At 63.4% G+C, this 41,910-nt stretch carries 45 protein-coding genes and 1 pseudogene; 21 read left to right on the top strand and 25 right to left on the bottom strand.

Annotation, left to right across the window (positions count from 1 at the left end):
• The 4 genes from RHBS_RS03240 to RHBS_RS03225 all read left to right on the top strand — a co-directional run.
• A partial coding sequence (locus tag RHBS_RS03240) for a polymorphic toxin type 24 domain-containing protein (protein WP_237668964.1) occupies positions 1–1,605 on the top strand: 1,605 nt, incomplete at its 5' end.
• The gene (locus RHBS_RS03235) at positions 1,602–2,054 is read left to right on the top strand and encodes a hypothetical protein (RefSeq protein WP_121871872.1); all 453 of its coding nucleotides are present in this window, start codon (positions 1,602–1,604) and stop codon (positions 2,052–2,054) included. The genes RHBS_RS03240 and RHBS_RS03235, both read left to right, overlap by 4 nt.
• A 4-nt stretch (positions 2,055–2,058) precedes the next feature.
• Positions 2,059–2,499, top strand: a complete 441-nt coding sequence (locus RHBS_RS03230) for a hypothetical protein (protein WP_121871873.1) — start codon at positions 2,059–2,061, stop codon at positions 2,497–2,499.
• 403 nt (positions 2,500–2,902) lie between these two features.
• Positions 2,903–3,142: a hypothetical protein gene (locus RHBS_RS03225; protein WP_121871874.1), complete on the top strand. Its 240-nt coding sequence runs from the start codon at positions 2,903–2,905 to the stop codon at positions 3,140–3,142.
• Between the two features lie 248 nt (positions 3,143–3,390).
• Here RHBS_RS03225 and RHBS_RS03220 read toward each other — a convergent pair whose 3' ends face one another.
• Positions 3,391–3,612 (bottom strand): hypothetical protein, encoded by a 222-nt coding sequence (locus RHBS_RS03220; RefSeq protein WP_121871875.1) that lies wholly within the window; start codon positions 3,610–3,612, stop codon positions 3,391–3,393.
• Between the two features lie 109 nt (positions 3,613–3,721).
• On the opposite strand from RHBS_RS03220, the gene RHBS_RS03215 reads away from it, so the two are divergent.
• From RHBS_RS03215 to RHBS_RS03205, 4 genes are all read left to right on the top strand, one after another.
• A complete protein-coding gene (locus tag RHBS_RS03215; protein WP_121872879.1) occupies positions 3,722–4,516 on the top strand; it encodes an endonuclease/exonuclease/phosphatase family protein in 795 nt (264 codons plus the stop codon).
• A 153-nt stretch (positions 4,517–4,669) separates the two neighbouring features.
• Positions 4,670–5,137: a BCCT family transporter gene (locus tag RHBS_RS29635; protein ID WP_236745336.1), complete on the top strand. Its 468-nt coding sequence runs from the start codon at positions 4,670–4,672 to the stop codon at positions 5,135–5,137.
• On the top strand, positions 5,134–6,369 hold the full coding sequence (locus RHBS_RS03210) for a BCCT family transporter (RefSeq protein WP_236745335.1): 1,236 nt from the start codon (positions 5,134–5,136) through the stop codon (positions 6,367–6,369). Before RHBS_RS29635 ends, RHBS_RS03210 begins: the two co-directional genes overlap by 4 nt.
• Positions 6,370–6,412: 43 nt before the next feature.
• Positions 6,413–6,703, top strand: a complete 291-nt coding sequence (locus RHBS_RS03205) for a hypothetical protein (protein WP_128644802.1) — start codon at positions 6,413–6,415, stop codon at positions 6,701–6,703.
• A gap of 133 nt (positions 6,704–6,836) precedes the next feature.
• Here the strand turns inward: RHBS_RS03205 and RHBS_RS03200 are convergent, their stop codons facing one another.
• Positions 6,837–7,055 (bottom strand): hypothetical protein, encoded by a 219-nt coding sequence (locus RHBS_RS03200; RefSeq protein WP_121871876.1) that lies wholly within the window; start codon positions 7,053–7,055, stop codon positions 6,837–6,839.
• Between the two features lie 672 nt (positions 7,056–7,727).
• Here RHBS_RS03200 and bla point away from each other — a divergent pair.
• Positions 7,728–8,657: a class A beta-lactamase gene (gene bla / locus RHBS_RS03190; RefSeq protein WP_237668963.1), complete on the top strand. Its 930-nt coding sequence runs from the start codon at positions 7,728–7,730 to the stop codon at positions 8,655–8,657.
• An 18-nt stretch (positions 8,658–8,675) separates the two neighbouring features.
• Here bla and RHBS_RS03185 read toward each other — a convergent pair whose 3' ends face one another.
• From RHBS_RS03185 to RHBS_RS03160, 6 genes and pseudogenes are all read right to left on the bottom strand, one after another.
• Positions 8,676–9,128 carry a MarR family winged helix-turn-helix transcriptional regulator gene (locus RHBS_RS03185; RefSeq protein ID WP_128644801.1) on the bottom strand — a complete coding sequence of 151 codons (453 nt, stop codon included), beginning with the start codon at positions 9,126–9,128 and terminating at the stop codon, positions 8,676–8,678.
• A gap of 78 nt (positions 9,129–9,206) precedes the next feature.
• Positions 9,207–10,019 carry a CoA ester lyase gene (locus RHBS_RS03180; protein WP_121871879.1) on the bottom strand — a complete coding sequence of 271 codons (813 nt, stop codon included), beginning with the start codon at positions 10,017–10,019 and terminating at the stop codon, positions 9,207–9,209.
• Positions 10,016–10,501: a MaoC family dehydratase gene (locus RHBS_RS03175; RefSeq protein ID WP_374700527.1), complete on the bottom strand. Its 486-nt coding sequence runs from the start codon at positions 10,499–10,501 to the stop codon at positions 10,016–10,018. Before RHBS_RS03175 ends, RHBS_RS03180 begins: the two co-directional genes overlap by 4 nt.
• Complete coding sequence (locus tag RHBS_RS03170; RefSeq protein WP_121871880.1) at positions 10,498–11,664, bottom strand: acyl-CoA dehydrogenase family protein; 1,167 nt, start codon at positions 11,662–11,664, stop codon at positions 10,498–10,500. Before RHBS_RS03170 ends, RHBS_RS03175 begins: the two co-directional genes overlap by 4 nt.
• Positions 11,661–13,654: pseudogene (locus RHBS_RS03165) on the bottom strand (biotin carboxylase N-terminal domain-containing protein). Before RHBS_RS03165 ends, RHBS_RS03170 begins: the two are co-directional and overlap by 4 nt.
• 5 nt (positions 13,655–13,659) lie before the next feature.
• On the bottom strand, positions 13,660–15,237 hold the full coding sequence (locus tag RHBS_RS03160; protein ID WP_128644800.1) for a carboxyl transferase domain-containing protein: 1,578 nt from the start codon (positions 15,235–15,237) through the stop codon (positions 13,660–13,662).
• Between the two features lie 114 nt (positions 15,238–15,351).
• Between RHBS_RS03160 and RHBS_RS03155 the strand changes: the two genes are divergently transcribed.
• The 6 genes from RHBS_RS03155 to RHBS_RS03130 all read left to right on the top strand — a co-directional run bounded on the left by RHBS_RS03155 (position 15,352) and on the right by RHBS_RS03130 (position 19,394).
• Positions 15,352–15,957 (top strand): TetR/AcrR family transcriptional regulator, encoded by a 606-nt coding sequence (locus tag RHBS_RS03155; protein WP_128644799.1) that lies wholly within the window; start codon positions 15,352–15,354, stop codon positions 15,955–15,957.
• Positions 15,958–16,152: 195 nt separating this feature from the next.
• Positions 16,153–16,788 (top strand): FMN-dependent NADH-azoreductase, encoded by a 636-nt coding sequence (locus RHBS_RS03150; protein ID WP_121871883.1) that lies wholly within the window; start codon positions 16,153–16,155, stop codon positions 16,786–16,788.
• Positions 16,785–17,486: an AAA family ATPase gene (locus RHBS_RS03145; RefSeq protein WP_121871884.1), complete on the top strand. Its 702-nt coding sequence runs from the start codon at positions 16,785–16,787 to the stop codon at positions 17,484–17,486. The genes RHBS_RS03150 and RHBS_RS03145 overlap by 4 nt, the downstream gene beginning before the upstream one ends.
• Before the next feature lie 30 nt (positions 17,487–17,516).
• Positions 17,517–18,512 (top strand): NADPH:quinone reductase, encoded by a 996-nt coding sequence (locus tag RHBS_RS03140; protein WP_128644798.1) that lies wholly within the window; start codon positions 17,517–17,519, stop codon positions 18,510–18,512.
• Positions 18,513–18,525: 13 nt separating this feature from the next.
• The gene (locus tag RHBS_RS03135) at positions 18,526–18,831 is read left to right on the top strand and encodes a helix-turn-helix transcriptional regulator (RefSeq protein WP_237668965.1); all 306 of its coding nucleotides are present in this window, start codon (positions 18,526–18,528) and stop codon (positions 18,829–18,831) included.
• Between the two features lie 107 nt (positions 18,832–18,938).
• The gene (locus RHBS_RS03130; RefSeq protein ID WP_128644796.1) at positions 18,939–19,394 is read left to right on the top strand and encodes a hypothetical protein; all 456 of its coding nucleotides are present in this window, start codon (positions 18,939–18,941) and stop codon (positions 19,392–19,394) included.
• Between the two features lie 26 nt (positions 19,395–19,420).
• On the opposite strand, the gene RHBS_RS03125 is transcribed toward RHBS_RS03130, so the two are convergent.
• From RHBS_RS03125 to RHBS_RS03100, 7 genes are all read right to left on the bottom strand, one after another.
• Positions 19,421–19,834 carry a helix-turn-helix domain-containing protein gene (locus RHBS_RS03125; RefSeq protein ID WP_121871887.1) on the bottom strand — a complete coding sequence of 138 codons (414 nt, stop codon included), beginning with the start codon at positions 19,832–19,834 and terminating at the stop codon, positions 19,421–19,423.
• A 128-nt stretch (positions 19,835–19,962) separates the two neighbouring features.
• Positions 19,963–20,808, bottom strand: coding sequence for a TIGR03560 family F420-dependent LLM class oxidoreductase (locus RHBS_RS03120; RefSeq protein ID WP_187298343.1), 846 nt, complete (start codon positions 20,806–20,808; stop codon positions 19,963–19,965).
• A 4-nt stretch (positions 20,809–20,812) separates the two neighbouring features.
• Positions 20,813–21,055: an acyl carrier protein gene (locus RHBS_RS28690; RefSeq protein ID WP_121871889.1), complete on the bottom strand. Its 243-nt coding sequence runs from the start codon at positions 21,053–21,055 to the stop codon at positions 20,813–20,815.
• On the bottom strand, positions 21,052–22,170 hold the full coding sequence (locus RHBS_RS03115) for a beta-ketoacyl-ACP synthase 3 (RefSeq protein ID WP_128644794.1): 1,119 nt from the start codon (positions 22,168–22,170) through the stop codon (positions 21,052–21,054). Before RHBS_RS03115 ends, RHBS_RS28690 begins: the two co-directional genes overlap by 4 nt.
• Positions 22,091–23,080: an AvrD family protein gene (locus RHBS_RS03110; protein ID WP_128644793.1), complete on the bottom strand. Its 990-nt coding sequence runs from the start codon at positions 23,078–23,080 to the stop codon at positions 22,091–22,093. Before RHBS_RS03110 ends, RHBS_RS03115 begins: the two co-directional genes overlap by 80 nt.
• 176 nt (positions 23,081–23,256) lie before the next feature.
• Positions 23,257–24,462 carry an MFS transporter gene (locus tag RHBS_RS03105; RefSeq protein ID WP_183130352.1) on the bottom strand — a complete coding sequence of 402 codons (1,206 nt, stop codon included), beginning with the start codon at positions 24,460–24,462 and terminating at the stop codon, positions 23,257–23,259.
• Between the two features lie 240 nt (positions 24,463–24,702).
• The gene (locus RHBS_RS03100; protein ID WP_236745334.1) at positions 24,703–25,734 is read right to left on the bottom strand and encodes a DUF3068 domain-containing protein; all 1,032 of its coding nucleotides are present in this window, start codon (positions 25,732–25,734) and stop codon (positions 24,703–24,705) included.
• Between the two features lie 271 nt (positions 25,735–26,005).
• Here RHBS_RS03100 and RHBS_RS03095 point away from each other — a divergent pair, with 271 nt between their 5' ends.
• Genes RHBS_RS03095 through RHBS_RS03085 form a run of 3 tightly spaced genes read left to right on the top strand, consistent with a single transcriptional unit; the run spans position 26,006 to position 29,613 of the window.
• Positions 26,006–27,301 (top strand): MFS transporter, encoded by a 1,296-nt coding sequence (locus tag RHBS_RS03095; RefSeq protein WP_187298341.1) that lies wholly within the window; start codon positions 26,006–26,008, stop codon positions 27,299–27,301.
• Positions 27,302–27,328: 27 nt separating this feature from the next.
• On the top strand, positions 27,329–28,456 hold the full coding sequence (locus RHBS_RS03090) for a HoxN/HupN/NixA family nickel/cobalt transporter (protein WP_121871895.1): 1,128 nt from the start codon (positions 27,329–27,331) through the stop codon (positions 28,454–28,456).
• A complete protein-coding gene (locus RHBS_RS03085) occupies positions 28,453–29,613 on the top strand; it encodes a lipase family protein (protein ID WP_128644791.1) in 1,161 nt (386 codons plus the stop codon). Before RHBS_RS03090 ends, RHBS_RS03085 begins: the two co-directional genes overlap by 4 nt.
• Positions 29,614–29,628: 15 nt before the next feature.
• On the opposite strand, the gene RHBS_RS03080 is transcribed toward RHBS_RS03085, so the two are convergent.
• From RHBS_RS03080 to RHBS_RS03065, 4 genes are read right to left on the bottom strand one after another with little or no spacing between them, the layout of a single operon-like run.
• The gene (locus RHBS_RS03080; RefSeq protein ID WP_128644790.1) at positions 29,629–30,444 is read right to left on the bottom strand and encodes an SDR family oxidoreductase; all 816 of its coding nucleotides are present in this window, start codon (positions 30,442–30,444) and stop codon (positions 29,629–29,631) included.
• Positions 30,441–32,066, bottom strand: coding sequence for a bifunctional 3-(3-hydroxy-phenyl)propionate/3-hydroxycinnamic acid hydroxylase (locus RHBS_RS03075; protein ID WP_128644789.1), 1,626 nt, complete (start codon positions 32,064–32,066; stop codon positions 30,441–30,443). The genes RHBS_RS03080 and RHBS_RS03075 overlap by 4 nt, the downstream gene beginning before the upstream one ends.
• Positions 32,063–32,998 carry a fumarylacetoacetate hydrolase family protein gene (locus RHBS_RS03070; RefSeq protein WP_128644788.1) on the bottom strand — a complete coding sequence of 312 codons (936 nt, stop codon included), beginning with the start codon at positions 32,996–32,998 and terminating at the stop codon, positions 32,063–32,065. The genes RHBS_RS03075 and RHBS_RS03070 overlap by 4 nt, the downstream gene beginning before the upstream one ends.
• Entirely contained in the window at positions 32,995–34,128 is a 1,134-nt protein-coding gene (locus RHBS_RS03065; RefSeq protein ID WP_121871900.1) for a VOC family protein, read from the bottom strand. The genes RHBS_RS03070 and RHBS_RS03065 overlap by 4 nt, the downstream gene beginning before the upstream one ends.
• A gap of 124 nt (positions 34,129–34,252) precedes the next feature.
• On the opposite strand from RHBS_RS03065, the gene RHBS_RS03060 reads away from it, so the two are divergent.
• On the top strand, positions 34,253–34,906 hold the full coding sequence (locus tag RHBS_RS03060) for a TetR/AcrR family transcriptional regulator (RefSeq protein WP_128644787.1): 654 nt from the start codon (positions 34,253–34,255) through the stop codon (positions 34,904–34,906).
• 22 nt (positions 34,907–34,928) lie between these two features.
• Here RHBS_RS03060 and RHBS_RS30100 read toward each other — a convergent pair whose 3' ends face one another.
• From RHBS_RS30100 to RHBS_RS03040, 5 genes are read right to left on the bottom strand one after another with little or no spacing between them, the layout of a single operon-like run.
• Positions 34,929–35,309, bottom strand: a complete 381-nt coding sequence (locus tag RHBS_RS30100; protein WP_237668962.1) for a hypothetical protein — start codon at positions 35,307–35,309, stop codon at positions 34,929–34,931.
• Complete coding sequence (locus RHBS_RS30095) at positions 35,303–35,761, bottom strand: SDR family NAD(P)-dependent oxidoreductase (protein WP_237668961.1); 459 nt, start codon at positions 35,759–35,761, stop codon at positions 35,303–35,305. The genes RHBS_RS30100 and RHBS_RS30095 overlap by 7 nt, the downstream gene beginning before the upstream one ends.
• Positions 35,758–37,260 (bottom strand): NAD(P)/FAD-dependent oxidoreductase, encoded by a 1,503-nt coding sequence (locus RHBS_RS03050; RefSeq protein WP_128644786.1) that lies wholly within the window; start codon positions 37,258–37,260, stop codon positions 35,758–35,760. The genes RHBS_RS30095 and RHBS_RS03050 overlap by 4 nt, the downstream gene beginning before the upstream one ends.
• A gap of 17 nt (positions 37,261–37,277) precedes the next feature.
• Positions 37,278–38,396, bottom strand: coding sequence for a PDR/VanB family oxidoreductase (locus RHBS_RS03045; protein ID WP_121871904.1), 1,119 nt, complete (start codon positions 38,394–38,396; stop codon positions 37,278–37,280).
• Entirely contained in the window at positions 38,393–39,307 is a 915-nt protein-coding gene (locus RHBS_RS03040; RefSeq protein WP_121872884.1) for a metal-dependent hydrolase, read from the bottom strand. The genes RHBS_RS03045 and RHBS_RS03040 overlap by 4 nt, the downstream gene beginning before the upstream one ends.
• 112 nt (positions 39,308–39,419) lie before the next feature.
• Here RHBS_RS03040 and RHBS_RS03035 point away from each other — a divergent pair, with 112 nt between their 5' ends.
• Complete coding sequence (locus tag RHBS_RS03035) at positions 39,420–39,992, top strand: TetR/AcrR family transcriptional regulator (RefSeq protein ID WP_121871905.1); 573 nt, start codon at positions 39,420–39,422, stop codon at positions 39,990–39,992.
• Between the two features lie 12 nt (positions 39,993–40,004).
• Here the strand turns inward: RHBS_RS03035 and RHBS_RS03030 are convergent, their stop codons facing one another.
• Positions 40,005–40,616: a TetR/AcrR family transcriptional regulator gene (locus RHBS_RS03030; RefSeq protein ID WP_121871906.1), complete on the bottom strand. Its 612-nt coding sequence runs from the start codon at positions 40,614–40,616 to the stop codon at positions 40,005–40,007.
• A gap of 137 nt (positions 40,617–40,753) precedes the next feature.
• Here RHBS_RS03030 and RHBS_RS03025 point away from each other — a divergent pair.
• On the top strand, positions 40,754–41,910 hold a 1,157-nt coding region (locus tag RHBS_RS03025; protein ID WP_128644785.1), incomplete at its 3' end, for an FAD-dependent oxidoreductase.

Here is a 41,910-nt window from a genome sequence, read left to right as displayed (position 1 = left end):
GCCGGCGGGATCGGAGTGCGCGGGCGTCGTTCCCCGGTCGGTCCTCGGACTCCGGAATCTGCATTGGCCGGTGTCGTCGGTACGGCCAGCGCGCCTGTGGTCCGCTATGCACCCGGAGGGTTCGAGCAGATCACCGTGCCCAACGAGGACGGTGGCGAACGCACCCTGGTGCTCATCAACGATGCGACTTCGCCGCGCAGCTACCGATTCCCGCTGCACGTCCCCGACGGCGGACACGCGACCGAGAACCCTGATGGCTCGGTCTCGGTGTTCGATGCGGCAGGACGTGAGGTCACGCACTACGACGCACCGTGGGCGTACGACGCCACAGGAGAACCTGTCCCCACCGAGTACGAGATCGAGGGGGACGAGTTGGTTCAACACGTCTATCCCAGGCCCGACTCCATCTTTCCGATTCTGGCCGACCCGTCCTGGAGCGGTGTTCTCGACGGAGTGAAAGATTTCGGCGCGGGAGTGGGAACGTCGGTCAAGGACAATGTGGTGGGGATGGGCCCGCTCGTCGGGCTCGGGGGTGAGGGCGGACCTGGGGTCGAAGAGTCCTGGCAAGGAGTCGGGGCCTTGGTCGGCCTCGGCGGCGACGGCGCACCGGGGGTGAAGGATTCGTGGAAGAACGTCGGTAAGGAGACCGTCGCATGGGATGACTACGCGGGCGGCGACAGCGCCTATGCCACAGGGAAAGTCACAGGAAACATCGTCACCGCGCTCGTCGGCAGCAAGGGCACGTCTGCGGCCCTGAACGCAGGCAAAAACGCAGCGAAGGACGCGGCGGAACAAGCAGGTCGTCATGCCCCTACCGGCGACACGCCGTCGACGGTTCCCGTCCCACCTCCCACACTGGCCGAGAAACTCGCAAACGCCGACGTCTACACCGGCACGGGACCCTCAAGTCGGCAGCGGAACGATTTTCCGCTCACAGACGGTCCGAAAAACGGTGCACTCGTCCGACTGAACGACAGCGGGAAGGTCGCGTACTGGGCTGAATACGACAAAAATGGGACCATGATCAGGAGGGCAGATCTCGAAGGAAAGTCGCACGGGCCGATTGAGACCCCGCATGTCGTCGACGTGGTTATCGACCGGGCCCCTGACGGTACGGAACGTCCGCGACAGGACAAGAAGAACACACGTCCCGCTACAGATGAAGAGATTGCCAGTGCTGGCGCATGGAAACCGGAATCGGAACGAAGCGCCGCCCCCGCATCGCCGCTCAACTCGGCTCAACCTCCGAAGCAAAGCTCGGGCGCTGCCACTACTGGAGCCGCCGGGTATACGGCCGCTGCGCAAACACAGAACCAACAGGACACGCAGCTGCAAGGACCAGGTTTGGAAGCTCAGCGTGCTCAAGCACGAACGGAATTCGAAACCAGCTACACCCCCGCTGATCAATCCCGCGACCAACAGATAGCGCACACCCAAGGACCCGGACTGGAAGCTCAGCGTGAACAAGCGAGAGCCAACCTGGACATGGTCGATCGCGAATCAGATCTGAACACTGTGCAAGTCCAGGGCCCAGGCTTGGAAGCGCAGCGCGATGCCGCACGCGACCGACTGGCCGCCGACAACTACAGCAAGAAGACGACATGATTGGAGAGAATGCGGCCATGGATGACACAGCAGCCTCACGCGAAGAAGCAGAGAAGGCGCTCCAGCAGGGGGATTGGGCTTCGGTCTCGGTTGGCTTGCGATGGTTGGTAGGACATGCCGAAGGGCCTACCGACTTCGACATCTTGGTCGAAATGCTGCGGTATCCCACCAATATCGTTCCGATGGAGATTGCTGCAGAGGCGCTGATCCGCAGATATGGTTCTTCGGGCTTGGCTGCTGTCATTACCTTTCTAGTCTCTGATGAGATCGATTTCAGCTGTCATGACTATCTGCTCGCGGTCCTCGACGACTTGTACCTAGATCACGGTGTACCGATCCGGGACATGCTTATGGAGTTAGACCGAGATGACAGTTTTCTCGATATCACGGATTTGCTGGATCGGCCTACACTCGCGGCGGGTTCACAGGGCTCTGCAATGAACTCCTAGAACCATGGATGCGTTAGTAACCTCGCGCGAAGAAGCAGAGACGGCTCTCCGGCAGGGGGGTTGGGCTTCGGTCTCGACCGGTCTGCGCTGGTTTCGCAGCAACGCCGAGGGCGAACGCGATTTTCTTCTCGTAGCCGAGCAGCTGCGGTATCCCGATATGGGGCCGATGGGTATCGCGGCGGAAACGCTCGTGCTTCGCTTCGGGGTTCGAGGACTATGCGAGGTCATCGGGTATCTGATAAGCGACGACCTCGAATTCAATGCGCACGAGTATCTCCTCGGTACGCTCGAGGATCTGTATCTCGAGGAGGATGTTCCTGTTCGCGACATGCTTGTCTCGATGACTGCAGATGATCGGTATATCGACCTTCGCCCCACGATCGTGGAGATGCTCGAGAACCCTAATATGGCGGCCGATATGCAAGGGGCACTGCGAACGCCGTAGGGACGCAGTGTAGACGAAGTCCAGGGACGGTTTCTTCGTGTCTGGGCCCTGGGAGTCTTGAGCCCATTTCGGCCCAAGAAACGTCGTGTCTCGCCGATCTGATGAATACTGCGATTCGGGAGCGGCGCGGAGTTGACCTTTCGTTCCGAGCACGTTCACAACAGGTGCGCTTGCGGTGTGTTGGTCGCGGAAGTCGACGTACACGTCGGCCATGGCGTAGCACAGGGGCGAGATGGTGCAATGACAACCCACCAGCCGTGCAGATCCCCGATGGTTCGGCACTGGGTGGACCGGACGCTGCGGTGGCGATGCTTATGAGGCAGGTCGGGGGTGATCCATCCCGGTATTTTCCGGAGGTTCATGGCGTCGCCGCCCGACCTCACCGCCGCTTGCGTCCAGCATCGTGTCTACTCCCACATTTCGCGACCTGCTGCGAATACCCGAGGGCGAAGACCATTTGCTGCTCGACGGTCACGGTCAATCGAAGATCTTCGGGCCCGTCGGTGAAGTGCTATCTCAACCGATTGCGCCGGATGTGGAAGGCATCGTGTACGCAACCGTGGCAAGTTCGGTCGTGTTCCGCGAACCGATCTACGACGCGCAACCGTTCACGGTTCCACCGAACGGACTCGAACCGGCCTGAGGCCACTCGCCGGTTCTGCCCTGGGCAATCTCGATCGGCCCACTGTCGTGGAACTCCACCCTTCGACATGGACGTCGTTGTCCGAGCGGTGCCGTCGAGGTAGGGGTACCAGTAGCAGTCGCGCTGGTAGTTGCGATGGTCAGGAAGAGCGAGATCGTCAGTCTGCGTGAGCGTCTCGCTGGATGGACCGAACACCGAACGATCGAGGAGGCGAGGCCCAACGACTCCGGATCGACCGCGTGTAGCAGTCAGCCCTGGTCGGACATGTTGCGGTTGATCACGGCCCAAAAAAGTTCGTACAGCCCACATGCGATGACAGTGCCCACGAGCGCCCACCAGAACTCGATGTCGTACACGGTCAAGGCAATGAACTGGCAGATCACCAGGCATACGAGAAACAGCTGCCGCCAACGCTGCTTGCGTCGCGTAGCCGGATCAGGCGGCTGCTCCACATAGTCGACCGGGCGCATGGGTTCCACCACCCCACGATCGCATACCTCGTCCGATCGCACGGGTCGCTCGGGCCAGTGCAAGAGAAATCGACTACCGCGTCTCGACGGCGTCTGCCATCATGACGTCGTGAAAATCGTATCGATCAATGCGTGGGGTGGCGCGATGTTCGACGAGCTCGTTGCCTGGCTCGAAACCGTTGACGCGGAGGTCATTTGTCTCCAAGAAGTCACGCGCACCGCACATCGGTCGGGATGGTCGACCTTCGCCGACGGCGAGCGCACACTGCCGCAGCGGCTGAGTCTGTTCGACGACGTCTCGGCGGTGCTCACCGACTACACGCCGTACTTCGTCGCCAACGACGCCGGACCTGTCACCGACGCCGACGGTGTCGAATTGCGTCAGGACTTCGGGATCGCGACCTGGGTGCGTGACGACGTCCCCGTCGTGGGGCTCGACGCGCGGTTCGTCCATTCACGGTTCGTCGATCACGCGGTCTGGGATGTGGGCGACCGTCCACGAGCTGCTCTGACGGTCACCGTTCGCGATCGCGTCGCCGAAAGGTTCGTCTCCGTCATCCAACTGCACGGTCTGCGTGATCCAGCAGGCAAGGGCGACAGTCCTGTTCGGCTGGAGCAGGCCCAGAAGCTGGTGCAGATCATCGAGCATGTTCGTTCGTCGAGCGATGTCATCGTCCTGTGCGGCGACCTCAATCTGCTGCCGTCGAGTGAGACGTTCGCGGTACTCGGTGAGCACGGGATGACCGACCTCGTCGAAGATGCCGATACGCGAACATCGATCTATACGAAAGACGTTCGGAGTGCCAGCTACATGTTGGTCTCTTCCACAGCCGTGGTGCGAAGCTTCGAGATCGTCGAGGCACCGGAAGTATCGGACCACCGAGCTCTGATGCTCGACATCTGACAGCCCTCGCGACATCGGTACAGCCGGTGGTACGACGCGAGGAATGGGCGCGCTCACACGTCGGCCAGGTAACAAATCGGCTGCAACGGTGGACAGGTCTGCTCCGGTAAAGAAGGGTTAAAGGTCGGCGACGGCACGCCCCAACGACCGAGCATGATCCGAATCCGACGAACCGTGCCGTCGAGGATGGTGACGGCAACCATGGACACACTTGCCCGCAAACTGGGCCTCAGAACCGACAATCACATCTTCTTCAGCTCAGCAGGATTGACTATCGCGCTGCTGGTGTTGTTCCTCGTCTTCCAGGACTGGGTCGGGAACGCGTTCGGCGTCGGGCGAGAGTGGATCGTCACCAATCTCGGATGGTTCTTCATCATCGGAGTCACGGTCTGGCTGGTGTTTCTGATCTGGGTTGCCATCAGTAAATACGGTCGCCTGCGGCTCGGGGATGACGACGACAGACCAGAATACTCGAATTTGTCGTGGTTCGCGATGCTGTTCGCGGGCGGCATCGGAACGGTGCTGATGTTCTGGGGCGTCGCGGAGCCGATTTCGCACTTCTCCGCACCGCCCTTCGACGGCGTGGAGCCTACAGCGTCGAAGCATCCCAGGACGCGATGAGCATCTCTCTCTATCACCTGAGTCTGCACACGTGGGCCATCTTCACGCTGCCGGGCTTGGCATTCGGCTTCTTCATCTACCGCTACAAGTTGCCGATGCGCGTCTCCTCGGTGTTCTATCCCATTCTGAAAGAACGCATCTCGGGCCCGATCGGTAAGACGATCGATGTGTTCGCTGTGCTGGGCACGATCTTCGGGCTGGCTGTGTCGCTGGGACTCGGTACGTCTCAGATCAACGCGGGATTGAGCGAGCTCGTCGGACTTCCCGACGCCGTGTGGTCGAAAGTGCTGATCATCGGACTGCTCACAGTGGTCGCCACGACCTCGATCGTTGTCGGTTTGGACAAGGGCGTGCGCCGGTTGTCCAATCTGAACATCCTCGTCGCGGTCGGCTTGATGATTTTCGTGCTGATCGCGTCGGACACTGTCTTCTTGCTGCGGCAAGTATTCGAGAGCTTCGGAAACTACGCGCAGGAGATCGTTCCGTTGTCCTTCTGGAACGACGCGATGGCCGAGTTCACCTCCGATGGAGGGTGGGGCTGGCAGGGCGGGTGGACAGTCTTCTACTGGGCGTGGACCGTCACCTGGGCACCGTTCATGGGAGTCTTTCTCGCTCGCATTTCGCGCGGCCGCACCATTCGCCAGTTCGTCGTCGGAGTCCTGGTTGCGCCGTCGCTGTTCACGCTGGTCTGGTTTGTCGTATTCGGTTGGTCAGCAATGAGAATCGACGGAATCGGGGGTAGTGGAGGTCCGATCTCGGACGCGGTGTCCGAGAGCATTCCGCTGGCGATGTTCACATTCTTCGAGAACTTCCCGGCGGCGACCTTGATCCAAGGAATCGCAGTGGTCGTAGTGGCCCTGTTCTTCGCGACATCCTCGGACTCGGCATCGCTGGTGATCGACATGTTGTGCTCGGGCGACGGTGAGGCCGGCCCGGTGCGGCAGCGCGTGTTCTGGGGCGTCACCGAAGGCGCGGTGGCTGCCACGCTGATCGTGCTGGGAGGCGAAGCGGGACTGCAAGCGCTGCAACAGGTCATCACCGTGATTGGGCTGCCGATCTTCATTCTGGTCTCGCTGATGATCATCGCGTTGGTGATGGGACTGAGAGCAGAGGGGGTGAAGGTGCAACCGCTCACCCGAGAAGAATTCCGAGAGCACAACGGCCAATCGACCGTCACCGAGTCGGACAAGGTGAGCGCTTCTCCGCTGGCCAGAGACCCCGCCGACGACTGATGTCGACCGCGCCCAATCGGAGCGCTCTGTGAGACTTATCGGTATGAAGCGTGTGATTCGGGACGCTCTCGTCGTTGCTCTCGCAACGCCGCTGACGGTCGCGTTGACGTTCGCTCGGTCGGGCGTCGCTCATGCCTGCTCCTGTGTCTACAACACAGATGGAACGCAAGCCGAACAGCAACTCGAGGACTTCGCCTCGGGGGACAACGCGGTGTTCACCGGAACGGCGGTCACCGAGCGTCGAGAAGGTTTCACCGTCTACTACGACTTCGATGTCCGCGAAATATTCCGCGGCGACGTCGGCGCGAAGACGGCATTGCCCTCTTGCAAGTGACAGCGCGGCGTATGGAACCGGCTTCGAGCTGGCCTGTATTGGTTCCGTGCGCGACAGTGGTTCTTGCCCTGGGCGATTGCAGTTCGGGAGACCCGAGAATGGCGTCACGGCCAGGGTCTCCCGAACTGTGCATCTATTGGGCCGCGACCTGCTCGTGCTCATCCACTGTGGGATCTTCGGTCCAAGGATTGGATTCCCACGCAAAGTTCAGGCCGAAGACGACGCCCGCACCGACCAGCACCATCAATGCGGCTCGCCAGAACGGGATGTCTCCGCCGATGCCCCAGATGATTGCCAGTGCGACGATGACTCCGACGACCGGGCTCAATAGCGCGCGTTTGCTGGCGTTCATAGAGTGCCTCCTGATTGTTGTCGTCTGGTCAGCAGTTCTTGATACCTCCGACGATACCGCCGGCGATCCCGCCTGGCAGGGCGCCTGCTGCGCCGGCTTCGATCGTAGAGATACCCCCGGTGAGCGCTCCGGTCCCTATGCCCTCGCCGATCCCGTTCACGCATTCCGTGAAGCCGACCTGATGAAGGAATGGCGTGAGCGGACTGGCGAGAGGGGTTTCGACCGGCGGTGGCGGTGGTGGTGATGTTTCCGCGCTAGCGGTTGCCAGTCCGAGGGTGGCCGCGCCAACCAGGCTCAGGGACGCCCCCGCAGCGACAGTCAAAAGTCTGTGCATTGGGAATCTCCTCATCGGTTGATATCGATTGAGTACTTCCGTTACGTAACAGAAGTAACGATAATATGAGCCGAGAGATCGGTGCAGACAGAATTCTATGATTCGGATCACACTCAAACGTTCTGCAGGAAGATCGGTCGACGGAAGGTTGCCGCTTTCGTGTTCGTGCAACCGGCCGCTGCGAGTGGGCGGTGTTTGTGACTGCAGTCGTCTCGCGCCGCGTGATCGGATTTCGCGACCCGGCGGTCGCGCCCGCGAGCAGTTGCGAAGCTAGAAATTGAATGGACGGCCGAGGGTCCGGTGGCTACGTACCGGGGGTTCTGTGATCGGGTGACCACGTGCGTACCTCGACAACCACCCGCCTGATCATCGCGATCGCCGCGGCCACGTTGACTGCAGGCGTTGCCTGTTCCTCGACGACGACCACCGAACCGCCGCGGACAGCCGCGAGCACCTCCCAATCGAGTGCCGAACAGTCCACTGCCGAACAGACGTATCTCGATCTCGAGGCCAGGGATGTGGCCCGACTCGGAGTCAGCGCCGTCGACCTCGCCTCCAGTACCACCGAAAGTCATCGCGGCGACGAACGTTTCGCGTTCTGCTCGACGTTCAAGGTGTATGCCGTCGGTGCCGTACTCGCGGCCGTCGATGCAGGAACGCTGCAGCTCACCGACACCAGAACGATCACCGCGGAGGACAAGGTGCCCGAGTCCGCCGTCGACTGGGAGCCGGGATCCATCGTCACCATCGCAGATCTGGCGTCGGCCGCATTGACCAAGAGCGACAACACGTCCGGCAATCTGTTGATTCGTGAGGTTGGTGGAACGGCAGCGCTCACCGAGTTCGCACGTTCTCTCGGTGACACCGAGTTCCGGCTCGATCGCACCGAACCAGAACTGAACACGGCCATTCCCGGGGATCCGCGCGACACCACGACGCCGAATTCGATGGCTGCCGGCTACCGAACCCTGCTCGACGGCGACGTACTGACTACCCGATCGAGGGATCGACTGCTGGGGTGGATGGCCGATACACAGACCTCCGACGCCCGGTTCCGCGCCGGTGTTCCCGATCGGTGGACGTCGGCCGACAAGACCGGCACGGGCAGCTTCGGGGTCTCCAACGATGCAGGTCTACTGCTCGGACCGGACGGGCAGAAGATCCTGCTGATCGTACTCAGCACGACGACCTCCGGCGTCGAAGATTCATCGGCCATGAATGCACTCGTCGCCGATGCGACTCGGACGGTCGTCGACCGGATCGAGTGAGCCGAGGCGCAGAGACTCTCAGCCCTCGGCGCGTCGAACGGCGTCGACGAGCGGGATCAGATCCGGCTCGGTCGACGCCTCGTCGAGGGCGTCGCGCAGGGCCGCGTCGTTGGTGGGCCGTGCGGCCTCGAGCAGTGCAAGTCCATCTTCGCTGACGTCGGTGTAGATGCCTCGGCGATCGGTGGGGCACAGGTACCGGGTGAGCAATCCGCGGTCTTCGAGCCGGGTGACCAGACGCGTCGTTGCACTCTGGCTCAGCACGATGGCGTCGGCCACCTGCTTCATCTGCAGGTGCCCGCCCACTCCGTCGTGCTGCCTGCCCAGGACGTCGAGCAGCCAGTACTCGCGGGCACTGAGGTTGTGGTTGGCCTGGAGCGCGCGTTCGATGCGACCTTCGATACGGCCGTGCAGTACTGACAGCGCCAACCAGTTCTGCGCCAGCGCTGTGAGGGCGGGGTCGTGTGCGCTCATTGCCGTGCCTCTCGGTACCTGTACTCGTGACCACCCACCATACCGCGCCGACAATTAACGGCGCGTGCAAGTACTCGGCTAGGAGAGGGAACTGCGTGCGACGATGCGTCGAGCATGCGCCAGCACCGGGGCATCGACCATCTGTCCACGGAAGGTGAAGACGCCGCGATTGTGCGAGACGGCGTCGAGCACGGCCGTGGCCCAGTCGATTTCCTCGGCTGTGGGCGCATAGGACTGGCGAATGACGGGGATGTGGCTCGGATGGATAGCGACCTTGCCATCGAATCCGATCGCCACGGCGTCGTCGGCTTCGGTGCGCACCCCGTCGAGATCGGGGATGTCGAGATAGACCGAGTCCAACGCGAACAGCCCGCGTGCCTTGGCTGCGAGCAGCGTCTGCGATCGAACCTGTTGCGCCACAGCGCGGTACTCGCCGTTGGCATGCCTGCTCGAATTGCCGCCCATGGCAGCGACCAGATCCTCGGCACCCCACATGGCACCGATCGCGTTGTCGGCGGCGAGAGAGTCGAACACCGTCATCGCGCCCAGTGGGGATTCGATCAGCGCGACGACGTTCAACGGAGCCAGAGCCGCGATCTGTTCGGCCGATTCACATTTGGGCAGCATGACGGTCGTGTACTCGGTCTGTTTCAACGCCTCGAGGTCCGCGGCCTGATCGTCGGTACCGTGCGCGTTGACACGAACGATGGTGCGCGCCGGATCCAGCGGGGTCGCAATCACGGACTCACGAGCACCCGCTTTGTCCGCAGCGCCGACGGCATCCTCGAGATCGAGAATGACCACATCTGCTCGGGCTGCGGCCTTGTCGTAGCGCTCAGGGCGGTCTGCCGGGCAGAACAGCCACGCCGGCCCCGGCGGTACCCAGTTCACGACGCGTTGTCCTCGGGTCGCATTCGGACGAGTGTCTTGCGAACGGCGATCGCGACGACGTCCCCGTGTTGGTTTCGGCCGGTGTGCGTGAATGTCACGATGCCCTCGCCGGGGCGGGATTTCGATTCGCGCTTGTCCGAGATCACGGTCTCGGCGTACAGGGTGTCGCCGTGGAACAGTGGCTTGGGGAACGACACCTCCGAGAAGCCGAGGTTCGCCACGATGGTGCCCTGGGTCAACTGCGTCACCGACAGTCCGACGAGCGTGGAGACGGTGAACATCGAGTTCACCAGTCGTTGCCCGAACGGTGTCGTCTCGCTGTAGGCCGCGTCGAGGTGCAGGGCCTGAGTGTTCATCGTCTGGGTGGTGAACAGTGTGTTGTCGGCCTCGGTGATGGTGCGGCCGGGTCGGTGCTCGTAGACGGTGCCGAGTTCCATCTCCTCGAACCACAGCCCGCGCTGTCGAATCCGCTTGTCGCTCACAGCCCGAGGCTCCGGGCGATCAGCATCAGCTGAACTTCGGTGGTGCCCTCGCCGATCTCGAGGATCTTGCTGTCGCGGTAGTGACGGGCGACGACGTACTCGTTCATGAAACCGTAGCCGCCGTGGATCTGCGTGGCGTCGCGCGCATTGTCCATCGCGGCCTCGGACGCGACGAGCTTCGCGATGGAGGCTGCCTTCTTGAAGGGCTTGCCCGCCAACATCAATGCGGCAGCGTCGTAGTAGGCAGTCCGAGCAGTGTGTGCGCGGGCTTCCATTCGGGCGATCTTGAACGAGATCGCTTGATTGCGGGCGATCGGGGCACCGAAGGCTTCACGCTCTTTGGCGTACTTGACGCTCTCGTCGACGCAGCCCTGCGCGGCACCGACCGACACAGCGGCGATCGCGATGCGGCCCTCGTCGAGGATGTGCAGGAAGTTCGCGTACCCGCGGCCTTCCTCTCCGAGCAGATTCTCCTGGGGTACGCGCACATCGGTGAAGCTGAGCGGATGCGTGTCGGACGCGTTCCAGCCGACCTTGTTGTACGCCGCTTCTGCGACGAAGCCGGGGGTGTCGGTGGGTACCAGGATCGAGGAGATCTGCTTGCGTCCGGTGGCCTCGTCGACGCCTGTCACTGCGGTGACGGTGACGAGTTCGGTGATATCGGTGCCGGAGTTGGTGATGAATTGCTTGCTGCCGTTGATGATCCAGTCACCGCCGTCGCGTTTGGCGGTGGTCTTGGTGCCGCCCGCGTCGCTACCGGCACCGGGCTCGGTCAGACCGAACGCGGCCAAGGCCTTGCCCGCCGTCAGCTTGGGTAGCCACTGCTGCTTCTGCGCATCGTTGCCGAAGCGGTACACCGGCATGGCACCGAGCGAGACTCCGGCTTCGAGGGTCATGGCGACGCTCTGATCGACCTTGCCGAGCTCCTCGAGCGCCAGGCACAGCGCGAAGTAGTCGCCGCCCATGCCGCCGAACTCCTCGGGAAACGGCAGGCCGAACAGGCCCATCTCCGCCATGCCGGCGACTACCTCGTACGGAAAGGAATGCTCGGCATCGTGTTTCGCCGAGACCGGTGCGACGACCGTGCGGGTGAAGTCGGCAACGGATTTGACCAGTTGCTGGTACTCGTCGGGCAGATTCGACGATGACAGGTGATCGGTCATGGCTGGTCCTCTTCGTTGGGTGTGGGAACGATTCGGGCGAGGATCTGATCGACGCGGACCTGATCGCCCACTGCGACAGTCAGTTCGACGGTGCCGTCGATCGGGGTGGTCAGGGTGTGTTCCATCTTCATCGCCTCGACGACGACGATGGCCGTGCCTGCGGTGACGTCGCTGCCGGTGGTTTTTCCGATCGCGATGATCGAACCCGGCATCGGCGAGAGGATCTCGGCGTCACCGGAGTGCGCATCGTCCTCGCGGACGCTCGCCTCGGCAATCCGATCGATTCGCCAGGTGCCGCGAGAGCTGGAAACCCAGGTGGCCGAGCCGCTTCGGGCGACGGCCATCGACTCGCGGAGACCGTCGATCACCAGATTCACGCAATCCTCGGTGGCCGTTGCCCGGAGGATGCGCGGCGATCCGTCGTCGACGACGACCGTTGCCGCAGTCGCGGTGCCGGTGATGGCCACATGCGCCGTCCGACCTCCTGACGCCAGGCGACGGTGGAACGACGCTTTCGCTCCGACTCGCCACCCCGATGGTGCCGCCCAGATGTCCTGTCCCGCGGCCTGCCACGCGTCGAGCCACTGCACTGCCGTAGCGGCGATCAGAGCCTCGTCGGTTGCCTCGGTGGGGGAGAAATGTTCGACGCGACGATCGAGCAGGCCGGTGTCGAGATTCCCGGCGCGAACGTCGTTGTCGGCGAGCAGGAACCGTGCGAACTCGATGTTGGTGACTACCCCGAGCACTGCGGTGTCGGCCAGTGCACGATCGAGGCTGCGCAGTGCGGTCGCGCGATCGGGCCCGTGCGCGATGACCTTCGAGAGCATGGGGTCGTAGTTGCTGCCCACCTCCGTTCCGACGGCAAGACCGGAGTCGACGCGGATCCCCGGCGCAGATGGCTCGCGCAATCCGACGACGGCACCGCCGGTGGGGAGAAATCCGCGGCCGGGATCCTCGGCGTAGACGCGGGCCTCGATCGCATGTCCGGTGAGCGTGATGTCGTCCTGCGCGAGGGTCAGGGGCTCGCCCGATGCCACCCGCACCTGCCATTCGACGAGGTCGAGGCCGGTGACCATCTCGGTGACCGGGTGCTCGACCTGGAGACGAGTGTTCATCTCCATGAAGAAGAACTCGTCGGGACGCTCGGCCGAGACGATGAATTCGACTGTGCCGGCGCCGGAGTAGTCGACACTGCGAGCGGTGTTGCAGGCGGCCTCGCCGATGCGTGCCCGGGTTGCTTCGTCGAGCAAGGGCGACGGTGCTTCTTCGATGACCTTCTGGTGTCTGCGCTGCAGGCTGCACTCGCGCTCGCCGAGGTGGATGACGTTGCCGTGTCCGTCGGCGAGGATCTGGACTTCGATGTGCCTGGGCCGCAACACGAATCGCTCGAGGAAGAGGGTGTCGTCGCCGAACGACGACGCCGCTTCCCGGCGTGCGCTCGTCAACGCGGCGGGTAGATCCTCGGCGCGCTCGACCAGACGCATACCCTTGCCGCCGCCACCGGCGGAGGGCTTGACCAGCACCGAGAAGCCGACGTCCGGCGCGCCGGCGATGAGGTCGCGTCGGTGAGGCCGGGGCGAGAGATTCCTGGGACGACGGGCACGCCGAATGCGCTGACGGCGGCCTTCGCGGCGATCTTGTCGCCCATCACTTCGATGGCTTTCGCCGGTGGGCCCAGAAATGCGATTCCGGCCTCGGCACAGGCGGATGCGAACTCGGAGTTCTCGGAGAGGAATCCGTACCCGGGATGAATGCCTTGCGCCCCTGTGGCCTTCGCAGCCGCGATCACCTTGGCGATGTCGAGGTAGCTCTCGCGAGCGTTGGCGGGACCGAGGCGTACCGCGGTGTCGGCCTCGTGGACGTGGCGGGCGTCGGTATCGGCGTCACTGTAGACGGCAACGGTGCGAATCCCCATGCGGCGCAGCGTTCGTGCCACCCGCACAGCGATCTCGCCGCGGTTGGCGATCAGAACGGTGTCTATCGTGGTCATGTCGGTCACATCCTGAAAACGCCGTAGGAGACCGGCTCGAGCGGCGCATTGGCGCACGCCGCGAGGGCCAGTCCGAGAACCTGCCTGGTATCGGCCGGGTCGATGATGCCGTCGTCCCACAGGCGGGCCGTCGAATAGTAGGGGTTGCCCTGGCTTTCGTACTGCTCACGGATCGGAGCCTTGAACGATTCCTGGTCCTCATCGCACCACGGCTGACCTGCAGCGTCGAGTTGTTCGCTGCGCACCGTCGCGAGCACCGACGCCGCCTGCTCGCCGCCCATCACCGAGATTCGCGCGTTGGGCCACATGAACAAGAAACGTGGTGAATACGCTCTGCCACACATCGAGTAGTTGCCCGCGCCGTAGGAGCCGCCGATGACGACGGTGATCTTGGGGACACGGGCACACGCCACCGCGGTGACCATCTTCGCTCCGTGTTTGGCGATGCCGCCTGCCTCGTAGTCGCGGCCGACCATGAAGCCGGAGATGTTCTGCAGGAAGACGAGCGGGATACTGCGCTTGTCGCACAATTCGATGAAATGTGCGCCCTTCATGGCAGATTCGGCGAACAGCACACCGTTGTTGGCGATGATTCCGACGGGATGACCGTGAAGGTGGGCGAATCCGGTGACGAGAGTCTTGCCGTATTCGGCTTTGAACTCGTCGAATTCGCCGCCGTCGACCACCCGGGTGATCACCTCACGCACGTCGTACGGGGTGCGGGGGTCGGTGGGGACGACGTCGTAGAGCTCGGTCTGGTCGGCTACCGGATCACGCGTCGTGATGACGTCCCACGGGCGTGGAGTGCGGGGCCCTAGAGTCGACACGATTCGGCGGACCCGGTGTAGTGCGTCTCGATCGTCCTCGGCGAGATGGTCGGTGACGCCGGAGATCTTGGAATGCAGATCACCACCGCCGAGTTCTTCTGCGGTGACGACCTCGCCGGTCGCGGCCTTCACCAGTGGCGGGCCGCCGAGGAAGATGGTGCCCTGGTTCTTGACGATGATGGCCTCGTCGCTCATCGCCGGCACGTAGGCACCGCCTGCAGTGCACGAACCCATGACCGCGGCGATCTGCGCAATTCCTTTGGCGCTCATGGTCGCCTGATTGAAGAAGATACGGCCGAAGTGGTCGCGGTCGGGGAACACCTCGTCCTGACGCGGGAGGAATGCGCCGCCCGAGTCGACGAGGTAGATGCACGGCAGGGTGTTCTGCAGGGCTATCTCCTGCGCGCGCAGATGCTTCTTGACCGTCATCGGGTAGTACGTGCCGCCCTTGACGGTGGCGTCGTTGGCGACGATCACGCACTCGCGACCGGAGACCCGGCCGATGCCGGCGATCACTCCCGCGCCGGGGCACTCGTCGTCGTAGAGACCGTTGGCAGCCAGTGGCGCGATCTCCAAGAACGGGCTGCCGGGATCCAGCAGCTCGTCGACGCGGTCGCGGGGGAGGAGTTTGCCTCGCGCGATGTGGCGTTCCCGAGATTTTTCGCTACCGCCGAGCGCCGCCGCGGCGAGCCGCTCGGCCAGCTCACTGGTGAGAAGCTCGTGATCTGCCCGGTTGGCAGCAATATCGATTGCCATGAGGTGCACGCCTTAGGGGTTGGACGCCGGTGTCACAGGAGTTCAGTTAATGGTTGATAACTGACATCATAGTAAACTACGATTAACTGAGAGTCCAGGGTCGAGGGGGAGCCAGTGCAGGAGTTGGAGGCAAAGCCGACGACGGTGCGTGAGCAGCGCAAGGCCGAGCGTCGACAGCAGTTGCTCGATGCCGCAGCATCGCTGTTCGCCGAACGCGGATTCACCTCGGTGCGACTCGAGGATCTGGGCGCGGCAGTCGGTGTGAGCGGACCGGCCGTCTACCGTCACTTCCCGAACAAGGAAGCCGTGCTCGTCGAGCTGATGGTCGGGATCTCGGAGTATCTGCTCGACGGGGGCCGTGCGGTGGTCGATCGTGCTGGGGCTGCCGTGGATACGTTGTCTGCGTTGGTCGAGTTTCACCTCGACTTTGCCTTCGACACACCGGCATTCATCAGCATCCAGGATCGCGACCTACAGAGTCTTCCGGAGGGCGCTCGACGCAAGGTGCGCCGAATGCAGCGTGAGTACGTGGAACTCTGGGTCGGGGTGCTCTGCGCCGTCGGCCCGGAACTGAACGAGGCCGACGCTCGAACTACGGCACACGCGGTCTTCGGCCTCATCAACTCCACGCCCAACAGTGCGGGGCGTACTCCGTCGAAGAATGCGCGCCCCGTGTTGCGCGCAATGGCGCTCAGGGCATTGGGGGTTGCTGCGCCGTAGCTTCGGATCCGCTCAGTTCGGTTGCGGAGCAGCGGAGTTCGATTTGGGCATCAGCGTCGGAGTAGAGGGTTACGGGCAGCTCACCTGTAAGTGAGTTGCACACTCACCTCAAAGTGCGTTCTTGTGCGTTCGTCTCCATGTCGGTTCCAATTGGTCTGCGCATCAGTGCAGACTCCTCGACGAAAGTGGGTTCCGATGACGAAGGTCCTGGAAATAGTTGCGTCACCCCGTGGTGCCGACTCCTTCTCCGCGCAGATAACTGCGACGTACGTGGCCGAGTTGGCTGCCTCCGGTGCCGAGGTCGTCACCTGGAATCTGTTCGAGATGAACCTGCCCGAGTTCGGCACGGTCGCCGCCAACGCGAAGATGGCGGTGTTCAGCGGCGCAGAGCAGACCGCCGAGCAGCAGAAACTGTGGGGTGAGTGCAAGGAGTTGTTCGAGACCTTTGCCGAGTTCGATGTGTATGCGATCGCGTTGCCGCTGTGGAACGCAGGTGTGCCGTACAAGTTCAAGCAATTCGTCGACATCGTGACGCAGCCGGGATGGTCGTTCGGCTTCGACCCCGAGGCCGGCTACAGCGGATTGCTGGCCGACAAGCGAGCCTTCGTGTCTCTGACCAGTGGGGTGTTCCACCCCGGGGTGAGCGCAGCATTCGGCTCCGACTTCGCCCAGCCGTTCGTCGATGACTGGCTCCGGTTCATCGGAATCCAGGACATCACCTACGAACGCTTCTCGCCGACGGTGATGACCGCCGATGCCCAGGCGGATCTTGTGGGGCACATCGAGGGGGCCCGCGGAGCAGCCACCTCGATCACAGGCGTACTCGCATGAACCTGGGGATTTCCGGAACTTACTCCAGTGGTAAGACCATCACCTCCATGGTCCTGTCGCACTACACCGGAATTCCCCGGACGCGGGCCAAGACGATGCGGGAGATCCTCCCGGATGCGGCACCGGGTAAGACCCTCGAAGAATGCACCTCGTCCCAGTTGATCCAGATGATCGTCGTCCGGCACTCGGACCGGTGTGCGCACGAACGTCTTCTCGACGGCAACTTCGTCTCCGACGGTTCGTCACTTCAGGAATGGATCTACGGTGCCGTTCGTGTGAAAGTGGGAATCAATCCCAACGAGTCGGCGTCGCTCGAATCGGACGCCTCGGTCGACAAGACCCCGGAATTGGCATACTTCGAGGATGTCATGAGCGAGTTGGGCAAAGCTTTCAAGCGGCACGTCCGCGAGACATTCACCGCGTTCGTTCATCTGCCGAATGAGCTGCCGTTGTCCGAGGACGGGCACCGCCCGGTCAACGCCACGTTTCGTGACTCGTCCGACAGGCTTCTCATGCAGGTCATGGGGGAGATCGACATGCCCTACACCGTGATCGGCGGCAGTTTGGGCGAGCGGGCAGAGCGGATCGCGCAGCACTTCCGACTTCCCGTGGTGATGTCGGTCGAGGAAGCCATCGCGGCCGCGGAGCGGGAGTACGGGGCGATGGACGTGCGTAGCGAGACACAGCGGTCGGCGTGAGAATCTGACTGACCGAGAAGCGGAGTGACGATGCCAGCTCTGATGCAGGTTGCAGCGTACCGAGAGCTCGGAGATGCTCGGGACGTATTGACAGTGCGGCAGATCGAAGCACCCGACCCAGGCCCCGGCGAGGTTCGTATCAGGGTCCGAATGTCTGGAATCAATCCGTCCGATTGGCGTGCGCGCCGGACGGGCCGGCCCTGGGCGGGCGCGGAGTGGTCGATACCGCACTCGGACGGTTCGGGAACGATCGACGCTGTGGGAGAGGGCGTTTCCGAGTCCAGGCTCGGTGAGCGAGTGTGGATATGGAACGGTGCATGGAACCGTTCGCACGGCACAGCGTCGCAGTTCTTGTGTCTACCCCAGCGTCAGGCAGTCCTGATTCCCGACCATGTTTCCGACGAGTTCGCCGCCGGAATCGGAATTCCCTACATGACTGCGTGGCACTGTCTGCACGTCGACGGTCCGCTGTCGGGAAGGACCGTCCTCGTGACCGGTGGAGCAGGGGCAGTCGGCAACGCTGCCATTCAGCTCGCCAAGTACGAGGGGGCTTTCGTCGTCACCACGGTGTCGTCCCCGGAAAAGGCGCGGATCGCGCAGAACGCCGGAGCGGACGTAGTGATCGACTACCGCAATGCTGCCGATCTTGCGGCGGAAATCACCGCAGCAAGCCCATATGGTGGCGTCGACTTGGTCGTCGAGGTTGCGTTGGGTGCAAATATCGATTGCACGGCTAGGGTACTCAATCCCCGAGGGACGGTCGTTGCGTATGCACCGGAACCGGAACCTCCATGTCTGCCGACGCAGCGTCTGCTGTTCCTGCAAGCCTCGGTCCGATTCATGCTCGTGTACACGATCTCGGAACCCGAGCAGGACGCCGCGGTCACCGGAATAGTCGACGCGTTGTCCGACTGTTCGCTCGAACAGCTCCCGACCACGGTGTTCGGTATGACCGACATCGTCGCGGCACACGAGGCTGTCGAGGCCGGGACGATAGGCAAGGTCCTTGTCGACCCGTGGAAGTAGCTACGACGTGGTCATGGATCCCGAAGCCGAGGGAGCGAATTATCGGAGGTCCGAACTCGCCCGGTTCTTGCGGGCGTGCCGTGAACGGACTTCACCGGTCGACGCAGGGCTGCTCGACTGCATGCCACCGAGACGTCGGATTCGGGGATTACGCCGCCAAGAGGTAGCCGAACTCGCAGGAGTCGGCATGTCCTGGTACACGTGGCTGGAGCAGGGCCGAGACATCACTCTCACCATCGAAGTCGCCCGTTCGCTGGTGCAGGCCTTCGGGCTTTCCTCGGACGAGGCGACGTATCTGTACTCGCTGGGGGGGGGTTGACCGAATCGCCCGTCGATGGCTTGCAACGCGACCACGCAGTCGATCTCCCGTCGGACAAGGCACGTGCATCGGACCGGTGCGGGTCCTCCCCGAGTGAGTTGTTCGATGTGCGATTGGTCGTTGATGGACTCGACAGGCTGTATCCCGCATACGCGATCAACCGCTATTGGGAGGTGGTTGCAGCGAACGCCCACGCTCAGCGGGAATTGGGCGTGCGTGTCGGTACCAACTGCATGGTTCGGTTCTTCACCGAGGCCGGACGCCAATCCTGGTATGGACGAACAGATCTGGCGGGACGAGTCCTGGTGGGCCGCTACCGGCAACAGGTTGCGAGGTATCCGTACGATTCACGTCTCCAGGACACCGTGACGGCGCTGATGAATGTTCCCGAGTTCCGCACTCTGTGGGAACGACATGAAGTCATCGCGTCACTACCGGGCACGATCAGCTATCGCGCTGGTGGAAGTGCTGCGCCCCGCGAGTATCGAACGATAGGCCTGACTCCCACGACCGAATCGGCACTGAGCGTGGTCCTCAATGTGCCTGTCGACGACCCGTCGTGAAACGCGAAAAACCAAGATGGAACGCGTCAGTTTCGGGAGTCGGCTTCTTCGGCCTCGGCTCGAATTCTGTTGTCGAGCACCCGATCGATGTTCTCCTCCGTCCACTCCTTGAAACGGGTGACGATAGTGAGTACCTCGCGCCCCATCGGCTCGAGTGAATACTCGACGCGAGGGGGAATCCCTGGCATCGCGTGACGCGACATGAATCCGTCGCGTCGCAGCGTGCGGAGGGTCTGCGCCATCATTTTGTGACTGATTCCCGGGAGCTGTCTACGAATATCCGAGTAGCGCACCGCGGGCTCCGTATCGAGGATCAGTAGAGTGCGGATCACCCACTTGCTGGACAGAACTTCGAACAATTCACGGGCCGCGCAATAGCCCGGTGCCTCGGGTGCGATCGACTGACGCGAAGTAGCCGTTGCGGGATTCGGGTCGTGCATCGTGCCTCCTTCGTATGGTGTCGGTGACTAGCGTGCTGCTCGTAGAGCATGTGCGACGTCGGAAATTCGGCCGGGTACGTGACCTGCTGTCACCATGTTGACGATCAGACCGCCTACTCCCTTGTCGACTATTCGCCCCAGTAGCTGATCAGCCACGGTAGCCGCAGTTCCGACGAAATGTCGGCCCACGGCTGCTGCGGCGACACCGCCGCGGCGAGCATGAATGCCTCGTGAACCACCTGTGCCTCCCGGTCCGAATCTGCGGTGAACAAGTAGGCGGTGTACGACGTGAGCAGAGTGGCGGGGTCGCGGTCGACCTCCGCGCAGCGGGCTTCCGCGGCAGACACCTTCCGAGTGATCACTGCAGCGTCACAGAGAATGTTGAGATGATCGGCGTACCGCGCTGCCAGTCCGAACGTGCGCAGCTCCCCGCCGCCACCCACCAATACCGGGATGTCCGATCGCAACGGAGGGTTCATGATGGGTCGATCGCATCGGAACCAGCGACCGGAGAAAACGCCGGGATCACCGGAAATCAATGCACGCAGAATCTGTAGTGTCTCGGAGAGCTTTTCGTATCTGTCCGACAACCGCCCGAGGTCGAAGCCAAAGTCTCGATGTTCTCTCTCGAACCAGCCGGTGCCCAAGCCGAATCCGCCGCGTCCACCGCTGATGGCATCGATAGTCGCGGTGGACTTGGCCAGCAGCGTCGGATTTCGGTAGGTGACACTGGACACCAGCGGTGACAGCCCGATGTTCGACGTCGTCGCTGCCAGTGCCGATAGTAGGGTCTGAGACTCGAACATCGTCCCGTCGATGGGACCGATGAGCGGCAAGGGGTAGAAGTGGTCCATCACGTAGAGGCAGTCGAAGCCCGCAGATTCTGCTTCGTGGGCTTGGGCAACGACGAGCCCGAACGTGTCCTGGGGTGATGTGCCGTACTCGAAATCCGGAATCTGATAGCCGAGAAACACGGGACTAGGTAGAGGGAGAGACGGCGGAGATGAGTGCGGCGAGATCGCCGAATGTATTGCAGTCGTAAAGGTCCGGCTCGGAAAGCGGGATGCCGAACTCCTTCTCGAGTGCTGAACCGAGTTCGAGCACAGCAAGGGAATCGAATCCGATGTCCTCGAATCGTTGGTCCATGGCAATGATGAAGTCATCGTCGGGAAATGTACGGTCTACGAGTGCTTGTAGGGCGTTCACATCCAGTGCAGTCATGTCATAGCTCCGTTCGACAGATTGGTGGGGCACAGGTCCGATGTGTAGACGGGGGTGACGTCAGGCCAGTCCAGAGTGGCAGCGGCCCAGGTGGTTCCGGCACCGTAGGCGGTGAGCAGGGTCTTGCTCGAAGGGGCGATGCTCTTGCCTCTGGCCGCCATGGCGAGGGGAATCGACGCCGCAGAGGTATTGCCCACTTCGTCGAGATGAACAACGGCCTTGTGTGCAGGAATGCCAAGTTCGTTGGCGACGCCGCGGAGGATTCTTGCATTGGCCTGGTGGCCGATCAGTGTGTCCACCTGACCTACCGTCCATCCGGGCACCTCGAGAGCTCGAAGTGAGATGTCGGCCATTGCGCGAATTGCACGTGTGAACACCCGACGCCCGTCCATTCGAAAGTACGGGGAAAGCGCCTCGTCAGGGTGCGCTGCTGAGTATGCACCTCCGCCTGGAACCGAAATGAGTTGACTATCGGTGCCTTCCGAGGCAAGTTCGACACCGTGAACCTGTCCGGAAAGGGCATCCGGGTCGTATCGGAGCAGAACCGCCCCGGCTCCGTCTCCGAAGATCACTGCGGTGGATCTGTCTCGCTTGTCCAACAGCGTGCTGAACGACTCTGCGGCAACGACGAGTGCCGAGTCGTATTTGCCCTCGCCGAGCATCGATCCGGCGACGGAGAGCGCATACAGGAATCCCGAACACACCGCCGATACATCGAAGGCGGGGCGCGATGTGAGTCCGAGGTTGGATGCTACCACTGGAGCTGTTGCAGGACAACGGAAGTCCGGTGTCGTGGTGGCACAGACTACGATGTCCGGCTCGAATTCCCTTCGGGCCGAATCGAGTGCATTCGCAGCAGCGGCAGTTGCCATGTCGCTGGTGGTCACACCAGGGCCGACGAAGTGTCGACTTCTGATTCCCGTTCTCTGGGTGATCCATTCGTCCGAGGTATCGAGATCGGTGCAGAGTTGGTGATTGTGAACGGGGGCTCCGGGTACGAAACCGCCGATCCCTACGATCCTAACCCCACGGAATTCAACCACGGTCCTGGCTCCGACCGATCCGGTGTGCAACGGAGCAGACCAGCGATGTTCCTGGGCGGCTGTAGCGCACATCGGCAGTACGCCAAACGCTTCCACCCTTCTCGACCACGGCTGCCTTGTCCAGTGCTGTAGACGATCGGGGGCCGAGAGTCCGAGCGGCGGGACCGTCCGCTTGAATGCGCAACCGGCGCATCCACAGAGTATTGCTCGTCGACCGCTCGAGATCGTCCAGGTCGTACAGAAGTATCTGTCCGACCTGGAGTGCCTCGCAGAATGCGTCGATCAAATTGACGCTGGCGGAGTCGCCGGCGTCGATTCCGGCCACCGATCCGCTGTTCGTCCCGGTATCGAAAACAGTGACCAACCGTGAGAAGGCCTGCTGGGCAGCGAAATCGACGTCCACATCCCGAACGGATGTGTTGTGGTGGCGAAACGCTTCTCGGTACAGATGGGGACGAACGGGAGTGATCGAGGGCAGGTCGACGGCGGCTTCTGTGTCGGAGATCGAGGTGGGAGCGACTTCGTGCGACACCACTATCTCCGCCTTGAACTCGCCGATGTCGATCCGGGCCTTGGTGCTGCCCTCCGTGTACTCCAGAACGGTGCCGGAAACGGAGAGGCTCATGGAGTTTCCCTCGGCCGGCTTGACCGGTGCACGAACCGTCAGTTGCTCGACCCAGCAGCGGGTTTCGCGTCCGGTTCTGAGCTGGACGAGATACTCGCCGATCAGAGCGGCAGTGACGATGACATCGATCGTGCTGGCGTGCGGCAGCTGTTCGGTAGTTCCTTTCGTGGACCAGTCTGCCGGCATCGTCAAGTTCAGTCGGCCGGTGAAGGACCCCGACCGCACCTTGTCGATGGTGATGTCCTGTCGCACTCTCTTGTATCCACTGCCGAAGAACCGGCCTTCGGCGGGCCCGAGAGCGTCCTCGACCGTCGCTAGGCGGGTGATCGTATTTCCCAGTGCTGCCTGATGTTTCATTACTCCCCCTGGGTCGGACAGCGAGAACTCGAATGCAGAGATGCTTGCGGAAGTCGATGCTTCCGCAGTCTCCCGTCGGTGTCCACGCAAATCGGACAAACCCACTACCGGAGCAGCGCCGATAACAGGCTAGTGACGTCCGGCACGCCGGTCATGTCGCGCTGGGTTAAAGGCGCTCAGGTAGCGGTGTCCTTGGTCCCCGCGGTCTTGGCTCGTTCACGAACAGAGTAGAAACCCGAAGCCGAACCCATTACCAGGATCAACAAACACGCCATCGCAACCGCCTGCGATCCTCCGCTGCCGAGAGCAGCCGCAAGCGGAGCGCCGAGAGAGGCACCCCCGAATACTGCGACGGTGTAGAGGGTGGTCGCGGCACCGACGTTGCCCTCCGACCATCGGACGATTTCGCCCACCACCGTCGGCGCGGCGATGCACAGTCCGCCGGTGAACACGACCATCGCACATGCCACTGCCACGATCGAGGTGCTGGCGGCGCAGACGGCCACTGCTGCGCACATCGAACAGAGCGGCCACAACAGTCGTGGCCGTATCGGCACGGTCGTGATTCTCGTGATCAGGAAACCGGCGACGACCACCGCAGGCAGAGTGATTGCTCGCAGGATCAGCAATCCCTGCTCGTCCCAATCTCCGCTGAGTTGAAAGCCTGCATAGAGCGCCACCAGGCTCGACAAGAATGTACTGGCGGTGACCAAGAGTGCGGCTATCGGTGCGCGACGCACGAGGGCCCCGAGGGCCCCGTAAGTCTGCCGCAACGGAATTCCGGTGTGCTTGCCGGCTCGACTGTCTGGAGACAAGCCGAACTTGATGCCGGCTGCGGCAACTGCGATTGCTCCACCCCCGGCGAGAAATACCGTACGGATACCTCCGGCCTGCACCAGCACTTGCGCTGCCACCTGTGCGACGACCGCCGCCCCCATTCCGGCTCCGATTGCCGCGGCGTTCAATGCCGGAACGTTCTTGGGAGAAGACGTGCGTGAGATGTAGGCCAGTGTCGCCGGAGTGAACGCAGCTGCCGCCAGTCCTTGCAGCGCCCTTGCTGCAAGAAATATCGACATCGACGACGCAAACGCCGTCGCCAACGTCACTGCGGCGGTGACACCCGCGCTCATCACCATGGTGCGATGAGCGCCGAGTCGGTCGGTGAGCGGACCGATCAGCACAATTCCCAGGGCATAGGCCAGCGAGAACACTGTGGTCGCCAACGCCGCCGTCCCCTGCCCCGCTCCGGTCAGCGAGTCGAGCTGAATGTTCAGCGGCAGGGCGATGTACAGCTGCCCCACGATCGGCAACGTTCCGGCGGCGCACAGCGCGCCGACGGCGAATGGAGGTGGTGCAGGTGTGGAAGGCTGCGGGGCGCTCACCGGCCGCACGCTAGCAATTAGCTGAACACCCGGCAATTCGGGGCCGTTGGTGTCTTTGGAGTTCTCGACGAAACCGTCTATGGCACAGCGGTAGTGGTGCGGTGACCCCAGGTCGCTCCACTCACATTGCGTCGCCGGATCAGCGGATTGTGCTGATGGTTGCTCGCATGAGCACCTGTAGCGCGGACCCGAGGCCCTGACACCACCCAGCGGTGCCCCTGTCGACCGGTTGCTCCAGTGTCATACCGACGCGCGCTCGGCTTCGTCTGCATGTCGTTGGGTGGGCTCGGGTGAACGCGCGCGGCGGGATCCGATCACTCCGGCGGCAACGGCGCCGACGAGGCAGGCCCCACCGATCGCGTATCCCAGGAGTGGTCCGCGAGAAGTCAACCAGGCCAACTTGTTCGCCGCGTCGCGTGCCGAGGCCACCTGCTCCAACCGACCCGTCTCGTCCAGGGCGAGTGACGCCTTGAAGATCGTGATCTCGGGGATCTTCGGATCTCGCGCGAAGTACTGGTACGGCGTTTCCTGTCCCCACACCAGGCTTCCGCTCGTGGGCTCGACGTAGATGTCGCGAACGTTCGAGTACCACCGCTTCATCGTGATCGGCTCGTCTCCATCGCCCAGTCCCCATTTCGATGCCGGGAGGGTCACCGAGTTGATCGGTGACTGGGTCGTGGTCGAGAGGTCGGCTTCGGTCACGATCGATCGGAAGTGATAGATCGGCAGCCCCTCCATGGTGATCTCCTCGACGAAGTTCGCCTCGAAGCTCGTCCACGCCGTCGCGTCGTAGACCGTGTACGTGATCGGCTGGGTATCGAATGGAAAGCGATGCTGTAACCCTGTGCGGGGCAGAGGAACAGCAGGTGAGTCGACTGTGGTCTGCAGGGATCCGGCGGGCTCGACGGGTAGGCCGGTGCGCCGGTCGCTCGTCACTCGATCCACCGAGGCGGTCAGCAGGCTCGCATCCCCGTCGCGGTCGGCGCGTCGCACCGTGGCTCCGACCTGGAAGGTGACGCGGTCTGCGTCGGAGGGATCCTCCACGGTGATGTACCGCTGGAGAACGAGGGGGACATCTGTCGCGATCGACAGGGGGCCGGGGCCGGTGATCGTCCTCGAGTCGAGGACCTCGCCGCCCGCACCGTCTGCCGTGGTGGCCACCGTGGTTGCGGCGATGTCGAGGGGAGTTACCGCCAGACGGTCGTAGACGAGGGTGGGCAGCAGTAGCGCAACGACGATCGCGAAGGATCCCAGACCTGCGAGCACGCACATCGCGATTCTCACCCGTGACATAAACACCGTCCCAATTCATTTCGTTTTCGGCCATCTCATCCTGCCGTGACGGGAGCACCGAATGTCCGCTTCCGCGTTGTGACCTGTCAGCATGTTCGACGGAAATCACAGAGACATCAACCGATGTTGAGATTTCCTCGAACGGTGCACACTGGGATCGATCGCGCTGAACAGGGGGACGACGCATGGCGACCGGTATCGATCGAGGCACCGTGTCGATCGTGGCAGTCGTTGGCGAACCATCGGGACCTTGCGCACCGGGCCCGGTTCTGCCGTCCTTCCGTTCGGCTGGGGACCGGCGATCGTGTTGGTCCTCGTGGCCTTCGTGGACCGTATCGAATTCAGCCTCGTGGCTGCGGTTCTTCCTCAGCTGCAGGCCGAATGGGGTTTCGGCGACGCGGTGGCGGGATCGCTGCCCAGTGCATCCGCGATCGCCGCGGGTGTCCTGGCGATACCTGCTGCATACCTCGCCGACCGTCACGATCGCGGCAGAATCGTGACGTGGGTCGTCGTGCTGTGGTCTTTGGCGACGCTGGGTTCTGCGCTTGCGCCCACCTTCTTGATCTTCTATCTCGTGCGGGTCGGTCTGGCCGCCGCGGAGGCAGTGGACAACCCGGCGAGCGCGAGTCTTCTTGCCGACTTCTATCCGCCTGCAACGCGATCCACCGCGTTCGGTTGGTGGCGAACCTCGGCGTACCTGGGCGGCGCAGGCATCGTGCTGGGTGGTGTGCTGGCGGACTGGCTGGGCTGGCGCGGGGCCTTCATGGTCATGACGATCCCGGGACTGCTTGTCGCAGTGCTCGTCTCACGTCTGAAAGAACCCGAACGCGGATACGCAGACAGGTTGGCGGCTCGCGCAGACCTGAGCCTGCAGGCTCGCACACCGTCCGGACCGCTTGCCACCCAGCTCCGGCGACTGTTGCCCGTCCGAACGCTGTGGTTCACCGGTGCGGCTCTGACGGTCATGAGCTTGTCGATCGGTGGCCTGACCTTCTGGCTACCGAGTCTGCTGCAACGCCGGTACGGCCTGTCCGAATCGGCCGCCGCGACGTCTGGCGGAGGAATGACGCTGCTCGGAATCGTCTTCGGCACGCTCGTCGCGGCGATGGCAACCCGTCGCGCCGTGGTCGGCACCAGCCTCGCGCAATGGCGAGTACTGCTGGGCGGTAGCGGAATTCTGGTGGGAAGTGTGTTCATGTCGATTGCGCTCGGCATGAACTCCACGGTTGTGTTCGTCGTCCTGCTCACCGTGTTCGCCTTCTTCTCGGCCTTCGCTCTCCCCACGCTCACCGCCTGCGTCGCCGACGTCGTTCCGGCACGCGATCGGGGTCTCGGATTCGGCATGCTGCAGATCGCCGCGACCGCGGGCGGCGCCGTCGGGCCGCTTCTGGTCGGTGTGGTGTCCGACGCGGCGGATTCACTCACCGTCGGCCTGATTCCGCTCCTTCCGCTGCTGGCCATCGGCGGAGTTTTCGCCCTTCTGGCCTACTGGTCCGTGGAACGCGATTCGCAGCGAGTCCTGGCCGCGGCTGCGCGGGAAGAGTAATTCGTTGTCGTCGGCCACAATGTCCCCATGACGATTGAGCTATCGCGCGCCGAGGTCGGCCGACGGCAGAGTCGATTCACTCTCGACGAGATCCCCCGCCTATTGGCGATGGCCGGCTTCGTGGCCGCTCTGCACGTGATCGGTTGGGGGTTGTTCACGCACTACGACTCCATCCCGAGCATTCACGGACTCACCGGGGCCGACGGCACCCTCGTGTACGCCGGAGCGGGCGTGTTGGCATACACCCTCGGGCTCAGGCACGCCTTCGACGCCGATCACATCGCCGCCATCGACGACACCACCCGCTTTCTGCTGCAGAAGGGCAAGCGGCCGTTGGCTGTCGGACTCTTCTTCTCCCTGGGTCATTCGACGGTCGTGTTCGTCTTCGTCGCTGCCATCGCTTTCGTCGCGTCGCAGGCGACGGCGTTCCAGGACGCGTTCGCCGGAGTCGGCGGCGTCATCGGCACATTGGTTTCCGGAACATTCCTGTATCTCATCGCCGCATTGAACATCGCAGTCCTCGCCGGCATCGTCGGGGTCTGGCGTCGGGCGAAGCGAGGTGAGTACACCGAGGAAGGGCTGGACGAGTTGCTGGCCAAGCGTGGCTTGATGAATCGACTGTTCCGTGGTCGATACGACAAGCTGATCAACCACTCGTGGCAGATGTATCCATTGGGTCTGCTGTTCGGGTTGGGCTTCGACACCGCCACCCAAGTCGGTCTGCTCGCGGTCGCCGGCACGACGGCCATTGCCGGAGGATTGCCGCCCATGGCGATCATCGCGCTGCCGGTCCTGTTCGCGGCGGGCATGACCACGATGGACACGATCGATGGAATCTTCATGTCGAAGGCATACGGCTGGGCATTCGTGACACCGGTGCGAAAGATCTACTACAACATGACGATGACGGGGCTGTCCGTCTTCGTGGCCCTGGTGATCGGCACGGTGCAATTGCTGACTCTGCTCGCCGAACATTTGGAGCTGACCGGTGGGCTGTGGGACGCGTTGGCCGTCATCGATCTCAACCTCGCCGGTCAGCTCGTCGTCGGTACGTTCTTCGTTGTCTGGATCGGTGCGATCGTGTATTACAAGGTGGCGCGCATCGACGATCGCGGTGTCCCGAAGGCACACTCACCCGGAATGGAGATCACGTGACGACACGTCACCGGCTCGGCGCTGTGGCACTCACGGCAGCTCTCGTGTTCAGCGCGGCAACCTCGGCGGTGTTCGCTGCGCCGTCGTCTGCTGCACCCTCGATCACGCAGGGCATCGGAGATGTCGTCTCCACGCGAGATCTTCCCCGAGAGCTCTGGATTCCCGGTGCGGCCTCGGCCGAAGTGCTCACCTATGTCACCACCGACACGTTCGGCGACAAGGCTCTGAGTACCGGCACCGTCTTCCTGCCGCCGGGCACTGCGCCGGAGGGCGGCTGGCCGGTGATCTCGTGGGCACACGGCACGTCCGGGCTCGGTGACGCGTGCGCACCGTCCGTCACGGGACCTGCATCGGCCGAACGAGATCTGCCGTACCTCGCGAACTGGCTCGCACAGGGTTACGCCATTGTCGCCAGTGACTACGCCGGCCTCGGAACGCCTGGATTGCCGGCCTATCTCGACGGGCGAACCACCGCCCACAACGTGGTGGACATGGTCAAGGCGGGCCGCAACTACAGCGAGGACCTGTCACGATCCTGGGTGACCGTCGGTCAATCCCAGGGAGCCGGCGCAGCTATCTACACCGCGCGTTATGCGACCGAATTCGGCGGTCCCGATCTCGACTACCGCGGGGCGGTCGGTACCGGAACTCCCGCATACATCGAGAAGTTGGTCTCGATCGGTGGACCGGGCGTTCCGCCGGTGGAACTACCGGCGGGCCTGACCGCCTACGTCGCGTACATCGGGGCCTCGCTGCGCTACGCGCATCCCGAACTCGGCTTGGACAACATCCTTACTCCACTCGGAAAGAAGTACGCAGACCTGGCCGAGACGACGTGCGTCTGGGATTTCGAGGCGCAACTCGACGGCGTCACGATCGGCGACTTCTTCACCGCGCCACTGACCGGCCTGCCCAACTTCACCGCCGTGCTCGACGACTACATGGCGATGCCCGAAACGGGTTTCGACAAGCCGTTCTTCATGGGCAACGGCGTGCAGGACATCGACGTACCCTTCCCGACCACCGCCGCCTACGTCGCCCGTCTCACGGCCAACGGTGAGCCGGTGACCTTCAGGGTGTACAACACCGACCACAGTGGAGCCTTCGTCCAGTCGCAGGCCGATACGATTCCGTTCGTGGCACAGTTGTTTCACTGAAGCCCACGTGTTCGGCTAGTTCAACGGGCGCTTGCTGGGCAGTCCGTATGCGCGGGCCGTGAACTTTTCCAGCACGGTGCGCGGCAGCAATCGCTGGGCGAGGAACACTGCCGGAGCATTGCTGCCCACGGCGTAGATGGGCAAAGTTTTCTCGTCCTCCACCGCTCGCAGCACTGTGGTGGCAACCGTTTCGGCCGTAATGCCCTCGGACTCTTTGGCATCGAGCTTGGCGATCACTGTGGTGAAGTCGCGCAGATACGGCGAATGCGGGCCGCAGTATTTGGTTCGACGAGCCGAGAGGCCGGTGTCGATAGAGCCGGGTTCGACTGTGGTGATGTCGATTCCGAACGGCTCGAGCTCGAAGCGTGCTGCAGTCGAGAACCCCTTGATCGCTGCCTTGGTGGCGGCGTACGAGGAACGGTAGGCCAGCGGGAAGCTTGCCAGCATCGACCCGATGTTGACGATCTTTCCGCGGCGTCTCTCGCGCATACCCGGCAGCACTGCCTGAGTCAGCTCGACAGCACCGAACACATTGAGCTGGAAGAGCCGGGTGATGGCGTCGATGGGCAGCTCTTCGATCGGTCCGCACTGGCTTTCACCCGCGTTGTTGATCAGCACATCCACCGGGGTGTCGGCGATGCCGTCGACGAACCCGCGGATCGATGCCGGGTCCGTCAGGTCCAGGTCGCGGTAGTCGACGCCGGGTATCGGGTCGGCCACCGAGGAGCTGTCGCGGCTCGTTCCGATGACGTTGTAGCCGCGAGCGATCAGTACCTCGGCGACGGCCTCGCCGATTCCGGACGTAGCTCCGGTGACTATTGCAGTGTTCATCTACGCCTCTTGGTTGCAGTGCGAGCTGCAGTGCGCGTGGCACTGCGGGTATCGGCCGGTTTCGTCGCGGTGGTCGCGGGGTGTTCCACGGCGCGCAAGGTGGTGCTCGGCACCGCAGTGTGCAGCGACGGCACCGACCTACTGGCCGACATCACAGTCCGGTCCGGACGCACGATTGCAGCGACGGCGTGACCGCGCCGCAACCACACGCCGAGATCGGAGGATGCCGCCACCTCGACTACCGCGGCTCCGCGCCGCTCGAGCTCGCGTCGCTGCTCAGTGCTCAGGGGTGTCGACGAGACGAACAGGAACTGCCCCGGTGCCGCATCATCGAGTCGGATCCCGTTGTTCAACACGCTGTTCGGGCAAAGCTGTCCCGCGAGAGATCGAACCTGCGCACGAGATCGCAGCACATGCGGCGAGCGGGTGAGCGACGGCGTGGTGCTGGCGGTGACCTTTCTGCCGATGAACGGCAGATGCCCCAGAGCCGGCGCGACGTTGGTGCGCATGATGCCGGTCAGTCTGCTTCCGCCTGTCATGGCCAATCCGATCGCCACTGCCATCTGGATCATGGACTTGGCGTGTGTCTTTCGTTCGATTTCGTAGCTGTCGAGCGAGGAATCGGACACGTGTCCGTCGAGAGCGCCGACCAATTTCCACACGAGGTTGCGCGCGTCGCGCAGGCCTGCGCCCATTCCCTGACCGATGAACGGCGGAGTCAGGTGTGCGGCGTCGCCGAGAACGAAGACCCGGCGATCACGCCACCGATCGGCTACCTGCGCCTTGAAGGTGTACTCGGCGCTGCGAATCAATTTCATGTCCGGGATGTCTCCGGAAACGAACCACGGCGTGATCAAAGGGCGGATGGCCGAGAGGTCGGTGAACTCGTCGAGGGTCTCGCCGTCGAGCATCTGGAACTCCCAGCGATAGCGGGTGGTGCCTATGCGCATATACGTCGCCGATCGCTCGGAATCGCACACCTGGTGCACGCCGTCCCACTGATCGAGGTCGTCGTCGGTCTCGATATCGATCACCAACCACCGCTGCTCGAAACCGAGATCCTGCATTTTCGAGCCGATGGACCTTCGAACCACGCTGTTGGCACCGTCGCAACCGAGGACGTAGTCGGCGGTCACCCAATGTGGCGTCCCGTCCTCGGTGGAGGTGTACAAGACTCGGACCCCGTCCTCGAGGTTCTGCACATCGGTGATCTCGCATCCGCCACGCATCTGCACGGAGTCGTAGCGCGCGATGTGAGAGCGCATCAGACGTTCCAGTTCGGGTTGGTCGAACATGTTGGCCTGCGGATAGCCGTGAGGTCGATCGTCGGGATCCCGCTCGAACTCGGCAAGAGTTCGGATGTCCTTGGTGCACAACCGTAACCCGCGACCCGGACGGGAAATGGCCGCGAAGTCCTCGGCCAGGCCCAGATCGCCGAGGATGCGGTACACCTCGTCGTCGAGGTGGACTGCCCGCGGCTGAGGGTAGACGTCCTCCCACCTGTCCAGCACGAGGCAAGGCACTCCGTACCGAGCGAACAGCAGCGCAGCGGTCATGCCGGATGGCCCCGAACCGACGATCACCACTTTGTGGTGCGTTCCGTCGGCTTCGAATCCGATCATCGGTAGGAGACCCGGGTGCGCTGAACCCCCAGATCGAGGGAGCCGTCGGGAGTCGAGCAGGTGAGCTCGAGGACGTCGCCGTCCTGGAGGAACGCGGGATTCTTGGCCTGCTTCTTGAAGAAGACCTTCCACTTGACCGACGGCGGAACCAGCGATCCGATCATTTCGATCGGCTTGGCAGGGGCCTTCAAAGCGGTACCGCCGGGAGTGCCGGTGAGCAACAGATCGCCCGCGTCGAGGCGCTGGAACTTGCTCAGAGCCTTGAGCGACTCGACCGGACGGTAGATCATATCGGCGACCGTACTGTCCTGTCGCACAGAGCCGTTGACTCGCAGAGTCAGTGCGAGTTCGCCGAACCGGTCGAACTCGCCGGCCTCGAGAAGTACCAGCCGCGGCCCGACCGGAGTGAACGTGGGATACGACTTGCCCTCGTAGAACTGAGTTTTCGGCAGCTGAACGTCACGTGCCGAGACGTCGTTGGTGATCACGAGTCCGGCGACGTACTCGGCCACGTTGGAGGCGTCGACCTTGGTCCCGACAGTGAGCGTCTTGCCGAACACCAGCCCGATCTCGATCTCGTAGTCGAGCAGCTTCACATGCGGCGGCTTGACGATGTCATCGGTCGGGCCGCTGATCGATCCCGAAGTCTTGCGGAAGAACGTCAGCGGAACGGTGTCGGGGTTCATGCCCGAATCCTTGACGTGCGAAACGAAATTGGTCATGTTCGCCATCACCCGACAGGGTGCGGTGACCGGGGAGATCAATGACAACGTTTCCACGGCAACGACATCGGTGCCGGACCGAGCTGCCTCGATGGCTGTGCGGTCGGCGAGGAGCTCGGCGGTGGTGGTAGCGGAGGTATCGATGCGCGACGCGCCGACCGGGGTCTCGACCCACCAGGCGTCGGCGGTGCGGAGTACAGCGATGCTCATGAGGATGCCACTTTCATCAGGCCACGAAGGCGTTCGGTGTCGAACTCGTTGTCGTTACGCAGGGAGGAGAGGATCGATTTCAATTCGTGTATCGACGCTTTGCTGGGGGCGATTCCGAGGAAGTCCTTGGTCGCGGGCGGCCCCCACTGGGCCAGCCCGGACGCCGTCATCGGGGCCCAACCGGGTTCGAGGGAGTTGTCGAACATATCGCCGTCGCTGAAATGTTCCACCAGGAAACCGTCGGGATCACGCCAGTAGTCGAAGATCTGGCTGCCCTGGATGTGTCTGCCGATACCCCAGGAATGCTTGTATCCACGCGCGGTGAGGAATTCGCCGCCGGCGGCGATGGCGTCGATGTCGGTCACCTGATAAGCCGAGTGCACGTACCGATCCGAGGGACCGAGAGTCATGGCGAGCGTGTGATGATCGGACGGGATGCTGCCGCGATCGCAGCGGATGAAACTCATCACCGGACCTCGGTCGCGTTGGCCGTCGTAGTAGAGGAAATCGCTGACGATCAGTCCCAGGTGATGCAGATACCAGTTCAGGTTTTCCAGATAGTCCACTCGCTGCAGCACCACATGCCCGAGTCGTTGTACTCGTGCAGGCTGATGCGGTGGCCGCTGAGTGGCGTTCACCCGATTGCGGGGATCGCCGAAGTTGTAGGTGTGTGTGTCCTGGCCCGGAAGCTCCGGGTGTTCGGTGTATCCCGAGACGACCTGAACGGGCTGACCACCCGGATCGGTCAGAGTGACCGCGATACCACCGAGTGTGTCGGGTAGGCGCTGGACCCGCTGCCCGGTGGCCTCGGCGAGTCGGACGACGTCGGCATCCTCGGCGGCGGCGAACGCTGCACCGACGAAACGAGTTCGCTTACCGCGTCGGATGATCACGCACGGTGAGCCGATGTGGGTGCCACGGAGGTGAATTTCCTCGGACGTGCGCAGTGAGACGGTGAATCCGAACGCCACGGCGAATGCCTCGGCCTTCGCCAGATCTGGTTTGCGGAACTCGAGCCATGCGATGTCGCGCACCTTGATGATCGGGTCGGTGGCTTTACCCGGGTGCTCGCCGGGCAGCGCGCCCTGATCCACATGCATGTTCTTGTGGCCGTCGACGTCGTGTCCCATCAGCCCTCCCTCGTTGTTGACACTATCGTCACCTATGACTGCTGAGTCAGTCAAGGATATTGACAAAATCGTCAGCGGTGAGGAAGAGTCAGGGCGTCGACCAGCGCAGACAGAAGTAGGGAACATGACAGAGACCCCGAATCGGCTCGAGCGGCGCAAAGCACGCACTCGCGGTGCGCTGATCGCGGCGGCGCAAGGATTCATCGCCCGCGGCGAACTGAACGCGCCGATCGCAGAGATCACGCAGGCTGCCGACGTCGGGATGGGGTCGTTCTACAACCACTTCGAGAGCAGAGAACAGCTGTTCCAGGCCGCGGTCGACGGCGCGCTCGAGCTGTTGGGTATCTACCTCGACTCGCTGACCGATGTTGCCGCCGATCCTGCCGAGGCCTTCACTCGATCCTTCCGAATCGCCGGCCGCCTGTTTCGGTTGCGGCCCGAGTTGAGCCGCGTACTCATCCACTCCGGCCCCGAATTGATCACCTCACCGCACGGTCTCGGTCCTCGCGCCGTGCGAGACATCGAGGCCGGAGTCGTTGCCGGATACTTTCGCGTCTCGGACATCCAGCTGTCGCTGGCATTGGTCGCGGGTGCACTGCTGGGCATGGGGCAGCTACTGCTGGAGCAACCCGAGCGGAGCGACGTCGAGGCCGTCGACCAGATGGCCTACAGCGTTCTGCTCGCCCTCGGCGTATCCGACGCCGATGCACGAGACCTGTGCGCGCGATCGCTACCGCCCATGAGTGACGTACCCAGCGTGGACGGGGACAGCGAGTAGCCACCCGCCCACGCCGGCGAGCTCAGCGGGCGTGCGTCTTCTCCAGATCCCGGATGATCTCGGCGATCGCGCGGTCCTTGACGAGTCTGCGTTCCAGAATCGGGTTGAGAACTCCGCGGAACCAGAAGTACGGCGTCCAGGTGGACGGCGCGATGAGGCGGGCCCGACGCGTGCGGACCGAGTGCACCAGCAACTCTGCGGCGCGCTGCGAGGGCAGACGGCGGTTCAGCGGCCAGGGTAGAAACCCGCCGATTCGCTGGCCCATCGGATCGCTGTCGAGGGTGTTGCGAGCCAGATCGGTATCCACCACACCGAAATACGCGAGACCCGCTGTTGCGCCCGCGGCGGCGAGTTCGATTCTCAGGGCGCGGCCGAGCTGTTCGACGGCCGCTTTGCTCACCATGTAGCAGAACCGCCCATGCCGGGAGTGAAGGCGGCGCACGACGACACCAACAGGATGTGGCCGCCGCTCGCGACGATCTCGTCGGCCGCAGCACGCACGATGTTGAGCACGCCGCCGAAGTTCACGGCCATCACCGAGTCGAAGACCGCGCGGTCGATGGTCCTGATGGTGGCGGGCGGGGGCGTGATGCCGGCGTTGGCGATCACGATGTCGAGACCGCCGAACGTGCTCATAGTCGCGGCAACGCAGTCGGCCATTGCATCGGGATCGGTGACGTCGCCGGTGAGCAGCAGGATTCGTCCGGAACTCGTGGCGTCCGCGGGGAAGTCTCGATCGACCACGGCCACGGAGGCTCCCGCGGATACCAATTTCGCGACCGTCGCAGCTCCGATTCCACGTGCGCCACCCGTCACCAACGCCACTTTTCCCGGTAGCTCGATGCTGTTCTTCATGTGGGCTCCCTCGTGGTCACGAGCTCGGTATCGGGTCGGAAATCTGCACTGCGCCAGTGATAATGGCCGAGTTCGATGCTGGACATGCGTCGGGTGAAATTACGCACCGAACCGGGCCAGTACGTCACGTTTCGGCCCGAAGGGCTCAGGTAGTAGCTGCTGCACCCGCCGGAGTTCCACACCGATCCCGCGAGCTTGCGGTCGGTGTGTTCGGCGAACGTCGACTGCGCACGCATGCTCACCTCGAGCGCCGTGATCGCGTTGGAGTCCATGGCGCGTAGCGCCGCCAGGATGTAGTTCACCTGAGCCTCGATGGTGACCACCTGCGAGGTGTACACCACCGAGTTGGGACCGAGCAGCATGAAGAAGTTCGGGAAGCCGTGCACCGTGGTACCTCGGTACGACGACATCTCGCCGTCGGGCCACTTGTCCGCCAACGATTTTCCGTCGCGGCCGACGATGCGCCGGAAGCCGGTGTGGCCGGACACGGTGAATCCGGTCCCGAGGACAATCGCGTCCACCTCGTGCACGGTCCCGTCGGTGGTGACGATGCCCTCGGGCACGATTCGAGCGATGCCGGTGGTCTCGACGGTGACGTTCTCTCTACACAGTGCGGGGTAGAACTTGTTCGAGAAGGTGGGTCGCTTGCAGCCGAATTCGTAACCGGGCGTGAGCTTCTCGCGAAGAACGGGATCCTTCACCTGACGGCGCAGGTGAGCGCGGCCCACCGCCGTGAGCGGTGCCAACAACGAGCGATGGCTGATGAGTCCGGGGACCAACGCTTCCTGGAACAGATCGAACACGCGGCGCATGGCCCGCTGGGCCCGGGGGTACTTCCGCAGCACGGATCGGCCGGATTCGGAGATCGGCCGGTCGGGGTGCGGAAGAATCCAGGTGGGCGTCCGCTGGAACAGAGTCAGGTGTGCGGCCTCGGGGGCCAGCCGCGGGACGAACTGCACCGCAGATGCGCCGGTGCCGATGACGGCGATGCGTCGACCCTCGGCGGAGTGCTCGTGGTCCCACTTCGCCGAGTGGAACACACTGCCCGAGAACGATTCCAGGCCTTCGATCTTGGGCGTGGCCGGCTCGCTGAACGGTCCGAGGGCTCCGATCAGGATGCGCACCACCCATCGGGCCTGCGCGTCGTTCCAGGTTGCGTCCAGTACCTCGTGACCGAAGCGGATCCGATCCCGGATCCCGAACTTGTCGGTGCAGTCGTTGAGGTACGCCTCGATCTCGGGCTGCAGCGGGTACAGCCGCGTCCAGTCCGGGTTGGGTGCGAAGGAGAACGAGTACAGGGCGGACGGGATGTCGCACTGCGCACCGGGATAGGTGTTCACGTGCCACGTTCCACCGACGGCGGTGTCGCGCTCGAAGATCAGAAAGTCGCCGCGTTCTTCCTGCTCGAGTCGGATCGCGGCACCGAGGCCGCCGAAACCCGCGCCGATGATCGCGACGTCGATGGAGGGCAGTGCGGTGCCGGCTTGTGTTGCAGTCATGAGAGTTCGAGCTCCTTCTACAGATCGAGGACGACGACTTCGCCGTCGACGGCACCACGCGAAACGCACAGGGTGAGCGAGTTCTCGCGTTCGGAGGCATCGAGAACGCGGTCGCGGTGATCGACGCGCCCGCCGACGAGACCGACCACGCACGCTCCGCAGAAGCCTTGGCGGCAGGAATAGGGCTGGTCCGGCCGCGATCGACGGAGGGCGTCGAGAGCGGTCTCCTGGGCACCGACCTCGACGGTTTCGCCGGAACGGTCGAGCTGCAACACGAACGGCCTGCCGTCGACCACCGGTGCGGGCGCGAACAGTTCGGTGTGGAATTCACGGACGGCCGTACTCGAGAGGGCCTCGGCGCGAAGCCGGCTCGACAGTGCCGCGGGCCCACAGACGTACATGGCGGAGTTGCCCATCCCGAGATCGACGATGTCCGTCGGAACCGGAAATCCGTCGACATCGTCGGTCTTGACGATCACATGACCGCGCGAGGTCAGTGCCAACTGCTGCAGTAGGGCAACGAACGGCAGACTCGCCCGAGAGCGACCGTGGTAGTACAGCGTCCACCGCGCCCCGTCCGCAGCGGCGCGTTCGATCATCGCCCGGATGGGTGTGATGCCGATTCCTGCGGCCACGAAGAGGTAGTGCTCGGCCTCGGCCATCGGGAAAGCATTGCGGGGTCCGCGAACTCGTAGGACATCACCGCGAGAGAGGGTGTGAATCTCGGTGGACGCCGTGCCGCCGGGGATCCTGCGGACGCTGATGCGGTAGCGATCACCTGCGCCGGGGCGACCGGCGAGCGAGTACTGCCGCACCGAGCCGGCTGGGGTGGTGACGTCGATGTGCGCGCCGGGCAACCACTTCGGAAGCGGTGCACCGTCTGTGCGAGAGAGCAGCAGTGAGCGAACATCCTCGGCCTCGTCGATCGTGTCGTCGACGACGGTCTCGAATTCGTATCCGACGCTTCGCCGGGGCCGCGCCGGAGACAGGGCCGTCACGATCGACGAATCGGTGACGAGTTTGGCGTAGACGCGGGACACGGCACCGACGGTCCGCAGTCCGAGGCCGGGCGCGTTCACGGTGACCTCGCCCAGATGGCTGTGGGTGGGAGTGTTCACCACGTGAGTGCCTGTCATTGCTGGGCCGCCAGGGCTGCGGGGGAGACGGCGAGATACTGCACTGCTTTGTCGATGTCGCCCATCTTCGAGGGGTGGAAGCCCGGACGGATGTAGAGGGCGAGCTGTACGAACAGGAACGACAGACCGGGAATGAGGTTCTTACGGGACGCGCGTGCGAAAGCGAGGGGCCAGGGAGTGTGCATTCGGCGCTTTCCGGTGCGCGGCGTGGCAACCGAGTTCTTGTACAGGTACGCGGCGGTGGTGAACCACAGCACGGCCAACCCGGCACTGGCCACGACTGCTGTTCGGGCCCTACGGAATCCGCCACCGTCGACGTATTGGAACGCGTCGAATGCGACGTTGCGGTGCTCGAGCTCTTCCGCGCCGTGCCAACGGAGCAGGTCGAGCATCGTGGGGTCGACGCCGATGCGGTCGAATTCGGTGTTGTCGAGCAGCCATTCGCCCACCACGGCAGTGAAGTGCTCTGCTGCTGCGTAGATTCCGAGGCGTTCGTTCAGCCATGCTTTGCCTGCGCGGCCGGTGAGGCCGTGATCGCCGAACACCACACCCACGGCGAAGCGAATGCGCTGCAGAATCGGTTCGATGTCCACTCCGTGCGCAACGAGGTAGTTGCGGAAGCTCTCGTGGGAGGACGCGTGCGTTGCTTCCTGGCCGACGAATCCCACGACTTCCTCGTGCAGCCTGCGGTCGTCGATGAACGGCAGGGCGCGGGCGAACACGTCCGCCATCGCGCGTTCGCCCTCGGGCAGGACCAGATGCATCACGTTCCAGAAGTGGGTGGCGTACCACTCGTGGGGGATGTACTGGAGCGGAACGCCGGACCAGTCGAATGTCACCGCGCGCGCCACTATCGCGTAGGACTCGTCCGTGTACTGCTCGTTCGAGTCGGCCGCCTTGTTCCGAGACATTTCGAAACTCCGTTTCTTCGAGATGGCGATGCTGCTGACACAGATGCTACATAGCAACACATTATGTTGCAATGTTGCACAACAGTGGCCGGACGACCGTTAGGATCGAGCGATGCATCCAGATGGGGACGACGGGCCGATTCTCGATGCCGCCTTGGAACTGTTCGGTGAGGTCGGAATCCCTCGAACCACCATCGGCGACGTCGCCAAGCGCGCCAGGATCAACCGAGTGACCGTCTACCGCCGGATCGGGTCCAAGGACGACCTGGTGCGGGCCGTCATGGCGCGGGAGTCGTCGCGGCTGTTCGTGGCGGTGGCGGCAGCGGCCTCGAAACAGACGTCACGAGCCGATCGGGCGGCGCACGGATTCGCCACGACCATCGACTCGGTTCGGACCAATCCGGTACTGCTCAAGATGTTCGATTCCGAGAGTTCGTTGGTGCTCGAGCAATTGACCACCAATGCGTCGGCATTGCTCGTGCCCGCGATCAACGCTGCCGCGCACATCGCAAGGGGTGAACTGGAATCCGACACCTTCGCGGTGCCGGATGCGCCGGAAATTGTTGTGCGCGTTGTTCATTCGATCTTGCTGACTCCGTCGGCCGCCGCCCCGCTCGATACCTACGACGATCTGCTCGCGTTCGCGCACCGCAACATCGTGCCGCTTCTCGTCGGCGCTGGCTAGCGGGCTCCGACGTCAGGCTCGCGGCACGTACGAGTCGAGTACGCGCAGCAGGGCATCCTTCAGTTCGGCCCGATTGCCACCCGGTGTCGGCCTGGCGATTTCGTGCAGGGTGTAGCCGTCGATCAGCGCCAGGAAATGCCGAGCCGGTAGTTGTGGTTCCGCGATACCGAATGCCCCCAACGCCGCCTCGGCCGCCTCCTCGATCATCCGCATGATTCGGTGCACCGAATCCGCCAGCTCGGGCCGCCTCCGCACGGCGAGGTACGCCTCGAACTGGACGAGGGAGTCGTCGTCCGCGGGGGAGGACAGCAGCGAGACCAGGTCCATGATCGCGTCTGCGAGATCGTCGCGAGTGGGCCCGCCGGTGTGCGCGACGTCGAGTAGAGCAGTGACCTTGGCCGTCACGTTCTCGGCTATTCGGGTGATCGCGGCATCGATGAGTTCGCCGACCGAGCCGAAGAAATAGCTGGTGGTCGACGGCGGGAAGCCGGCAGCGTCCGCCACGGACCGAAACGAGACGCGTTCGAGTCCGCGTGTTCCGATCACGCCGATGGCAGCGTCGACCAGGGCGTCTCGGCGTTCTTGGCCACGCGCGTATCGAGTCTTCCGGCGCTCTTCGGTCATTGCTACAACGTAGCCGGGGTGTTGTCATCCACCCCCGTCGCAGTGCTCTTCAGCAGGCACTTTCCATCAATCCTGGCCTAGTGGCCAATGTTGGGTTACTGTCGCCGCTACATCGAACAGCCCGGAAAGGAGCACCCATGACCGAGATTTCGGAAGCCTCGCGGGTGGACGTCGTGGTCGTCGGCGCAGGACTCGCGGGTCTGACCGCTGCAAGGGAACTGACGGCCGCAGGGTTGACCGTGCAGGTCCTCGAGGCCAGAGACCGGGTGGGCGGGCGGACGGTCAACCACGCACTCGGGGAGAACTCGGTGGTCGAGACCGGCGGGCAGTTCGTCGGTCCGACGCAGGACCACATCCTCCGCCTGGCCGCGTCGGTGGGCGTCGGGACCTTCCCCGCGTACGACATCGGATCGAGTATCTACGTCAAGAACGGACGCGCCCGACGCTTCGACGGCGGGGTGCCGCCGGACCTGGCGGCATTGCCCGAGGTCGGGATGCTCGTGGCGCGGATCGATCGGGCCGCCGGCCAGATCCCCGTGGGCAAACCCTGGACGGCACCGCGTGCACGCGAGTGGGACACCCAGACTCTCGCCACTTGGGCCCGGAGGCACTCGGCCACCGACGGCGGCGTGGAATTGCTCGACATCCTGCTCGGGTCGGTGTTCGGTGGCACATCCGCCGGCGTGTCGGCGCTCTTCGGCCTGGCGTACATGGCCGGGGCGGGCAACGAATACACTCCCGGCACCGTCGATCGGTTGATGAGTGTCGCTGGGGGAGCGCAACAGTGGCGTTTCATCGGTGGCTCACAGGCGATCTGCATCGAGATTGCGAAGCAGCTCGGTGACGCCGTCCTGCTCGATACTCCCGTGCGACGCGTGGAGCAGCATCCGGATCGCGTGGTGGTGCACAGCGATACCGAATCGTGGGTCGCCCGATCGGTCGTCGTCGCGATTCCGCCCGTTCTGGCCACCCGAATCGACTGGAGCCCTGCGCTTCCCGCGCCCCAGGAAGCACTGTTCCAGCGGATGAACTTCGGCGGATTGGCCAAGTGCGAGGCCGTGTATCCCGAACCGTTCTGGCGTGCGAGCGGGCTGTCGGGCCAGGCGCTCTTTCGTGACAGCGCCGTACCGGTGTCCTCGATGTTCGACAACTCACCACCCGGCGACAGTCAGGGAGTACTGATGGGATTCGTCGGCACCTGGGGCGCTCGCCATCGAGGTGGCCGAAACTGGTCCGCCGGCAACGAATCCGAGCGCCGAGGCGAGGTGCTCCGTGCCTTCGCCTCGGCGGTGGG

It is taken from the genome of Rhodococcus sp. BS-15 (assembly GCF_000813105.1).
Classification (GTDB): domain Bacteria; phylum Actinomycetota; class Actinomycetes; order Mycobacteriales; family Mycobacteriaceae; genus Rhodococcoides.
Note: the sequence above shows the minus strand (reverse complement) of the source record. Positions and strands in the feature narration are given on the sequence as shown.

Bases quoted from the DNA above. Each gene is read 5' to 3' on its own strand.
- RHBS_RS03235 (WP_121871872.1), top strand. From the start codon at position 1,602: ATGATTGGAGAGAATGCGGCCATGGATGACACAGCAGCCTCACGCGAA.
- RHBS_RS03230 (WP_121871873.1), top strand. From the start codon at position 2,059: ATGGATGCGTTAGTAACCTCGCGCGAAGAAGCAGAGACGGCTCTCCGG.
- RHBS_RS03220 (WP_121871875.1), bottom strand. From the start codon at position 3,612: ATGCGCCCGGTCGACTATGTGGAGCAGCCGCCTGATCCGGCTACGCGA.
- RHBS_RS29635 (WP_236745336.1), top strand. From the start codon at position 4,670: ATGATCCGAATCCGACGAACCGTGCCGTCGAGGATGGTGACGGCAACC.
- RHBS_RS03210 (WP_236745335.1), top strand. From the start codon at position 5,134: ATGAGCATCTCTCTCTATCACCTGAGTCTGCACACGTGGGCCATCTTC.
- RHBS_RS03205 (WP_128644802.1), top strand. From the start codon at position 6,413: ATGAAGCGTGTGATTCGGGACGCTCTCGTCGTTGCTCTCGCAACGCCG.
- RHBS_RS03200 (WP_121871876.1), bottom strand. From the start codon at position 7,055: ATGAACGCCAGCAAACGCGCGCTATTGAGCCCGGTCGTCGGAGTCATC.
- RHBS_RS03185 (WP_128644801.1), bottom strand. From the start codon at position 9,128: ATGAGCGCACACGACCCCGCCCTCACAGCGCTGGCGCAGAACTGGTTG.
- RHBS_RS03170 (WP_121871880.1), bottom strand. From the start codon at position 11,664: ATGACCGATCACCTGTCATCGTCGAATCTGCCCGACGAGTACCAGCAA.
- RHBS_RS03160 (WP_128644800.1), bottom strand. From the start codon at position 15,237: ATGGCAATCGATATTGCTGCCAACCGGGCAGATCACGAGCTTCTCACC.
- RHBS_RS03150 (WP_121871883.1), top strand. From the start codon at position 16,153: ATGACGAAGGTCCTGGAAATAGTTGCGTCACCCCGTGGTGCCGACTCC.
- RHBS_RS03145 (WP_121871884.1), top strand. From the start codon at position 16,785: ATGAACCTGGGGATTTCCGGAACTTACTCCAGTGGTAAGACCATCACC.
- RHBS_RS03140 (WP_128644798.1), top strand. From the start codon at position 17,517: ATGCCAGCTCTGATGCAGGTTGCAGCGTACCGAGAGCTCGGAGATGCT.
- RHBS_RS03135 (WP_237668965.1), top strand. From the start codon at position 18,526: ATGGATCCCGAAGCCGAGGGAGCGAATTATCGGAGGTCCGAACTCGCC.
- RHBS_RS03125 (WP_121871887.1), bottom strand. From the start codon at position 19,834: ATGCACGACCCGAATCCCGCAACGGCTACTTCGCGTCAGTCGATCGCA.
- RHBS_RS28690 (WP_121871889.1), bottom strand. From the start codon at position 21,055: ATGACTGCACTGGATGTGAACGCCCTACAAGCACTCGTAGACCGTACA.
- RHBS_RS03115 (WP_128644794.1), bottom strand. From the start codon at position 22,170: ATGTGCGCTACAGCCGCCCAGGAACATCGCTGGTCTGCTCCGTTGCAC.
- RHBS_RS03110 (WP_128644793.1), bottom strand. From the start codon at position 23,080: ATGAAACATCAGGCAGCACTGGGAAATACGATCACCCGCCTAGCGACG.
- RHBS_RS03100 (WP_236745334.1), bottom strand. From the start codon at position 25,734: ATGTGCGTGCTCGCAGGTCTGGGATCCTTCGCGATCGTCGTTGCGCTA.
- RHBS_RS03090 (WP_121871895.1), top strand. From the start codon at position 27,329: ATGACGATTGAGCTATCGCGCGCCGAGGTCGGCCGACGGCAGAGTCGA.
- RHBS_RS03080 (WP_128644790.1), bottom strand. From the start codon at position 30,444: ATGAACACTGCAATAGTCACCGGAGCTACGTCCGGAATCGGCGAGGCC.
- RHBS_RS03075 (WP_128644789.1), bottom strand. From the start codon at position 32,066: ATGATCGGATTCGAAGCCGACGGAACGCACCACAAAGTGGTGATCGTC.
- RHBS_RS03070 (WP_128644788.1), bottom strand. From the start codon at position 32,998: ATGAGCATCGCTGTACTCCGCACCGCCGACGCCTGGTGGGTCGAGACC.
- RHBS_RS03065 (WP_121871900.1), bottom strand. From the start codon at position 34,128: ATGGGACACGACGTCGACGGCCACAAGAACATGCATGTGGATCAGGGC.
- RHBS_RS03060 (WP_128644787.1), top strand. From the start codon at position 34,253: ATGACAGAGACCCCGAATCGGCTCGAGCGGCGCAAAGCACGCACTCGC.
- RHBS_RS30100 (WP_237668962.1), bottom strand. From the start codon at position 35,309: ATGGTGAGCAAAGCGGCCGTCGAACAGCTCGGCCGCGCCCTGAGAATC.
- RHBS_RS30095 (WP_237668961.1), bottom strand. From the start codon at position 35,761: ATGAAGAACAGCATCGAGCTACCGGGAAAAGTGGCGTTGGTGACGGGT.
- RHBS_RS03050 (WP_128644786.1), bottom strand. From the start codon at position 37,260: ATGACTGCAACACAAGCCGGCACCGCACTGCCCTCCATCGACGTCGCG.
- RHBS_RS03045 (WP_121871904.1), bottom strand. From the start codon at position 38,396: ATGACAGGCACTCACGTGGTGAACACTCCCACCCACAGCCATCTGGGC.
- RHBS_RS03040 (WP_121872884.1), bottom strand. From the start codon at position 39,307: ATGTCTCGGAACAAGGCGGCCGACTCGAACGAGCAGTACACGGACGAG.
- RHBS_RS03035 (WP_121871905.1), top strand. From the start codon at position 39,420: ATGCATCCAGATGGGGACGACGGGCCGATTCTCGATGCCGCCTTGGAA.
- RHBS_RS03030 (WP_121871906.1), bottom strand. From the start codon at position 40,616: ATGACCGAAGAGCGCCGGAAGACTCGATACGCGCGTGGCCAAGAACGC.